75 protein-coding genes and 15 tRNA genes (1 of these 90 only partly in view) are annotated in these 53,247 nt (G+C 65.6%); 85 read left to right on the forward strand and 5 right to left on the reverse strand.

The annotated features are described in order from the left end of the window. Positions 1-247: 247 nt before the first annotated feature. The 30 genes from AB0L91_RS33915 to AB0L91_RS34060 all read left to right on the forward strand — a co-directional run bounded on the left by AB0L91_RS33915 (position 248) and on the right by AB0L91_RS34060 (position 10,002). The gene (locus AB0L91_RS33915; RefSeq protein ID WP_365016863.1) at positions 248-1,528 is read left to right on the forward strand and encodes an RNA ligase family protein; all 1,281 of its coding nucleotides are present in this window, start codon (positions 248-250) and stop codon (positions 1,526-1,528) included. Continuing rightward, complete coding sequence (locus tag AB0L91_RS33920) at positions 1,525-2,151, forward strand: hypothetical protein (RefSeq protein ID WP_365016864.1); 627 nt, start codon at positions 1,525-1,527, stop codon at positions 2,149-2,151. The genes AB0L91_RS33915 and AB0L91_RS33920 overlap by 4 nt, the downstream gene beginning before the upstream one ends. Next, positions 2,148-3,104: an AAA family ATPase gene (locus tag AB0L91_RS33925; protein WP_365016866.1), complete on the forward strand. Its 957-nt coding sequence runs from the start codon at positions 2,148-2,150 to the stop codon at positions 3,102-3,104. The genes AB0L91_RS33920 and AB0L91_RS33925 overlap by 4 nt, the downstream gene beginning before the upstream one ends. Next, positions 3,091-3,489, forward strand: a complete 399-nt coding sequence (locus AB0L91_RS33930) for a hypothetical protein (RefSeq protein WP_365016868.1) — start codon at positions 3,091-3,093, stop codon at positions 3,487-3,489. Before AB0L91_RS33925 ends, AB0L91_RS33930 begins: the two co-directional genes overlap by 14 nt. After that, a complete protein-coding gene (locus AB0L91_RS33935) occupies positions 3,482-3,808 on the forward strand; it encodes a hypothetical protein (RefSeq protein WP_365016870.1) in 327 nt (108 codons plus the stop codon). The genes AB0L91_RS33930 and AB0L91_RS33935 overlap by 8 nt, the downstream gene beginning before the upstream one ends. Positions 3,809-4,017: 209 nt before the next feature. Continuing rightward, positions 4,018-4,434, forward strand: a complete 417-nt coding sequence (locus tag AB0L91_RS33940; protein WP_365016872.1) for a hypothetical protein — start codon at positions 4,018-4,020, stop codon at positions 4,432-4,434. Beyond that, complete coding sequence (locus AB0L91_RS33945; RefSeq protein WP_365016874.1) at positions 4,427-4,588, forward strand: hypothetical protein; 162 nt, start codon at positions 4,427-4,429, stop codon at positions 4,586-4,588. The genes AB0L91_RS33940 and AB0L91_RS33945 overlap by 8 nt, the downstream gene beginning before the upstream one ends. Beyond that, positions 4,585-5,118 carry a hypothetical protein gene (locus AB0L91_RS33950; RefSeq protein WP_365016876.1) on the forward strand — a complete coding sequence of 178 codons (534 nt, stop codon included), beginning with the start codon at positions 4,585-4,587 and terminating at the stop codon, positions 5,116-5,118. Before AB0L91_RS33945 ends, AB0L91_RS33950 begins: the two co-directional genes overlap by 4 nt. Further along, a complete protein-coding gene (locus tag AB0L91_RS33955; protein WP_365016878.1) occupies positions 5,115-5,330 on the forward strand; it encodes a hypothetical protein in 216 nt (71 codons plus the stop codon). Before AB0L91_RS33950 ends, AB0L91_RS33955 begins: the two co-directional genes overlap by 4 nt. Further along, a complete protein-coding gene (locus AB0L91_RS33960; RefSeq protein WP_365016879.1) occupies positions 5,327-5,587 on the forward strand; it encodes a hypothetical protein in 261 nt (86 codons plus the stop codon). Before AB0L91_RS33955 ends, AB0L91_RS33960 begins: the two co-directional genes overlap by 4 nt. Further along, positions 5,587-6,156: a hypothetical protein gene (locus tag AB0L91_RS33965; RefSeq protein ID WP_365016881.1), complete on the forward strand. Its 570-nt coding sequence runs from the start codon at positions 5,587-5,589 to the stop codon at positions 6,154-6,156. Before AB0L91_RS33960 ends, AB0L91_RS33965 begins: the two co-directional genes overlap by 1 nt. Before the next feature lie 2 nt (positions 6,157-6,158). Continuing rightward, complete coding sequence (locus AB0L91_RS33970; RefSeq protein WP_365016883.1) at positions 6,159-6,419, forward strand: hypothetical protein; 261 nt, start codon at positions 6,159-6,161, stop codon at positions 6,417-6,419. Beyond that, positions 6,416-7,033: a hypothetical protein gene (locus tag AB0L91_RS33975; RefSeq protein ID WP_365016885.1), complete on the forward strand. Its 618-nt coding sequence runs from the start codon at positions 6,416-6,418 to the stop codon at positions 7,031-7,033. Before AB0L91_RS33970 ends, AB0L91_RS33975 begins: the two co-directional genes overlap by 4 nt. Continuing rightward, positions 7,030-7,335, forward strand: a complete 306-nt coding sequence (locus AB0L91_RS33980; RefSeq protein ID WP_365016887.1) for a hypothetical protein — start codon at positions 7,030-7,032, stop codon at positions 7,333-7,335. Before AB0L91_RS33975 ends, AB0L91_RS33980 begins: the two co-directional genes overlap by 4 nt. Positions 7,336-7,540: 205 nt before the next feature. Further along, positions 7,541-7,612: transfer RNA gene (locus tag AB0L91_RS33985), tRNA-OTHER, on the forward strand. Between the two features lie 398 nt (positions 7,613-8,010). Next, a tRNA-Trp gene (locus AB0L91_RS33990) sits at positions 8,011-8,082 on the forward strand. Positions 8,083-8,121: 39 nt separating this feature from the next. Then, a tRNA-Leu gene (locus AB0L91_RS33995) sits at positions 8,122-8,195 on the forward strand. Position 8,196: 1 nt separating this feature from the next. Further along, a complete protein-coding gene (locus AB0L91_RS34000) occupies positions 8,197-8,421 on the forward strand; it encodes a hypothetical protein (RefSeq protein WP_365016889.1) in 225 nt (74 codons plus the stop codon). Positions 8,422-8,466: 45 nt separating this feature from the next. After that, positions 8,467-8,541, forward strand: a tRNA-Met gene (locus AB0L91_RS34005). A 7-nt stretch (positions 8,542-8,548) separates the two neighbouring features. Next, positions 8,549-8,621: transfer RNA gene (locus AB0L91_RS34010), tRNA-Pro, on the forward strand. Between the two features lie 5 nt (positions 8,622-8,626). Continuing rightward, positions 8,627-8,699, forward strand: a tRNA-Thr gene (locus AB0L91_RS34015). 43 nt (positions 8,700-8,742) lie between these two features. Then, a tRNA-Lys gene (locus AB0L91_RS34020) sits at positions 8,743-8,815 on the forward strand. 1 nt (position 8,816) lies between these two features. Continuing rightward, positions 8,817-8,888, forward strand: a tRNA-Lys gene (locus tag AB0L91_RS34025). Positions 8,889-8,893: 5 nt separating this feature from the next. After that, a tRNA-Asn gene (locus AB0L91_RS34030) sits at positions 8,894-8,966 on the forward strand. 5 nt (positions 8,967-8,971) lie between these two features. Continuing rightward, positions 8,972-9,044, forward strand: a tRNA-Ile gene (locus tag AB0L91_RS34035). Positions 9,045-9,046: 2 nt separating this feature from the next. Continuing rightward, positions 9,047-9,120 (forward strand) — tRNA-His (locus AB0L91_RS34040). Between the two features lie 2 nt (positions 9,121-9,122). Next, positions 9,123-9,195, forward strand: a tRNA-Gly gene (locus AB0L91_RS34045). Positions 9,196-9,224: 29 nt separating this feature from the next. Beyond that, the gene (locus tag AB0L91_RS34050) at positions 9,225-9,629 is read left to right on the forward strand and encodes a hypothetical protein (protein WP_365016891.1); all 405 of its coding nucleotides are present in this window, start codon (positions 9,225-9,227) and stop codon (positions 9,627-9,629) included. Then, positions 9,626-9,772 (forward strand): hypothetical protein, encoded by a 147-nt coding sequence (locus AB0L91_RS34055; protein ID WP_365016893.1) that lies wholly within the window; start codon positions 9,626-9,628, stop codon positions 9,770-9,772. Before AB0L91_RS34050 ends, AB0L91_RS34055 begins: the two co-directional genes overlap by 4 nt. Positions 9,773-9,780: 8 nt before the next feature. Continuing rightward, a complete protein-coding gene (locus AB0L91_RS34060; RefSeq protein WP_365016895.1) occupies positions 9,781-10,002 on the forward strand; it encodes a hypothetical protein in 222 nt (73 codons plus the stop codon). On the opposite strand, the gene AB0L91_RS34065 is transcribed toward AB0L91_RS34060, so the two are convergent. After that, positions 9,995-10,792 carry a hypothetical protein gene (locus AB0L91_RS34065; protein ID WP_365016897.1) on the reverse strand — a complete coding sequence of 266 codons (798 nt, stop codon included), beginning with the start codon at positions 10,790-10,792 and terminating at the stop codon, positions 9,995-9,997. The two genes, AB0L91_RS34060 and AB0L91_RS34065, sit on opposite strands and share 8 nt — an antisense overlap. A gap of 444 nt (positions 10,793-11,236) precedes the next feature. On the opposite strand from AB0L91_RS34065, the gene AB0L91_RS34070 reads away from it, so the two are divergent. The 41 genes from AB0L91_RS34070 to AB0L91_RS34270 all read left to right on the forward strand — a co-directional run bounded on the left by AB0L91_RS34070 (position 11,237) and on the right by AB0L91_RS34270 (position 40,905). Next, complete coding sequence (locus AB0L91_RS34070) at positions 11,237-11,911, forward strand: cutinase family protein (protein WP_365016899.1); 675 nt, start codon at positions 11,237-11,239, stop codon at positions 11,909-11,911. Continuing rightward, the gene (locus AB0L91_RS34075) at positions 11,911-12,093 is read left to right on the forward strand and encodes a hypothetical protein (RefSeq protein WP_365016901.1); all 183 of its coding nucleotides are present in this window, start codon (positions 11,911-11,913) and stop codon (positions 12,091-12,093) included. The genes AB0L91_RS34070 and AB0L91_RS34075 overlap by 1 nt, the downstream gene beginning before the upstream one ends. Next, on the forward strand, positions 12,087-12,347 hold the full coding sequence (locus AB0L91_RS34080) for a glutaredoxin domain-containing protein (protein ID WP_365017154.1): 261 nt from the start codon (positions 12,087-12,089) through the stop codon (positions 12,345-12,347). Before AB0L91_RS34075 ends, AB0L91_RS34080 begins: the two co-directional genes overlap by 7 nt. A 1-nt stretch (position 12,348) precedes the next feature. Beyond that, entirely contained in the window at positions 12,349-12,510 is a 162-nt protein-coding gene (locus tag AB0L91_RS34085) for a hypothetical protein (protein ID WP_365016903.1), read from the forward strand. A gap of 2 nt (positions 12,511-12,512) precedes the next feature. Beyond that, positions 12,513-12,752 (forward strand): hypothetical protein, encoded by a 240-nt coding sequence (locus tag AB0L91_RS34090; protein WP_365016905.1) that lies wholly within the window; start codon positions 12,513-12,515, stop codon positions 12,750-12,752. Continuing rightward, positions 12,749-12,916, forward strand: a complete 168-nt coding sequence (locus AB0L91_RS34095; protein WP_365016907.1) for a hypothetical protein — start codon at positions 12,749-12,751, stop codon at positions 12,914-12,916. Before AB0L91_RS34090 ends, AB0L91_RS34095 begins: the two co-directional genes overlap by 4 nt. Before the next feature lie 49 nt (positions 12,917-12,965). Then, positions 12,966-13,478: a sigma factor-like helix-turn-helix DNA-binding protein gene (locus tag AB0L91_RS34100; RefSeq protein ID WP_365016909.1), complete on the forward strand. Its 513-nt coding sequence runs from the start codon at positions 12,966-12,968 to the stop codon at positions 13,476-13,478. Continuing rightward, positions 13,475-14,812 carry a PBSX family phage terminase large subunit gene (locus AB0L91_RS34105; RefSeq protein WP_365016911.1) on the forward strand — a complete coding sequence of 446 codons (1,338 nt, stop codon included), beginning with the start codon at positions 13,475-13,477 and terminating at the stop codon, positions 14,810-14,812. Before AB0L91_RS34100 ends, AB0L91_RS34105 begins: the two co-directional genes overlap by 4 nt. Positions 14,813-14,870: 58 nt before the next feature. After that, on the forward strand, positions 14,871-15,125 hold the full coding sequence (locus tag AB0L91_RS34110) for a hypothetical protein (RefSeq protein ID WP_365016913.1): 255 nt from the start codon (positions 14,871-14,873) through the stop codon (positions 15,123-15,125). Next, entirely contained in the window at positions 15,122-16,321 is a 1,200-nt protein-coding gene (locus AB0L91_RS34115; protein ID WP_365016915.1) for a hypothetical protein, read from the forward strand. Before AB0L91_RS34110 ends, AB0L91_RS34115 begins: the two co-directional genes overlap by 4 nt. Positions 16,322-16,395: 74 nt before the next feature. After that, positions 16,396-18,024 carry a phage portal protein gene (locus AB0L91_RS34120; RefSeq protein ID WP_365016917.1) on the forward strand — a complete coding sequence of 543 codons (1,629 nt, stop codon included), beginning with the start codon at positions 16,396-16,398 and terminating at the stop codon, positions 18,022-18,024. After that, positions 18,024-19,751, forward strand: a complete 1,728-nt coding sequence (locus AB0L91_RS34125) for a phage minor capsid protein (RefSeq protein ID WP_365016919.1) — start codon at positions 18,024-18,026, stop codon at positions 19,749-19,751. Before AB0L91_RS34120 ends, AB0L91_RS34125 begins: the two co-directional genes overlap by 1 nt. Beyond that, entirely contained in the window at positions 19,748-20,032 is a 285-nt protein-coding gene (locus AB0L91_RS34130; protein ID WP_365016921.1) for a hypothetical protein, read from the forward strand. The genes AB0L91_RS34125 and AB0L91_RS34130 overlap by 4 nt, the downstream gene beginning before the upstream one ends. A 5-nt stretch (positions 20,033-20,037) precedes the next feature. Then, positions 20,038-20,108 (forward strand) — tRNA-Gln (locus tag AB0L91_RS34135). A gap of 4 nt (positions 20,109-20,112) precedes the next feature. Then, positions 20,113-20,187: transfer RNA gene (locus AB0L91_RS34140), tRNA-Gln, on the forward strand. A gap of 2 nt (positions 20,188-20,189) precedes the next feature. Beyond that, positions 20,190-20,276 (forward strand) — tRNA-Ser (locus AB0L91_RS34145). Positions 20,277-20,421: 145 nt separating this feature from the next. After that, entirely contained in the window at positions 20,422-21,162 is a 741-nt protein-coding gene (locus tag AB0L91_RS34150; protein WP_365016923.1) for a hypothetical protein, read from the forward strand. A gap of 14 nt (positions 21,163-21,176) precedes the next feature. Next, the gene (locus tag AB0L91_RS34155) at positions 21,177-22,100 is read left to right on the forward strand and encodes a P22 phage major capsid protein family protein (RefSeq protein WP_365016925.1); all 924 of its coding nucleotides are present in this window, start codon (positions 21,177-21,179) and stop codon (positions 22,098-22,100) included. A 75-nt stretch (positions 22,101-22,175) separates the two neighbouring features. Next, positions 22,176-22,421, forward strand: a complete 246-nt coding sequence (locus AB0L91_RS34160) for a hypothetical protein (protein ID WP_365016927.1) — start codon at positions 22,176-22,178, stop codon at positions 22,419-22,421. A gap of 3 nt (positions 22,422-22,424) precedes the next feature. Further along, entirely contained in the window at positions 22,425-22,850 is a 426-nt protein-coding gene (locus tag AB0L91_RS34165; protein ID WP_365016929.1) for a hypothetical protein, read from the forward strand. Beyond that, positions 22,844-23,212 carry a hypothetical protein gene (locus tag AB0L91_RS34170; RefSeq protein WP_365016931.1) on the forward strand — a complete coding sequence of 123 codons (369 nt, stop codon included), beginning with the start codon at positions 22,844-22,846 and terminating at the stop codon, positions 23,210-23,212. Before AB0L91_RS34165 ends, AB0L91_RS34170 begins: the two co-directional genes overlap by 7 nt. Continuing rightward, on the forward strand, positions 23,193-23,492 hold the full coding sequence (locus AB0L91_RS34175) for a hypothetical protein (RefSeq protein ID WP_365016933.1): 300 nt from the start codon (positions 23,193-23,195) through the stop codon (positions 23,490-23,492). The genes AB0L91_RS34170 and AB0L91_RS34175 overlap by 20 nt, the downstream gene beginning before the upstream one ends. 1 nt (position 23,493) lies before the next feature. Next, positions 23,494-23,871: a hypothetical protein gene (locus tag AB0L91_RS34180; protein ID WP_365016934.1), complete on the forward strand. Its 378-nt coding sequence runs from the start codon at positions 23,494-23,496 to the stop codon at positions 23,869-23,871. Between the two features lie 77 nt (positions 23,872-23,948). Continuing rightward, the gene (locus AB0L91_RS34185; protein WP_365016936.1) at positions 23,949-24,869 is read left to right on the forward strand and encodes an IPT/TIG domain-containing protein; all 921 of its coding nucleotides are present in this window, start codon (positions 23,949-23,951) and stop codon (positions 24,867-24,869) included. Between the two features lie 100 nt (positions 24,870-24,969). Further along, positions 24,970-25,158, forward strand: a complete 189-nt coding sequence (locus AB0L91_RS34190) for a hypothetical protein (RefSeq protein WP_365016937.1) — start codon at positions 24,970-24,972, stop codon at positions 25,156-25,158. Between the two features lie 24 nt (positions 25,159-25,182). Beyond that, entirely contained in the window at positions 25,183-25,554 is a 372-nt protein-coding gene (locus AB0L91_RS34195; RefSeq protein ID WP_365016939.1) for a hypothetical protein, read from the forward strand. A gap of 5 nt (positions 25,555-25,559) precedes the next feature. After that, positions 25,560-26,006 carry a hypothetical protein gene (locus AB0L91_RS34200; RefSeq protein ID WP_365016941.1) on the forward strand — a complete coding sequence of 149 codons (447 nt, stop codon included), beginning with the start codon at positions 25,560-25,562 and terminating at the stop codon, positions 26,004-26,006. 16 nt (positions 26,007-26,022) lie between these two features. Continuing rightward, entirely contained in the window at positions 26,023-31,269 is a 5,247-nt protein-coding gene (locus AB0L91_RS34205) for a hypothetical protein (RefSeq protein WP_365016943.1), read from the forward strand. A gap of 43 nt (positions 31,270-31,312) precedes the next feature. After that, on the forward strand, positions 31,313-32,218 hold the full coding sequence (locus AB0L91_RS34210) for a hypothetical protein (RefSeq protein ID WP_365016944.1): 906 nt from the start codon (positions 31,313-31,315) through the stop codon (positions 32,216-32,218). 3 nt (positions 32,219-32,221) lie between these two features. Continuing rightward, positions 32,222-33,904 (forward strand): phage tail protein, encoded by a 1,683-nt coding sequence (locus AB0L91_RS34215; RefSeq protein WP_365016946.1) that lies wholly within the window; start codon positions 32,222-32,224, stop codon positions 33,902-33,904. Positions 33,905-33,920: 16 nt separating this feature from the next. Next, positions 33,921-34,592 (forward strand): DUF2744 domain-containing protein, encoded by a 672-nt coding sequence (locus tag AB0L91_RS34220; protein WP_365016948.1) that lies wholly within the window; start codon positions 33,921-33,923, stop codon positions 34,590-34,592. After that, positions 34,589-35,656 carry an N-acetylmuramoyl-L-alanine amidase gene (locus AB0L91_RS34225; RefSeq protein ID WP_365016950.1) on the forward strand — a complete coding sequence of 356 codons (1,068 nt, stop codon included), beginning with the start codon at positions 34,589-34,591 and terminating at the stop codon, positions 35,654-35,656. Before AB0L91_RS34220 ends, AB0L91_RS34225 begins: the two co-directional genes overlap by 4 nt. A gap of 38 nt (positions 35,657-35,694) precedes the next feature. Then, on the forward strand, positions 35,695-36,033 hold the full coding sequence (locus tag AB0L91_RS34230; protein ID WP_365016952.1) for a hypothetical protein: 339 nt from the start codon (positions 35,695-35,697) through the stop codon (positions 36,031-36,033). Between the two features lie 27 nt (positions 36,034-36,060). Continuing rightward, on the forward strand, positions 36,061-36,360 hold the full coding sequence (locus AB0L91_RS34235; RefSeq protein ID WP_365016953.1) for a hypothetical protein: 300 nt from the start codon (positions 36,061-36,063) through the stop codon (positions 36,358-36,360). 19 nt (positions 36,361-36,379) lie between these two features. Beyond that, positions 36,380-37,054, forward strand: a complete 675-nt coding sequence (locus AB0L91_RS34240) for a hypothetical protein (protein ID WP_365016954.1) — start codon at positions 36,380-36,382, stop codon at positions 37,052-37,054. Next, positions 37,054-37,383: a hypothetical protein gene (locus tag AB0L91_RS34245; protein WP_365016956.1), complete on the forward strand. Its 330-nt coding sequence runs from the start codon at positions 37,054-37,056 to the stop codon at positions 37,381-37,383. Before AB0L91_RS34240 ends, AB0L91_RS34245 begins: the two co-directional genes overlap by 1 nt. After that, on the forward strand, positions 37,380-38,627 hold the full coding sequence (locus tag AB0L91_RS34250) for a hypothetical protein (protein ID WP_365016957.1): 1,248 nt from the start codon (positions 37,380-37,382) through the stop codon (positions 38,625-38,627). Before AB0L91_RS34245 ends, AB0L91_RS34250 begins: the two co-directional genes overlap by 4 nt. 22 nt (positions 38,628-38,649) lie before the next feature. Beyond that, positions 38,650-38,958 carry a hypothetical protein gene (locus tag AB0L91_RS34255; RefSeq protein ID WP_365016959.1) on the forward strand — a complete coding sequence of 103 codons (309 nt, stop codon included), beginning with the start codon at positions 38,650-38,652 and terminating at the stop codon, positions 38,956-38,958. Between the two features lie 6 nt (positions 38,959-38,964). Beyond that, the gene (locus AB0L91_RS34260; RefSeq protein WP_365016960.1) at positions 38,965-39,318 is read left to right on the forward strand and encodes a hypothetical protein; all 354 of its coding nucleotides are present in this window, start codon (positions 38,965-38,967) and stop codon (positions 39,316-39,318) included. A 2-nt stretch (positions 39,319-39,320) separates the two neighbouring features. Beyond that, positions 39,321-40,394, forward strand: a complete 1,074-nt coding sequence (locus tag AB0L91_RS34265) for a hypothetical protein (protein WP_365016962.1) — start codon at positions 39,321-39,323, stop codon at positions 40,392-40,394. 169 nt (positions 40,395-40,563) lie between these two features. Beyond that, positions 40,564-40,905, forward strand: coding sequence for a hypothetical protein (locus tag AB0L91_RS34270; RefSeq protein WP_365016964.1), 342 nt, complete (start codon positions 40,564-40,566; stop codon positions 40,903-40,905). On the opposite strand, the gene AB0L91_RS34275 is transcribed toward AB0L91_RS34270, so the two are convergent. Then, positions 40,883-41,461: a DUF4352 domain-containing protein gene (locus tag AB0L91_RS34275; RefSeq protein ID WP_365016966.1), complete on the reverse strand. Its 579-nt coding sequence runs from the start codon at positions 41,459-41,461 to the stop codon at positions 40,883-40,885. The genes AB0L91_RS34270 and AB0L91_RS34275 overlap by 23 nt on opposite strands. Before the next feature lie 183 nt (positions 41,462-41,644). Between AB0L91_RS34275 and AB0L91_RS34280 the strand changes: the two genes are divergently transcribed. Beyond that, positions 41,645-41,890 carry a helix-turn-helix domain-containing protein gene (locus tag AB0L91_RS34280; protein WP_365016967.1) on the forward strand — a complete coding sequence of 82 codons (246 nt, stop codon included), beginning with the start codon at positions 41,645-41,647 and terminating at the stop codon, positions 41,888-41,890. Next, positions 41,887-43,149, forward strand: coding sequence for a site-specific integrase (locus AB0L91_RS34285; protein ID WP_365016968.1), 1,263 nt, complete (start codon positions 41,887-41,889; stop codon positions 43,147-43,149). Before AB0L91_RS34280 ends, AB0L91_RS34285 begins: the two co-directional genes overlap by 4 nt. Positions 43,150-43,641: 492 nt before the next feature. Here the strand turns inward: AB0L91_RS34285 and AB0L91_RS34290 are convergent, their stop codons facing one another. Then, positions 43,642-44,319, reverse strand: coding sequence for a hypothetical protein (locus tag AB0L91_RS34290; protein WP_365016969.1), 678 nt, complete (start codon positions 44,317-44,319; stop codon positions 43,642-43,644). Positions 44,320-44,392: 73 nt separating this feature from the next. Next, complete coding sequence (locus AB0L91_RS34295; RefSeq protein ID WP_365016971.1) at positions 44,393-44,704, reverse strand: helix-turn-helix transcriptional regulator; 312 nt, start codon at positions 44,702-44,704, stop codon at positions 44,393-44,395. 364 nt (positions 44,705-45,068) lie between these two features. Here AB0L91_RS34295 and AB0L91_RS34300 point away from each other — a divergent pair, with 364 nt between their 5' ends. Beyond that, complete coding sequence (locus tag AB0L91_RS34300; protein WP_365016973.1) at positions 45,069-45,506, forward strand: hypothetical protein; 438 nt, start codon at positions 45,069-45,071, stop codon at positions 45,504-45,506. A 67-nt stretch (positions 45,507-45,573) separates the two neighbouring features. Here the strand turns inward: AB0L91_RS34300 and AB0L91_RS34305 are convergent, their stop codons facing one another. Next, positions 45,574-46,068 carry a hypothetical protein gene (locus AB0L91_RS34305; protein WP_365016974.1) on the reverse strand — a complete coding sequence of 165 codons (495 nt, stop codon included), beginning with the start codon at positions 46,066-46,068 and terminating at the stop codon, positions 45,574-45,576. A gap of 320 nt (positions 46,069-46,388) precedes the next feature. On the opposite strand from AB0L91_RS34305, the gene AB0L91_RS34310 reads away from it, so the two are divergent. From AB0L91_RS34310 to AB0L91_RS34360, 11 genes are all read left to right on the forward strand, one after another. Beyond that, complete coding sequence (locus AB0L91_RS34310) at positions 46,389-46,538, forward strand: hypothetical protein (RefSeq protein ID WP_365016975.1); 150 nt, start codon at positions 46,389-46,391, stop codon at positions 46,536-46,538. Further along, complete coding sequence (locus AB0L91_RS34315; RefSeq protein ID WP_365016976.1) at positions 46,535-47,527, forward strand: YqaJ viral recombinase family protein; 993 nt, start codon at positions 46,535-46,537, stop codon at positions 47,525-47,527. The genes AB0L91_RS34310 and AB0L91_RS34315 overlap by 4 nt, the downstream gene beginning before the upstream one ends. 2 nt (positions 47,528-47,529) lie before the next feature. Beyond that, a complete protein-coding gene (gene recT / locus AB0L91_RS34320) occupies positions 47,530-48,465 on the forward strand; it encodes a recombination protein RecT (protein WP_365016977.1) in 936 nt (311 codons plus the stop codon). Continuing rightward, a complete protein-coding gene (locus AB0L91_RS34325; protein WP_365016979.1) occupies positions 48,465-48,707 on the forward strand; it encodes a hypothetical protein in 243 nt (80 codons plus the stop codon). The genes recT and AB0L91_RS34325 overlap by 1 nt, the downstream gene beginning before the upstream one ends. Next, on the forward strand, positions 48,700-49,395 hold the full coding sequence (locus tag AB0L91_RS34330) for an exonuclease domain-containing protein (RefSeq protein WP_365016981.1): 696 nt from the start codon (positions 48,700-48,702) through the stop codon (positions 49,393-49,395). Before AB0L91_RS34325 ends, AB0L91_RS34330 begins: the two co-directional genes overlap by 8 nt. After that, on the forward strand, positions 49,392-50,303 hold the full coding sequence (locus AB0L91_RS34335; protein ID WP_365016983.1) for a hypothetical protein: 912 nt from the start codon (positions 49,392-49,394) through the stop codon (positions 50,301-50,303). The genes AB0L91_RS34330 and AB0L91_RS34335 overlap by 4 nt, the downstream gene beginning before the upstream one ends. Then, positions 50,300-51,049 (forward strand): hypothetical protein, encoded by a 750-nt coding sequence (locus AB0L91_RS34340; protein WP_365016985.1) that lies wholly within the window; start codon positions 50,300-50,302, stop codon positions 51,047-51,049. Before AB0L91_RS34335 ends, AB0L91_RS34340 begins: the two co-directional genes overlap by 4 nt. 28 nt (positions 51,050-51,077) lie before the next feature. After that, on the forward strand, positions 51,078-51,992 hold the full coding sequence (locus tag AB0L91_RS34345) for a hypothetical protein (protein WP_365016986.1): 915 nt from the start codon (positions 51,078-51,080) through the stop codon (positions 51,990-51,992). Continuing rightward, positions 51,989-52,564 (forward strand): hypothetical protein, encoded by a 576-nt coding sequence (locus AB0L91_RS34350; RefSeq protein WP_365016988.1) that lies wholly within the window; start codon positions 51,989-51,991, stop codon positions 52,562-52,564. The genes AB0L91_RS34345 and AB0L91_RS34350 overlap by 4 nt, the downstream gene beginning before the upstream one ends. Then, positions 52,561-52,947 carry a hypothetical protein gene (locus AB0L91_RS34355; RefSeq protein WP_365016990.1) on the forward strand — a complete coding sequence of 129 codons (387 nt, stop codon included), beginning with the start codon at positions 52,561-52,563 and terminating at the stop codon, positions 52,945-52,947. The genes AB0L91_RS34350 and AB0L91_RS34355 overlap by 4 nt, the downstream gene beginning before the upstream one ends. Positions 52,948-53,140: 193 nt before the next feature. Continuing rightward, positions 53,141-53,247, forward strand: partial view of a DNA cytosine methyltransferase gene (locus AB0L91_RS34360; protein ID WP_365016992.1) — the beginning only. The gene runs 1,558 nt beyond the window's last position; only the first 107 of its 1,665 coding nucleotides appear in the window; it begins with the start codon at positions 53,141-53,143; its stop codon lies off the right edge, out of view.

A 53,247-nucleotide genomic window follows, 5' to 3' on the forward strand; every position in this document is an offset into this window, starting at 1 on the left:
GCAGTGCAGCGCGTCGTACACCTGATCGACCACCTCGGTCGTCGCCGTATCAGCTGTCAGGAATCCGAGCAGTCCGCACACGGTGTCGGCAACCTTCTCTCGTTCGATGATGGGGTGGCCACTCCTCGGGCCGAAACGCTGGTCCAAGTATGCCGTACGACCGCTGTACGCGAAGTACGAGGCAAGATCAACGAGGCGATGCAATGTGATCTAGACATTGCAATGCAGTGCCATTACGCTGCATTGCATGGCACTCACCACACCGAAGAACCCCAACTACGCGGCCGTCGTCGTCCGCCTCGCCGCTGTCAACGAGCTGGCCAAGTGCGACAACATCGCCGGCGCCCCCGTCCTGGGCTTCCAGGCGATCGTCGGCAAGGATCGGCAGCCGGGTGACCTCGGCATCGTGTTCACCGCCGAGACTCAGCTGTCGGAGGAGTTCGCGCGGGTCAACAACCTGCACTCCGACACCGAGCTGAACGCCGACCTCGCCGTGAAGGGCTACCTGGCGAAGAACCGCCGCGTCCGGGCGATCAAGCTCCGCGGCCACCGCTCCGACGCCCTCTTCCTGCCGCTGGAGGCGCTGGCCTACACCGGTTTCGACGTGACGAAACTGGCGCCCGGTGATGTGTTCGACGAGCTTAACGGGCACGAGATTTGCCGCAAGTATGAGCGGCCCGTGAAGGGCAACGGTCGGCCGTCCGCGCAGGCCAAGGCCACCAAGAAGTTTGTTCGGGTCGACGCGAAGTTCCTGCCCGAGCACTACGACACCACCCGCTACTTCGGCAACGAGCACCTCATCGACTCCGAGGCGCGCGTGGTGATCACGCAGAAGCTGCACGGCACCAGCATCCGGATCGGCAACACGATCGCGAAGCGGAAGCCGACCTGGCGTGACAAGCTCGCCGCCCGCTGGCTGAAGGTGCCGGTCGCCGAGTACATCTACGACACCGTGTACGGCAGCCGGAAGGTCATCAAGGACCCGAAGGCCGAGCAGAACCACTTCTACGGCACCGACGTGTGGACCCACTACGGGCAGCGTCTCGACGGGCTGATCCCGCAGGGGTTCGTGGTGTACGCGGAGCTGATCGGGTGGACGCCGGACGGTGCGCCGATCCAGTCGGGCTACACCTACAACGTGCCGCAGGGCGAGGCTGACCTGTACGTGTACCGGGTCGCGCACGTCAACCCGCAGGGCATCATCACAGACCTCGCGTGGGGTCAGCTCGTCGAGTGGTGCGAGCAGCTCGGTCTGAAGACGGTCCCGGTGCTGACCACGATGGCGCACAAGGCGTTCGACCCGGCCGACTGGCTCGACCGTCGCTACTACGACGAGGGCTACGGGCAGGCTGTCCCGCTGTCCGGCGGCAAGAAGCTGGTCGACGAGGGCGTGTGCATCCGCACCGTCGACTCGCTGCACCCGACCACGCTGAAGGCGAAGTCGCCGATCTTCCTGCAGCACGAAACCAAGACCCTCGATGACGAGGAGTCGGTGGACATGGAAGCTGAAGGCGGTGTCGCAGCATGAATATCGACTTCGCGACCCTGACCGGTCGCCGAGCACGCGCATCGTTCACCCCGTACCGCGGCAACGTGAGTGAGGCCGCGAACACCATCGGCCTGATCCCAGCCGATGAGATGGTTGCGGCTGCCTCCGTAGTGGGCGATCGGCTGGCCGAGACGAGTAGCCGAACGTGGAAGGGCCACGTGTTCTGCGGCAAGGGCGACAACAACACCTACATCGGATTCCGGCTCGGAACGGCAGGCGACGACGTCTCGCAGCGGATCTTGATTGTCGACCGATCGACCCTGGAGATCACTAGCGACGGCGATGTTCCTCGTGCGCGGCCATTCAGTCGTCGGCGACCGGTGGGCGAAGGGTTCCGGGTGACCCGCGGCGGGAGCAACAAGTGTGCTCGGCTGGCGGTGAAGGTATCCGGCTCCGTCGAGATCAAGTTGGGTCTTGAGCCGGATGAGGAGTTCATTGTCGCGTTGGCCCACGAGGTCTCGACGTCCCTGGCGGGTGCCGAGTCGACCTGGCGGGGCGACATTCACATCCGCGACGGTCGTGCATTCGCGACCATGCGCCCCGCAAATCGGAACGGGCACATCGTGTTCGCTGTCGACCGGCAGGAGTTGATCCCCGCATGACCGCCCCCGAGTTGGTTGACGTGATCCCAGCCCCCGCACGCCCGCGGCTGATCATCCCGCGCGGCCTGCCGGGGTCCGGTAAATCAAGCCTGTTCCGTCGGATGCTTGCCGACAACCCGCGTCTTGCGCGCGTGTCACGTGACGACATGCGCGCCACCCTGTTCGCTGGGGAGGGGCGGCTCACGTACGCGCAGGAAGAGATCATCTCGAAAGCCGAACGCGCCCAGGCCGCTGCGCTGATCGACGGCGGCTACGACGTCTTCGTGGATGCTATGAACCTGCGCGCCCAGTGGACACGCGGGTGGGCGGACTTCGCAGCCCTGCACGGCGCCGACATCGAGGTGATCGACCTCGACACCCCGGTCGACGAGTGCATCCGCCGCGACGCTGAGCGCGCCGCGGCGGGTGGCCGGTCGGTGGGGGAGGACGCGATCCGGGCGCTCGCGCGGAAGTTCCCTCGCAAGCACTGGCCGGCGGTGGAGCCGTCACCGGATCTGTTCTTCTATCCGGAGCCGTACATTCCGAACCCTGCGTTGCCGCCTGCGTGGATCGTCGACGTCGATGGGACGTTGGCGGAGAAGGCGCCGGATCGTGGGATCTACGAGTACTCGCGGGTGCGGGACGACAAGCCGATCGCGCACACCGTCGAAGTGGTGCGGAAGCTGGCGGTCGATTCGGCGATCATCATCCTGTCCGGCCGTGACGACGACTGCCGAACGCAGACCTCGGATTGGCTGCGTTGGAACGACATCCCGTTCACCGAGCTGCACATGCGTGCCGCGGGTGACCGGCGACCGGACTACCTCGTGAAATGTGGTTTGTTCGACGAGAACATCCGCAACCACTTCCACGTCCTTGGCGCGTTTGACGACCGCCTGCAGGTGTGCCGTCTCTGGTACCGGCTCGGTGTGCCGTTGATGCGGTTGGGGGTGCCGGACCATGACGACTTCTGATCTGGTCGGCTCCGAGTGGGAGTCGAAGGACGGCAAGCGGGGGCTGGTGGTGCTGCGGGAGACGTCGCCGTGGCGTGGCGAGCGCCAGTTCCTGGTGAAGGGAACTGCCGGGTCGACTCGTGAGCGGTTGATCGGCTACGGCGGCCTGCGCGCGAAGTACCGGCGTCGAGACGCCGAGACGGACACCGCAGCGGAACTACGCGGCCGACTCGATGAGGCGGAAGCCGTCATCGCCCGTATCCGTGAAGCCCTCGCCGGGCATCCCCGCTGCGACGTTCACCCCGACGACGACGTGATCTCGTGCGGCTGGAAACGCGCTGTCGCGTCCGTCCAGTGGGCGCTCGACACCACCGAACCCACCACTCAGGAGAACCCGAATGTCTGACCAGGCCACCGAGATCGACCAGCTGAAAGCCCTCATCACCGACGACGAATGGCACGACCTCACCTACAAGGACGACGAGGGCGTCGACGGGTTCGTGTTCATGGAGGCCAAGGACGGCGAGGACCGCCGATGGTTGCGCACCGTCACCGTCATCACCCGCGGCCCGTCCGGCCAGCACTACGCCTGGGACTACGAGCACGGCCTGACCGAGAACCAGGAGAACCAGAAGCCGGGCGAGTACTACCCACTGCGGTTGGTGCCGGTGCGCTCGGTCGAGGAGACAGTGATCGTGCGCAGGTGGGTGTCCGATGGCGAGTGACCGCCCGGTGCTTCCGGCCGATATCGACAAGCCGCATCGCTGCCCCGCCTGCTGGGCCGTCGCTGTGGAGGGTGAGCCGGTTCGGTGGTGGCGCGTGTACCGCTGCTGCCGGTGCCATACCCCATTCACCCGCTGGCCGTGGCTGGCTCCGATCTTGCCCAAGGTCGGGCTCCGATGCGAATGCCACATGGACCCGAAGGAGGCTCGCGATGGCGAGTGACCACGACACCCTGGCCGAGCAGCTCGACGCCGTTTCGCAGCGCGGCCACGGCCTGACCTTCCTGGCGCCGTTCTTCCGAGGCGTGGTCGATTTCGTGCTCGCCGCTGGCTGGCGTCCCCCCGCCCACGTGATCACCACGGCCGCCCAGGCCGACACGTTCCCCGTCGGCACCATCCTGCTGCATGCCGACTGCCCGGACTCCGGCCCCTGCATCTGGATGCGGGCGTGTGCCCCGTCGGAAGTCGAAGACGAGATCGATGGCGGCACGTTCGACCACATCCACTGGACGGTGTGGGCCGACCAGGAAACGCGTTACGACAGCGAAGACCTCGAATGCCACGCCGACCACGGCGGCACCCTGCTCGCTGTGTACGTCCCCGCCGAGGAGGCCGGCGGCCGTGGCTGAACCGCTCACCGCCCGCGACGAAATCCACGCGATCCGGGACGCGCTGTCCGACGCCGGATTCGAAGTCCACGCCATCCACGGGCAGGGACTGACCTACTACTCCCCAACCGGCGACCGCTTCAAGGTGGTCGTCAGCAAGTCGAGGAACCGATGACCGACACCTGCACCTGCCCGCCCGGTGACTGCCACGGCGGCCACACCATCGACATCGGGCCGTCCTGGGTGTGCGTCGCCGACCAGCGTTTGCGTGCGCTCCGCGACGACCCCTGGGCGACACGACCGCGGACTGCCCTGGTGGACGACGAGACACGGTCGATGGCCGCCGAGCTGCTGGCCCTGCGCGACGAGCGGGCTAGACGGGCCAAGCTCTATGTCGAGCTGGAGGCCGAGCGGGACCTGTGGAAGGAGCGAGCCGAAAAGGGCCAGCTTCACCGCGACGACCTGATCAAGGAGCTCAACCAGCAGCGCGCCCGCGTCACCGAGCTGGAGGCCGCGACGGACCGCGTGCGGGAGGTGCACCAGCCGGTCGACGCCCTGAACGTCCGATACCCCGGCGGGCGACGCACCCAGGTCTGCGCCGGTTGTGGTACCGACGACGGCAACTGGCAGATGTACCCGTGTCCGACCATCCGCGCATTGAGCGGACCGCGCCCGGCGCCCTCGCTGATTGAGGTGCCCGAGTGACCGCGCCGAAGCCTCATGGGTACGTCCTGCTCGGATACGGGTTGGAGGATCCGCCGGCATGGGAAGTCCTTGACTCGGCGCCGTTTTCGACCAAGAAAGACGCGCGTCACCATCGCAACCGTGTGCGTCGGATCTTCCTAGCCGAGCCACGGAACCAGCTTCGTACTGAAGTGCAGTTCGTGATCGTCCCGATCGGCGAGGTGATCAAGTGAGCGAGCTGAAACCGTCCTGGTGGCCGGGGATCTGGTTCTACGGGCCGAGGCCCTTCTGCGGCATCCGTCGGAACGTGGTGCCGTGGCTGGGCAGCGACGGCACCGAGGACATGGATGTCCCACTGACCGAAATGTGGTGCCGCCAAACGATCGTGATCCCGCTGCTCGGGCTCGGCGCCATCATCATCGGCCTGCCCTGGCACCGGCTCACCGACTGCTGCCCCGAGCTGCTCGAGGAACTCAAGGACTACCGCTGATGTTCGCTTCGTTCATTGTGCCCGTCATCGGATGGTGGGGCACGCTGGAGTCCGATGCCGAGGTCAACGGCTCCCGCTGGGGACACGACCGCGGCCGGACCCGTGAGCATGTGTGGTGGATGCCGATCGGCCCGTGGACGCTCACGATCTACGGCCGCGGCCAGTCCTACCGCAAGCTGACCGGCCTCCCGAGAACGTCGATCGACTACATCCTCGACGAATTCGACGCCAGCTTCAACAATCTCGCAGCGGCGTCGCTGCGCTTCCACCTCGACTTCTCGGTGTGCGACAACGAGGACCGCCGCGCCCACTACGAGGACCTGATCACCCGCCTCACCGAACGCGACCCCATATTCACCGACGAAGAGATGGCGATCCTCCGCCCGCCGGGCTGGAAACGCGAAGACGACTACGAACTGATGCCCAACGGCAGCTACCGGATGCGGCCAAGCACACCAGAGGAGAAGGCCGTGTACGCCGCGTCCGACGAACGCACGGCCGCCTACAACGAGCGGATCCGCCAGGCCCGCCACGACTTCGTCGACATCATGCCCGAGCTGTGGAGCTGAACATGACCTGCACCGAATGCAATGCACTGCTGGGGGAGTCGACGCCTGAGCGGCTCGCAACCCACCGGCTCTGGAAACACCCCACCCCGGAAGAAGTTTCGGCAGTGTGGCCGGCGATCGCAGGGACAGGCGCGCGCATCGAGTTCGCCGTGCTGCTGGACAACCCGCTCGAAGCGCGCTCCCTGCTCGACGACCTGCACCAGCTGGTGCTGCGCGCAATGACCTATCTCGACGACCGACTCACCACGGAGGTGACCTCATGACCGATATCTGGAGTGACGTGCGGGAATTCAATGCCGCGTGCGGTGTGCGGCTGCGGCCGACGCCGGGCTGGGTGCCCGACGGTGACCTGGCGCTGGCGATGCAACTGATCGCCGAGGAACGCGACGAACTGCTGTTCGCGCTGTCGTCGCGGGACATGGTCGCCGCGGCCGACGGGATCGCGGACAGCATGTACGTGCGCGTCGGGCTGCTGCTGCGGCTCGGGCTGGCGCGGACCTACATCCACGATCTGCTGCTCGTCCACCCGAAAGAGCCGCCGTCGTGGGTGGCGTTCGACGCGACGCACACGATGGTGTACCTCGGTGACGAACTGGAGGAGATCGACGACCGGATAGCGGTCGCGATCACCGAGCGACGGCTGATGGACATCGACGTCGAAGCGCACCGCGCCCTCTACCATCTGCACGCGATCGCGGCGCTGCTCCACATCCCGCTCGAGGCGGTGTGGGCGGAGGTGCAGAGGTCGAACATGGCGAAGGTCGTCGACGGCAAGGTGCGGCGTCGTGTCGACGGGAAGATCGAGAAGCCGACCGGGTGGACGCCGCCCGATATCGCGGGTGTGCTTGGGCTGGGCGCGGTTGAGGATGCTGCGTGAAAGTCGTTCTTGCCGAGCAGGTGTGCTTCGGGTGCCCGTCAGCGTGGGATGTGGTGACTGATGCGGGCGACTACCTGTACCTGAAGTACCGGTGGGGGATGGCATCGGTGTGGCGGGAGCTGGGGGACCGGCTGGTGCTGGTGAGGTCGGTGTCGTTCGGTGGGCCGTTGGACGCGTGGACCACGCTGGAGGAGTTCGCTCGGGTGGTGGGTTTCGAGCTGGCGTTGGAGGCGCCGTACAAGCCGTTGCCGGATCCGAATGAGGGGTACGACTGGGATAGCATTCCGGCATGGCTGCCGTGAATTCGCGTCAGCGTTATCAAATTGTTATTCGGTGACGCGGTTTGCCGAATTTCGCTTGGTACCTTAGTTCCTGCGTGAGCTGTCTCGAAAACCGGTCGGCACCCCGGCAATGGTGAGACATTTCCGCATTCGACGAGCCGGAAACGGAGCGTTGCCCGCCCAAGCATGCTAGCGGCGCTTGGAGCTGATATTAGACAATTGAATAGTCTCCGGTAGCTCAATCGGCAGAAGACGTCCCGACGGGGATAGTTGCGGGTTCGAGTCCCGCTCGGAGACAACTCGCCTCTCTACCCCAACGGCAGAGGGACCGGCTTCAAACACCGGCAAGGTGCGCGTTCGAATCGCGCGGGGGGCACAAAGCGTCGGCCAGCTACCGACGCTGGTGGTGACAGAGTGAGCGGCTCGTGCGAACCGGGCCGTGAATGTGTGCGACTGACGGGACCTCAACGGCCAAGTGGCTGAGAGGAAGCCTTCGCAGGTGGAAACCGGTCCGTAGCTGGACAGTCGCAGCGCTGGGTAACTGGATACTTACGGTTCACGCCCCAGTCGGAGAGCTAGTAACTCTCCCCACCAACTTACTTGCGGCACCACGAGATGCCGAGCAGGGACGGAAGTCCCCAGTCCATCACGGTGGGCGACTACATGGCAGACCGCCCGGCAGGGCGCCTGCCTCATAGGGGCGTAGCTCAGTGGTAGAGCGGCGGTCTCCAAAACCGCATGTCGGGAGTCCGATTCTCTCCGTCCTTGCAATCGATCAGACCGCCCTTCGGGTGCGGTCTGGTTTTCGCCCCTCTGGCCCAACTGGCAGAGGCGCCTGACTTAGGATCAGGATGTTGGGAGTTCGAATCTCTCGGGGGGCACATGAGCCAGGAACCGTCCATCTCCCGCATGGTCCACTACCAGTCGTATGGCACTCCCGGCGGCGAGTATCTGCCCGAGCCGCGCGCCGCGGTCATCACCGAGGTCGGTGAGAACGGTGTCGTCGGCCTGTGCGTGCTCAACCCCACCGGCCAGCACTTCAACCGCGGCGTTCCATTCGCCGAGGAGCCGACGCCCGGTCACTGGAACTGGCCGCCGCGGGTCTGAAAATGGATTGACGGCGCCCGTAGTCTGAAGTCATGAAGAAGTCGTTGCGGTGTAGAGCAGTTCGGTTAGCTCGGGAGCCTCATAAGCTCTAGGTCGCAGGTTCGAATCCTGCCACCGCAGCAAATGACCGCCCGTAGGGAAGTTGGTATCCCGGCTCATTTGGGATGAGGAGATCGCAGGTTCGAACCCTGTCGGGCAGACGCACGCCTTCGTAGCTCAATTGGTAGAGCAGCCGTTTCGTAATCGGCAGGTTCCGGGTTCAATTCCTGGCGGAGGCTCGCAATGGCCCGTTATCCCCGCAAGGGCAGCCGGGCTATCCCGGCCTCCGTAGCTCAGCTGGAAGAGCAGCCGCCTTTTAAGCGGCGGGTCGTCCGTTCGAGCCGGACCGGGGGCACGCCTTCGTAGCTCAGTGGTAGAGCTGCCGCCTCTTAAGCGGCAGGGCGCTGGTTCGATCCCAGCCGGGGGTACGCGATGGTCTGTAGCTCAATTGGCAGAGCGCTCGGCTGTTAACCGGGTGGTTGGAGGTTCGACCCCTCCCAGGCCAGCATTGCGATCTGTAGCTCAGTGGTGAGAGCAGCGCCCTGATACGGCGTGTGTCGGAGGTTCAATTCCTCCTGGATCGACTGTGGCCGAAGCCGAAGTGGTCGAGGCGCCGCGTTGTGATCGCGGAGGAAGCGGGTTCGAGGCCCGCCGGCCACCCCGGAAGTATGGTGTTAGCGCGCAGCACGTCTGGCTTCCAACCAGATAGGGCGGGTTCGAATCCCGTTACTTCCTCATACCACCCGCGGCCTCTGGTAGCGGGTTTGACCGGACGAGCACGTGGTGTGCACGCAGGCTGTAACCCTGCCGCCTTCGGGCATTGGTGGTTCGACTCCATCCGGCCGGACTTCTATTTCAGCCGCAACCCGACAGATCGCGCATCTGTGCCGTTGAACTGCTGGTTTCTTTTTCAGATGTATCTGGCGGTGGGCATGGCGATGATGGTCCACCCGAACTGCTGGGTCGGCTGCTGCCACCCTCCGATGCACGGCTCTGTCCGGCAACGCGAGAAGCGCGCGACCGCAGCCTGGGAAGACGAGCACGGCGACCCGAACGACTGGCACATCCGGTATGCATGCCCTGTTGATGGGCTGTCCTGCATCTGCAACAACTTCAGCTGCGACGAAAACGAAAGTGGGCCCTGGTGGAGAACACCTCTGAACCTGTGAGTGCGAGCATTCGAGCGGTCAGCGACGTGATCGCGGGCGAGTTCGGTGTCGAGTCGTTCGCCGACAAGGTAGACGCCGCCCTCGCGCCTCTGCACGACGACATCCCGCACGCCTACGCGCACTTCACCGCCGAGGTCCCCTGAACGGGCGGATGCTCGGCGCGACCGCGCGACGGTTGATCTGCGTGTTCTGCGGTCCGAGCGGCGGCTACCTGGTCGACAAGCACGGCCAACGATCGCGCGAGAAGCAAGCGCTCCTGCGCTGGGCCGACGAATACGAGGACCCGGCCGAGGTGATCGAGCGTGCCTGTCCGAAGGGCGGCCCGGACTGCGGCTGCCACTACCATCCACCCGTCGAACTGGCCGCTAGGTGACCCCTGCAGCGTCGAGGTCGTCCAGCACGGTCTTCACGTAGTCGCGCATCGACTGCATCGTCGCCAAGATCGCGGGGATCTGTGTTGTTCCGGGGATTTCGATGGAGGCATAGAAGCCCCCGGAGAAGCCTTTGATGTACTTCTGCGGATGGTCGGTCAATGGAGCGATCGCGCGGAAGTCGGCTCGGAACATCTCTACTCCGGGCTTGAGCTCGTCGCCAATCGCGATGTCTTTGGATCCGACGTGCTCAAGCGGATGAGTGTAGAAAAGGTCCGTAATCAAGTCGGCCCCGGTCGTGACCAGTGCTACTCGGTGCTTGTCATGGTTGACCAGCCGGTTCAGGCGTGCCAGCGGGTGTTCGTATGTCGGCGACATCTTGTTGGGCTGATGTGACTCGAGGACCTGCGCGACTGCGGGCGAATACAGGCCGGCGTCGATCTTCTTGGGCTTCTCAAGAATAGGGAACTGGATTCGCTTCTGTTCGTCGTCTGTCAGCGGCTTGCCAGTGCTGATCGCCTTCTTGACTACGTGGTCGAAGATCGAGTGGTCGAGCGCTGCGCGCAGGTTGCCGACGACATCCGCCGCCTGCAGAGCGATGAGTTTGGGAACCGGGATTGGATCGGTCAGGATGCCGACCAGTGTGTAGTCGGGATGGTTCTGTGTCCACGATGTCGTGATCTTTAGAGCCCCGGCCAAGGCGTAGTCCTGGACCGTCGTCGTGAGCGAGTCCAGGTGTCGGCCTGCATGTTCCAGTTTGAGCTGCGCGCTCTCCAAGCCTTCGATTGGCATCCCGCAACGATACGGTGGACTTGGTAGTCCCCGCTATCGGATTTCATCTGTACTTAACTGCGCGTACCTGCGTAGTGCGACCTCGCTGACGAGGTAACGCAATCGGCAGTCGGTGTCTGCCAGGAGAATACCCACCGCACCGCTTACATGGCGAAGCCCCCGCGCGCTTGCTTAGCAGAGGCGACGCCGCATGCAGGGGCAGAGGCGGCAACACGGGGGCGTTCAACCCTTGACGATAGCCGCCCGCCACAGATTTCGCCACCACCCTCGTGCCCCATTCCCGCACCCCGGGGCCGCCGCGCCGATCTCACGCCGCGCAGGCAGCAGGGCTTCCAGGTGGCGGGGCCGCGAGCAGCGCGATGACGCGCCGCGGCCTGCCCGCCGGACCATTTTCCGCTACCTGGGAGTCCGGCGGGCCCAGCTTCACCACGGCCAGGAGGCCCCATGTTCAACGTCACCCGGCTGCTCGCTGCTGTAGCGCTCGCCGCATCGACCATCACCGCAAGCCTGATCGCGCCCCCGGCTGTCGCGAACGCCGGCGGACCGAGCTGCCCGGACACCTTCGCGTTCGGCGTCGGCGGATTCCAGATCGACCTGGAGACCTTCCCCCCGAACCTCGGTCAGCCGTCCTTGTACATTCCGTCCGACCAGCCGGTCGGCTACAACTCGATCGACATCAACGACGGTGTCCGCGAACTGAACCGCCTGTTCTGGGAGTACCGCGGTCGTTGCCCCGGCTCGCACATCAAGGTCCTCGGCCACTCCGGCGGCGCCGCGGTTGTCCACGTCTGGGTCTCCCAGCACAAGGACGTCCCCAACGCCACCGCGATCCTGGTGTCCGACCCCAAGCGTGCGGCCGGACCCGGCGGTGACGGCCTCGCCGGCAACCCCCTCGCCGGTCCCGCCGAACTCATCGGGATCTTCTCCGGCGCCGCGGGCACCGACGCCGATTTCGGCGCGTTCCCCGTGCTGACGATCTGCAACGCCGGCGACTGGGTGTGCAACGAGGACGCAGGCCCGCACGGCTACCTCTACACCGGCGTGCACGGCGCCTACGACATCAACCCGTGGTCGTACCCGAACTTCATCTCCGGCAACTGGTTCCCGCCGGTCTACTGATGAGCCACTTCGACACCCCCGAGTTCGAGGCTGCGCAGGCCGCACTGAACCTCGAGGCCGCCCACCGGCAGCTCGCCGACGCGCAAGCCCGGTACGCCCGCGCAATGGAGGCGCTCGCCGCGGCGCAGGCCGAAGCCGAGGCCGAGATCGACGAACTGAATAAGGACCTGGACGAATCTTGATCACCGTGTACACCCGCCCGAACTGCCAGCCATGCAGAGCAACGAAACGGAAGCTGGAGCAGCTGGAGGCGGCGTACACGCTGATCGACGTCACCGAATACCCCGACGCGCTCGACCAGATCCGTGGCCTCGGCTACCTGCAGGCTCCCGTGGTCGTCGCTCGGGTCGGTGACGAGGAATTCCACTGGGGCGGATTCTCGCCCGACAAGATCGCCTGGGCCGTCAAAGCGATCGACCCCCAACCCAAGGAGTGACATGCGTTTCCGCCTCAAGCTGGGTTGGTTCGAACTCGACATCGAAACGCCCGAACCGGTGCAGGTGTCGCCGACCGACATCGTCACCGCGTTGTGGTCGGCGATCGCCCAGAACCCCATGCAACCGCTCGTGCTGGTCCATGAGGACGAACCCGAGGAGTAGCCGTGTCCGCGTGGCGATCCCGAATCACCGCCGGGCACCTCTGGCTCGCCCTCGCCGGCGTCGTCACGGCGCTTGAGGTGATCGCGCCGGACGGTGAACTGCTGTCCGAAGGTGTCGACCGCGGCATGGAGCGGCATCCGCTGCTCGTGCGCGCCGCGATCATCATGACCGCCGCGCATCTCCTCAACTGGCTGCCTGAACGGCTCGATCCGTTTGCCCGACTCCCGAGAGTGTGGAAATGACCATCACCTCCGGCGACATCGTGACCGCGACCGGCCTGCCCGGCCGATACCGCGTCACCCGAATCACCCACGGCCAGGCCCTGATCTGGCCGCTCACCCGAGGCAACGCACACGTCGTGCGCCTCTCACGGATCGCCCAGGCGGCGACCGTCCCCACCACCTAGAACGCGAGTCCGGCCAGGAGCCCGCCGCGCCCTGGAGGTCCCGCCAGCTATGGCACGAAAGAAAACCACACCTGTCGAAACGTTGGTCGAGACGCAGCAGAAACGCAATCGCGCGCTCGAACTACGCATGGAGGGCAAGTCCCAAGCCGAGATCGCCGAAGAGCTCGGTGTGTCCAGCTCCAGCGTTTCTCGCTACATCACCCAAGCGGTCAAGGAAATCACGCGCGAGAACGCCGAAGAGTACCTGACCATCGAACTCGGTCGCCTCGACTTTCTGTGGGAGCTGATCCACCCCGACCTCAAGGCCAAAGACAAAGGCTACGAGTGGAAGATCGACCGCGCCCTGTCGATCATCGACCAGCGCGCCAAGCTCACCGGCTCCTACAAGGCCGCCGAGCTGCGTGTCATCGCTGACGCGAAAGGCAACGTGTCCAGCGAAGCCGAGTCGATGGTCGGCCAGCTCGTCGACGTGCTCCACGCCCTGCACGCCGCGAACGAAGCCGAACAGGACCCGGACGACGACACCGAGGACGACCTGGCGGGCGAGGACGATCCCGCGTGAACCTGCTGGACGCGCTGAAGATCCCGATGTCGCGCAAGCAGATCGCGTCGATCGTCGAGTGCGAGCGGTCCTCCACCACCATCTGGACCGGCGCCATCCGCTCCGGAAAGACCATCGCCTCCATCGTCGCGTTCTTCATCGGTGTCGCGCAGGCCCCACCGGACACGATGATCCTCATCGTCGGCCGCACCCTGCAAACCATCGAACGCAACATCCTTGAGCCGATGCAGAAGCGGTCCCTGTTCGGGCCGCTGTCGCGCGAAATCCACCACACGCGAGGCTCCTCCACCGCGGTCATCCTCGGCCGCACGATCCACCTCATCGGCGCCAACGACGAAGCCGCCGAAGCGAAGATCCGCGGCTCCACCGTGTACCTGGCGCTCGTCGACGAAGCCACGCTGATCCCGGAGAACTTCTGGACGCAGCTGCAAGGCCGCCTGTCGGAGCCCGGCGCCCGCTGCCTGGCCACGACGAACCCGGACAACCCCGAGCACTTCCTCAAGAAGAAGTTCATGGACCGCGCCGGCGAGCCGGGCATGGACGTCAAGGTCTTCCAGTTCTTCATGGACGACAACCCGCAGCTGAGCGCGGAGTACATCGCCCGGAAGAAGGCCGAGTTCACCGGCGTCTTCTACAAGCGGTTCATCCGCGGTGACTGGGTTGCTGCCGAGGGCGCGGTGTTCGACACCTACGACCGCGACACTCACGTCATCCGGTGGGAAGACCTGCCGGAGATGCGGTGGATCCTCGGGGTCGGCATCGACCACGGCACCACCAACCCCACGCACGCGGTCATGATCGGCCACGGCGTCGACGACGTCCTGTACTGCATGGACGAATGGCGATACAAGGCAGGCAAAGAAGAAGCCCGCTGGTCGAACGTCGAACTGTCCAAGGGCGTTCGCGACTGGCTCGCACTGCCGCACCACCCGGACGACGACCCGGAGAACCCGCCGCGGGCACGTTACCGCACGGTGGTTGACTCGTCGGCCGCCGACTTCCGCGTACAGCTCAAACAGGACGGGCTCACCTCGCTCAAGGCGAACAAGGACGTCCTGTACGGCATCCGAACGATGAGCACGCTGGTGTCGGCGAAACGTCTGAAGTTCACTGACCGCTGCCCGGAACTGCTGAAAGAGCTCCCCGGCTACGTGTGGGATGAAAAGGCAAGCGCCGAGGGCAAAGACGAGGTCGTCAAGCTGAACGACCATGGTATCGACGCTGTCCGCTATCTCCTCGTCACCGAGGAGCGGAAATGGCGGCGCTGGATCAAACTGGGGCTGCTGCCGGATAACCGGGATGCCTCTGTCGACGAAATCGACGAGGCTGCGTAGAGAAAAGTCGGGTTTGCCTCCGCTTTTACGATTGGTGTAACCGATCTTGGAGGCTGGAATGTCATTCGCTGACGACGCTTTCGAATTGCGGCAGCGAACCCGCAAACCGCGGCCCTGCACCACCGGGGCGTGGCTGGCCTCGCTCGACGAACGCGACCGCCAAGCGCTCGACGCGCTGCTCGCCGATGGCCAGCCCATCGCCCATGTGTGGAGGCTCGCTGTGAAGTACGGCCTCGACGCCGCGGAGACCCGTTTCCGGGTGCATTGCCGCCGTGATTGTGGATGCTTCGCCAACGTGGAGGTTGCCGCGTGAGCCTGGCCGATGACGCCGCCCACCTGACCGGCCGCGACCCCATGAACAAGGGCTCGATCGACGTCACGAGCGACGGCGCGACCGTCAACAATGTGGTGGTCAATTCCCCGGTTAACGACGACTGGACAACCGTTTTCGCCCTGTTCAATCTGAACGCTGCCGAATTCGAGGTCGTAGACGACACGGTCCGAATGTCGACGTGGCAGCAGTCCAAGGCCGCCGACAACGGTACCCGTGACGCCATCCAGCTGTACTCCTACAGCGCCCGATTCCGGCGCCGCAAATCCACCGACATCTCCCCGGAGACGCTAGCCGGATGGCGCGACCACCTACGCGCGCAACCGCTGCCCACCCCGGCGGCGCGCCGCGACGGCAGCACTTACGTGATCCTCGTCGCCGACCCGCAACTCGGCAAGAAGGGCACGGAAGAAGCCGTCGCGAACTGGCGCCGCGGCATCGACGCACACCTAGCGCTCGCACGGTTCCACACTCCCGACCTCGCCGGCGTGCACATCGCGTACATGGGCGACGAGACCGAGGGCGTGTGCAACAACTACGGCAACCAGCCCCACACGGTCGAATTGAACATGTCGCGACAGCTCGAGCTGGACTTCGACCTGCGGGTGTGGACGATCAAGCAAGCCGCCATGCTCGGCCTGCCGCTGTCGGTGTCGTCGGTCATCTCCAACCACGGCGAATGGACCCGCAACGGCAGCAAGGAACCAGTCACCAGCCAAGGCGACAACGCCTCCACCCACATCGCCCGCCAGACCAAGAAGCTGTTCGACGAGCTCACCGAACACGGCGCCGCCCCGGCCATCGACTGGCACATCGGCGCCGGCGACCCCGCGATCACCCTGACCCTGTCGGGCGTGGACTGCTACTTCTCCCACGGCTACATCGAGAAGGGCCGCGGCTCCTCCAGCGAGACCCGCACCCGCAACGCGATCGAACGCCAAATCCTGGGCCGCACAGAACAACTCGGCGAGACCTCACTGTTTTTCACCGCCCACTACCACCACTTCTACTCCCAGGAATTCGAAGGCCGAACCCTCTTCGGCTGCCCCGCGCTCGAAGCGGAACGCTCCTCGGAGTACATGCTCAACCAGTACGGCGTGTGGTCACCCGCCGGGATGCTCGGCCTGATGGTCGGTGCACACAACCAGCGCGGCTGGTCGAACCTGAACGTTTTCTGACGGTTCCCGCCGCATTCCCCTCAACTTCATAGCGTCCGCCCGGATTCTGGCGCGCTCACACCCTTGGAGGTGGCATGGCGCTGCCCGATTTCGCTGGCAAATTCCCGCCGAAACCCTGGGATACCGCCCAGGACGGGTACTTCATCCACTCCGCATGGTGGGAAGGCGACACTGAGGCGCTGCAGGAGATCTACAAGCCCGGCGGGCTGGTCCCTGACCCGCGCCCATCGCAGTTCCGCGGTGGGATCGTCGGCCGCCTGGCCCGGTTCTGGTGGGGCCGCCCAGTCCTCCAGGAAGAGTCGACCCGCCTTCACATTCCGGCGCCGTCGGACCTGGCGACTACCAGCGCAGACCTGCTGTTCGGTCAGCCGCCGTCGTGGCTGTTCTCCGAAGGCGACACCAGCAACAACGAAGCCGCGCAGGACCGGTTGAACGCGCTGCTCGACGACGCGGACACGCTGGCGACGTTCCTCGAGGCCGCAGAGATCCAAGCCGCCCTCGGTGGTGTGTTCCTGCGCCTGTGGTGGGACCAGGAAGCCACTGACAAGGTCATGATCGGCGCTGTCGCACCCGACTGCGCTATCCCGCAGTGGCGCTACGGCCGCTTGTCGGCGGTGACGTTCTGGACGATCATCGGCAAGGACAAGCGCGGGACGTGGCGGCACTTGGAGCACCACGAGCCTGGCCGCATCGAACACGCCCTGTTCTGCGGGGACGACGACAACATCGGCCGCCGAATGCCGCTGGCCGAGATGGATGCCACCGCCTGGGCCGCTGACCTCGTCGACGCCGAATCGTCGATCCCGACCGGTGTGGAGGACCTCACCGCCTGCTACGTGCCCAATGTGAGGCCCGCCCGTCGATGGAGGAACGTCCCCGGGCTCTCCCCACTCGGGCGCAGTGACTTCGAGGGCGTGGAGCACCTGTTCGACGCGCTCGACGAAGCGTGGTCGTCCTGGATGCGGGATCTCGACCTCGCCAAGGCGCGCCTGTTCGTTTCCCAGGAACTGCTGGAGGACCAGGGGCCCGGCGCCGGTTCGATGTTCGACAAGGAACGCGAGATCTTCACCGCGGTGCCCGCCGACAGCGGTGCACTCAACGACGAGCACGGTACTCGCCTCGTCCAGGCCGAGCAGTTCGAGATCCGTGTCGAGGAGCACGCGGCCACCTGCGAGAAGCTGCTCAAGCAGATCTTGCGCGCCGCAGGCTATTCCGCCGGCGACTTCGACGAGGACGCCCAGACCGCGGCGATCACTGCTACCGAGGTATCGGCACGCAAGGACCGCTCCGCGCGCACCCGCTCCCGCAAGATTCTCTACTGGCAGGCCGCGGTGCAGCCGCTGGCAAGGGTCATGCTCGAACTTGACCGCATCATCTACGGCGGCGACTACACGATCACTGCTGACCCGGAGATGAAGTTCCCGGTCCGTGTCGACCAGGACCTGCTGTCGCTGTCGCAGTCGATCGCGAACTTCCGCGTCGCGCAAGCCATGTCGATCGAAACCGCGGTCCGGGAAGCACACCCGAACTGGTCCAACGACGAGATCGACGAAGAAGTGCAGCGGATCAAGGACGAGGTCGAGGTTCTGGTGCCCGACCACACCGGCGCGTTCGACCCCGCCGACGACGAGCAGGACCCCTTCGGCCAGCCCGCTACGAAGCCTGCCCCGACGAAGAAGCCGGACGACCGCGCGGAGGTCTGATGCCTCTGACCCCGTCCAACGGCGACCGGCACGCCATGCCGCTGGTCCGCCTGTATAAGGCGCTCGAGCTGGCGTTGTGGCGATGGATCGTGAAGGTCCTCGGCCTCGACGGCTTCGGACGCCGCTGGCTGATGAAGATCCTGATACAGCTGCCCCGATTCCGGGCCGGTGTCCGCAAGCTCGTCGACGACGCCGGCAACCGTGCGCCCGCGCTCGTGCGCCAAGCGATCGAACATGGTTGGGCGGACGGCGCCGCGGCGGCCCGCACCGACATCGGCAGCGACCGCGCCCACACCGACGACCGCATCACCAACCGGCTCGTCGATCGGGTTCTCGAAGCGCTCGACGCCGCGAACCGCGGCCTGCCCGCCGCGACCGAGGGCATCTTCCACCGCGCCGTCGACCAGGCCGCCGACGCTGACACCGCACAAGACCACCGCGACGCCCTGGACCGCTCCCTGCAGCAGGACGCGCGACGCGGGTTCACCGCGCTCGTCGACCCGCACGGCCGACGCCGGGAGCTGGTCGCCTACGTGGAAGCGCAGATCCGTGGCGCTGTGTCGGCCGCTGAAATCGAGGGCTACACACAGCAACTCGCTGCCGAAGGCCACGACCTGTTCGTCGTCTCCGACGTTCCCGGCGCGTGCGAGACCTGCAGGCCGTTTGAGGGCAAAGTCATCTCGATCACCGGCTCCACGATCGGCGCGATCACCCGCAACACCAGCACCAACCGAGCCGTCGCGGTCACAGTGATGTGTTCGTTGCGAGAAGCGATGGACCGCGGCCTGTTCCACCCGAACTGCCGCCACACGATCCGGGTGTGGACACCGGACAATCCGGCGCCACCACAAGCCGTGCGGGTCAGCGAACCGCAACGAGCCGCGCGCCGGGCCGTCGCCGCCGAATCCCGCGTCGCGCGAGTTCAGATGCGCCGCCGAGCAGCGTCCCTGCCCGACCGGGCGAATGCGCTCGGCTGGCCCGGCCGCAAGAAGCCCAACATGGTCAAGGTCGGCAAACTGAAGGTGCCTCGGTCTCGCTACGACCAGGCCCGCAACGCCACCGAGGTGGGGGAGCTGCTGGCCAGCCGGTTCGGGTTCGATGTGACCGGATTCGACACCCCCGGCGTCGACCTCGAAACCGCCCGCGAGTTCGCCCGCGCGATCGACAACATGCTGTCGAAATACGAGTACGTCGACCTGCGCGGCGTCCACATCTCCACCGATACCTCCGGCACGAACGCGTACGCCTGGACCGAGCCGCACCGTGACCCTTCCGGCGACTGGTACAGCGAAATCCACCTGAACATCGACTACGCCAGCGACCCGAAGCTGTTCGCCGCAGAAACTCGCGCCGACGCCGCGAGCGGCCACCACAACCCGAACTCGCACCTGCGACCCGCCTACAGCACCGCGATCCACGAGTTCGCCCACGCCCTGGACTTCAACACCCGCGCACAGGCCCGCAAACGCGTCGACGGCGCCCTGTTCCAATACTGGGCGCCCCGCTACTCGAACCCGAACGACAACTACTCGACCGCACGAGCCCAGATGAAACAGTGGGTCCGCGCGAACCTCTCCGGCTACTCGTTCGACGCCAAAGGCGACATCGAACCCGCCGAAGCGCTGGCCGAAGCGTTCGAGGACGTGGAAATCAATGGCGACCAGGCCAGCGAACCCGCTAAAGTCCTATACGACCTGCTCATCAAAATGTCACGGAGGACGCCATGAACATGCGCCGGCCTTCCGCGCCGCCTACCGACACCGAACTGCGCCGCCAGTTCGAGTGGGCGCTCGAGCAGGCACTGCAGGGCACCGGCCGCACCGGCTTGGCCCTCGACAGCACCGTGCAGGATGCGCTGCTGGCGGTCATGGACTCCGCTCCTGACGTGCCGGCGGATCTCGTCGCCGCGGCCCGCACTGCGTTCGCCGGCCAGCTGTCCGGCGCAAACCACCGATCTCGTGATGCCGAGCTGGAGAATCTGTTTCGACAGTCGCGCCAATCAGCCTGATTCGTAGGCTCGTGGTGTAACGGCAGCACAACCGACTTTGACTCGGTGAGTTCAGGTTCGAATCCTGGCGAGCCTGCTATCGGCCCGTGATGTAATCGGCAGCATGAGAGATTCTGACTCTCTTCGTTCAGGTTCGAATCCTGGCGGGCCAGCCAATGGAGAATTAACCGCCGCGGCGGCGGAACCGTCTTGAAAACGGATTGACCCCTTGACCGGGGTTGGGGTTCAACTCCTCAGTTCTCCGCTCTGAAAAATTGAAGACTTCCCGCTTATTTGCGGGTATTTCCGACCCCCAGTTCCGGCCTGTGGCCCTGGGGGTTTCGTCATTTCAACACCCGTATCTGGCCAGGTTGCCGACGGGTGTTTCTGCGTGTCCAGGAGGCACATTCATGGCTGACGAAGCCACCCCTCAGGAAAACACCACGACCGGAACCGACAACGCACCCGCCGCGTCGACCACGGAGACGGAAACCCCGGTTACCGGTGGCGATGATCAGGTCACCGAAACCACCGACGCCGACACCGAGTCGGCCAAGCCCGAAGCCGATCCCGAGATCGCTCGCCTGAACCGCGAGGTCGACAAGCTCCGCAAGGAAGCTGCCGCCAACCGCGTCAAAGGCAACGAGAAGGCCGAAACCGCAGCTCAGGAAGCCGCGAAGAAGGCCACCACCGAACTCGTGGAAAAGCTACGCGAAACCCTCGGCCTTGACCCGGCCGAACCCGACCCCGCCGAGCTACTCAAGGCCGCCGAGAAGCAGGCAGCCGATTTCGCTGCCGAACGTGACTCGTTCGCCGAGAAGCTCCGCGAATACGCACGCAAAGACGCTGTTTCGGCTGCCGCAAAGGCTGCTGACGGCGACCTCGACGCGATTCTCGACTCCCGCAAGGTGATCGAGGCCGTCAACAAACTCGACACGAATGCCGACGACTACCTGGCCCAGGTGGCTGAAGTCGTTTCTGCGGCCGTCGAATCCAATCCGAAGCTGAAGAAGACGGCTGCCCAGGTGGCGGCTCCTCGCAGCGGCGGAGACCTCTCCGGAGGCAATGCCGCGTCCAAGACGCGCGGCAATCCCACCGTCGATGAAATCCGTAAAGCGAAGCGCGAACAGCGCGAACGCGACGGGTTCTGAAATAGGAGCCCACGTTGGCTAACACTTTCCTGACGCCCGATGTTATCGCGCGTCAGGTTCTCGCGAATCTGTACGAGAACCTCGTCATGCTGCCGCTGGTCCACACCGGCTACTCCAGCGAATTCACCAACGCCAAGATCGGCGATACGGTCAACGTCCGCAAGCCGGCCGTTCTGACCGCGTCGCTGTTCAACCGCGCCAACGGCATCCAGATCCAGGATGCGACCGAGTCGAGCGTGCCCGTCAAGCTCGACAAGATCGCCGACGTCTCGCTCGAGGTCACCTCGGAGCAGGCGCTGCTGGAACTGGAGTCGATGGAGACCCAGATCGCCGCGCCCGCGGCCATGGCTCTAGCGCAGCACGTCGACCGCGCGATCATCTCCCACATCAAGACGAACACCACGCAGTTCGCGGGTGTCACCCCGGCCGGGTTCGAGTGGGACAAGCCGGAAGTCCTGATCGAGGCTGGCCGCCAGCTCGACATCAAGAATGTGCCCACCATGGGCCGTCACGCGGTTGTGGGCCCCACCGCCCGTGCCAAGTGGCTGAACTCGGATCTGCTGAAGCGCGCCGACCAGTCCGGCTCGACCGAGGCGCTGCGCCAGGGCTCGATCGGCCGCAACCTGTTCGGCGTCGATGCCTACATGACGCAGAACATCGTGCAGCCGGCCACGTCACCGGCGACGGGCCAGCCGACCACCGAGGTCGGTCTGTGCTTCCACGAGTCCGCGTGGACGTTCACTTCGGTTCCGATGCCGCGGCCGCTCGACGGCCAGCACTGGTACGCGATCGAGTCCTACAAGGGCATCAGCCTGCGTGTGACCCGCGCCTACGACCAGAAGTACAAGAAGGACGTCATCTCGTTCGACATCCTCTACGGCGTGTCGACGCTGGACGCCAACCGCTCCGTGCTGCTGCGCGGCCCGCTGCAGGCGTGACCCAATCTCCTCCGCGCCACCTGAAACGGGTGGCGCGGGGGAGTGGTTGCCTGCCATGTCTTTTGGAGAGCCGTAGTGCCCCATTTCTACCGATACCTACATGACCCGGAGTGGGTCATCGAGTCCGAGGCCGAACGTCCGGACCTGCTCGAATGGGCCTGGTGGACCGAGATCGAGGCACCGGCGAAGCCGAAGCCCGAACCGACTCCCGAGCCCGAGCCCGAGCCCGAGCCCGAACTCGAACCGGAGCCCGAGCCTGAGCCCGAACCAGCGGCCAAGCCTGCGGCCAAGTCGACCCGGCGCACCACCAAGGCGACCTGACCGATGGCCGTGCTGATCTACGCCGCACCCGACGACCTGATCGACGGCGACTGGCTGACCGGCACGGCGCCCGCAGACGCCGCGATCCTGCTGCTGTTCGCGTCGATCCTTGTGCGCCGCGCCACGATGTGCGACCACTACGACACCGACAGCACCGGGCTACCCGCCGACACCGTCATCGCCGAAGCGTTCCGGGACGCCACCTGCGCGCAAGCCGCCATGTGGTCCCTCGCCGGAATCAACCCGGTCGCCGGCACCGTTGGCCGGGAACTAGCCGTCGCCTCACAGACCGCCGACGGCGGCAGCGTCACCTACGGCGACTCGATCAGCGCCGACGAGATCGACCGGGCACTGTCCCGGCTGCACTCGGCCGCCCTGCTGATCCTGCGCAACGCCGGGCTCGCCTCCACGAGGCCCGACACATGGTGAACTACCCGACCCCCACCTACCCCGGCGGAACGATGCTCACGGTCATTCGTGGCGTCGCCCGCAACTGGGAAGGCGACCCCGTCAACGGATCGACCGCCGAGCACCAGATCGGCCCGTGTGACATCAAGTGGCACACCGACACCGAGGATTCCAGCAAGGGCGAGTTCGTCACAGTGACGGCACGGGTCACCGCACCGCACGGATCGGACATCCTCGACAGCGACCGCATCCGGCACCCCGACGGCCGAGAGTTCGTCATCGACGGCCAAGTCCGGGAAACCCCGAACCCATTCACCGGCTGGACCACCGGCGTCCGATTCACCATCGCGAAGGACGGCACCAGTGGAGTACGACAGCGCTGACTTCAACCTCGACCGCGGCTTCCTGCGCGACAGCGCCGAACTCGCCGCATTCCTCCAAGAGGTCGCTGAGCAGGGCGCCGACCGATGGGCACTGCGCAGCAGGTGGAGGACCGGATTCAACGCCACCCACACCGAGACGTTCGTTCAGCCCGACGAGCGCGGTAATCAGGAAGGCGTCCTCGTCGCGACCGGCCACTACGCCCGCTTCCGCGAGCACGGCACCCGCTGGAACCGCCCCGAGCACGTGATGCGCGACTTCATCCGAGACGTGGAGGGCTGATATGCCGTTGCCACCTTATCCGGAGTTCGACGAGGTCATGCGCGCACTACTCGGCGACATCGCGCCCGTCGTGACGTTCGAGTCCGACGAGATCGACCCGCCCTACATCTACGTCACCCGCGTCGGCGGGCGCGAAGACGGCGTTGCCGACAGCCCCGTGATCGACGTCGAATACGTCGCCGCGACCCGCGCCGAATCGAAGACCCTCAAAACCGCAGGCCAGGAACGCATCCGCGCCGCGGGCAACACCGCACCCGGCGGGTTCTTGATCGACACTGCCGACGAAACGACCGGCGGCCAGTACCTGCCGCCGCTGCAACGCGAGCTCCGTGGCGTCACCGCCACGGTCCGGCTGTCCTACCGCCGTCCCCGCGGCTGACACATCACCTCTGACACACCACCCGACGCCGTCTGGCCGCCGGGGCTCTGCGGTGTGCCCAAATCAAGGAAATCTACATGCCTGCAGTCACTTTCGACCAGGTCGCGAACTGGAACCCCAGCCTGATCCGGCGCCCGAACAAGGGCTTCGTCCTGATCGGCGACATGTCCGCGACCATCCCGGCGGCCTTCACCTCCGGCGTCTCCGCCGAATTCCAGGGCCTGTCCAGCGCCGGCTTCGAGTCGCTCGGCCTGATCGACAAGGCCGCCCCGCCCACCTTCACCCCCGAGGTCGAGAGCTCGGACGTGGAGGCGTGGGGTGCGCTCGAGCCGCCCCGCACCGACATCATCACCCGCAAGACGACCGTCGCGGCGACCATGCTCGAAACCAAGCGGCGCAACCTGGAGCTCTACTCCGGTGTCGACCTGTCCGCTGTCGTCGCGGACGCGACGACCAAGGAAATCCAGTTCAACGATCCGACCGCTCCGGAGACCCGCTACCACCGCGTGATCCTCGGCCTGGTCGACGGCGCTGGTGCGAACACCATCTACTACCTGCGGATCCTGCCGCGCGCCACCGTCACCACGGTCGGTGAGCAGCCGTGGGGCCAGGAGAGCGCGCTGGCCTACAACGTCACCTGGGCCGCGAAGATCGACGAGGACCTCGGCTACGCCGTCAAGCACGTCCTGTGCGGCCCCGGCATCGGCCCGCTCCTGGCAGACATGGGCTTCGCCGCGACCGCGTCCGTCCCGACGATCACCTCGCACCAGCCGGTCGGCACCTTCGCCGCGGCCGGTGGCGAAAGCGTGGTCCTCACAGGCCAGCACTTCACCGGCACGACCGGCGTCACCGTCGGCGGCACCGCTGCGGGCGACTTCACCGTCATCAACAACACCTTGCTGGCGATCACGACCCCGGCCAAGACGGCGGGCAGCCACAACGTCGTCGTCACCAACGCGACCGGCGCTTCCGCGAACTACGCGGTCACCTACGCCTGATCGCTCCCTGACTGCCGTCCCGCGCGTGATTCCTGGCCGCGCGCGGGGCGGCTCCCCCTTCCACATTCTTCGGCCAGGGCACAGCCAGGAGCGAAATCCCATGGCCTTCACCCCCATTCATCTCGTCGCACCGGACGGCCGCAGCTACCTCGTCGGCTCGGCCACCGAACGCGAGCAACTGCTCGCGCGCGGCTACACCCACGAGCCCGCGCCCGCCCCGGCACCCGCGCCCGCGCGCGAGACCGACCGCAAGCCGGTCGCCAAGCCGGACCCCAAGACCAGCAAGTAACCCCCTCTGCCAGGAGAAACACACATGGCTGTCAAGAAGATCATTCCCACCGCGAAGTCACGCTGGGCGAAGATGCGCGACGAAGCCCGCGCCAACCACAAGCCGTCCGCTCCGTACCTGTTCGACGCCGTCGATCCGCCGATCGAGATCAGCGCCCCCGACACCGTCGAGCGCGTCACCGCGCTGGCCGAGCTCGTCGACGGCAAGGGCGAGTTCGAGTACAAGGTGCTGCGCCGGCTGGTCGCCGTGATCTGCGGTGACGCTTTCGACCGCGTGTGGGCCATCGTCCAGGACGAGCCCTTCGAGGTTCTGTTCGCGCTCGTCTCCGACATGTCCGACCACTTCAACGGCGTTCCCGGTGACGAAGCGGGTGACGATCTGCCGGGGGGCGCCTAGCCCTCGTGCTCCTCATCGAGGAGTACGGGGAAGAGATCGAATTCGACTTGCAGCAGCGCCTCGGCGTCGACCTTGGTGACTACTTCCGAGGTCGACGGCCGTGGCAGCAACTGATCAGGTTCCTGCGGCGGTTGCCGATGGATTCCTGGTACCAGTCCGCGCTGGCGATGGACGAGGAAATCGGCTGGGCTCGCGCGCAGCGCAAGCTGCCGGACAAACCGGAACCGCTTTCGCCACAGGGCTACTCGCTCGAGGTCCTGACCATGGTCCGCCAAAACGAGCTGATCAAAGAGCTGCTGCGGGTCCTGCCTGCCGTGTTCGGCGGCAAGCTCCCGCCACCATTCCCACCCGAACCGCGCCCGCAATCGGCGGAGCAGCGGTTCCGCGACGCCATCGAAAAGATCGAGCTCACCGACGCGGTGAACGCGATTCTCGGCGACGCAACCAACTGAACAAGGCGGTGCGCCCGTGGCGATCCCTGGCGACTACAAAGCGGGCTCCGCCTACCTGACGCTCAACCCGCGCCTGGCCGACCAGTTCCGCGCCAAGGTGAAGACGCTGATCAAACCGATCAACGAATCACTGTCGGTCACCGTGAAGCCGCAGCTGGCGACCGGGTTCCGCGCTGAACTGAAAAGCCTCGTCAAGACCGCGGCGGATGCTTCGGCGGCGAAGGTCCGGTTCACCCCCGAGCTCTCGCCGAAGTTCCGCACGACCCTCAAGGCCGCCGCGAAGCTGGAAGGCCAGAAGGCTGCCGCGAAGATCTACTTCACACCGGAGCTGAAGGCCGGATTCACCACGGCGCTACGCGGCAAGGTCAACGCTGCCGCGGCCGGTGTCGAGGCCACCGTGACGGTGAAGCTGTCCGAAGCCGGTCTCCGACAGAAGATCCGCGGCCTCAAGGCCAGCCTGCCGGCGGCCCAGCTGAACGTGAAGTTGGACTTCGCTCAGGCTGTCGCTGATCTCGAGGCGTTCCGGGCGACCGTCGCAGCGACCCCACTGTCGCTGAACGTCAACGCCGACACCAGCGCCGCGGTGGCCCAACTGCTCGCCCTGCGGACCCTCGCCTCCCAGGTCGGCGACCGCATCAACTCGATCAGCGGCGCCAACGTCGGCCGCACCGCCATTCGCCTGACTGGCAACATTTTCACCCGCCCGATCCGGGCCATCCGGCTGCAGGTCGAACTCGACCGCGCGTCGGTCACCCGCGCCGAAGCCGAGCTGGCCAACGTGGTGTCCCGGCTCGAGCTCGCCCGCCGCCAGCAAGGCGACACCCTCGACCGGCTGACACTCGCCGAGCAACGCCACGCCGAAGTCCTCGCCAGCAGCAACTCCAGCCTGTCCCAGCGCACCGCCTCCACTCAACGCCTCGCGCGCGCCCAACGGGACCACGCCGACGCCACCGGCCGCCTGTCCAGCCTCATGGGCCAAGAAGCCGACGCGAACGACCGCCTCGACCGCGCCCGCAGCCGCCAGGGCTCGCTGATCAGCTCACTGTCGGCCGCGTGGTCCGGATTCCGGTCCGCCGCAGTCGACGCGATCTCCAGCGCGGCCCGCAACCTCTTCTCCTTCTCCTCGCTCGCCGGCATCGCGAAGGTCGCCCTGATCGGACTCGCCGCGGTCTCGCTGATCCCGCTGATCGGGCAGCTCGCCCAAGCGGCGGGCGTTCTCGCCTTGCTCCCGGCAGGCGTGACCGCGTTCGGCGCGGTCATCGCCACGGTCGTGGCGGGCATGTCCGGTATCGGTGACGCGTTCGACGCGGCGAAGAAGGTTTCCGACGGCGCCGCGAAACAGGCGGAGTCGCAGGCGAAAGCTGTGGCGTCCGCCCAGAAGCAAGCCGAATCGGCTGCTCGCGGTGTCGCGTCCGCGCAGCGCGGCGTCACCTCCGCTGAGAAGGGTGTTCGAAGCGCTCAAAAGGAGTCGCTGGCCGCGCAGAAGGCGCTCACCACCGCACGCAAGGACGCCCGCAAAGAGCTCGAGGACCTCAACCGGCAGCTGCGCCGCACCAAGCTCGACGAGCAGGGCGCCGCGCTGTCGGTTGCCGAGGCGCAGGAGGACCTGAACGAGGTCCTGCGCGACTCGTCGTCGACGGCGACTGAACGCGCCCGCGCCCAGTACAACCTGGACAAGGCGCTCCAAGACCAAGAGGACACGCTCCGCAATTCGGCTGAGCTGGCTGAGAAGACGACCGAGGCCAACGCCAAGGGCGTCGAAGGCAGCGACCAGGTTGTCGCGGCGAAGGAACGCGTTTCCGAGGCCGCGGAAGGCGAAGCCGCAGCACAGCAGGCCCTGATCGACGCGCACCAGTCGCTTGCCGACGCGCAGCAGCAGCTCGCCGAGGCGAACGAGGCTGTCGTCAAGGCGATGAACGACGGCGGTGACGCCGCCGAGGAATTCGCCCGCAAGATGGCGAAGCTATCGCCGGCCGCGCAGGACTTCGTCAAGAAATGGCTCGAGGCCAAACCGCTGCTCAGCAGCCTCGGTGACGGCGTCCAGGAAAACCTGTTCGACAAAATGGGCGACTCGGTGAAAAGCCTGGTCACCAAATGGATTCCGACGCTGGAAACCGGTCTCGGCAGGATCGCCACCGGCATCAACGGCGGTATCCGGCGCGCGTTCGCCGACTTCGAATCCGAGGCGACGCGCAGCAAGCTCGAGTACATCTTCGGCAAGGTCGCCGACTCCATCGGGCCGATCATCGACGGCATCCGCGACATGATCCAGGGCTTCCTGTCCCTGGCCCAGGTCGGCTCCGACTTCATGCCCTCGGGCGCGCAGGGCTTCGCGGATCTGATGGCGCGGTTCCGTGAATGGGCGGAATCGCCTGAGGGACAGCAGAAGTTCAAGGACTTCATCGACAAGAGCCTCGCCGCCTTCAACCGGCTCAAGGACCTCGTCATCGAGGTCGGCCGACTGGTCGGCGCGATCTTCTCCGGCTCGGACGAGACCGGCGAAGACATGCTCACCGACATCACCAACAAGCTCAAACTGTGGGCTGACTGGCTGAAGTCTCCCGAAGGCCAGCAGGCGGTGAAGGACTTCTTCGCTGATGTGAAGGACACCGCTGACGCGATCGTCCACGCCATCGAGAAGATCATCTCGCTGATGGACAAGGTCGGGAACTCGGCCGCGGCCAAGACCCTTGGCGGGATCTTCAACGACAAGAAGACCGTCACCGACGCCAACGGCAATGAGGTCGAGGTCGACAAGACCTTCGGTGACCGCGTCGGCGAATACGTCGGCGGTCTTGGAACAGCCCTCACCTACAACATCCCGGTCAAGTTTGCCCTCGAATGGGTGTCTGACGGCTGGGGGGCGGTGGGCGATCACTGGGAGCGGTTCACCACCAGCTTCAGCGAGCACTGGGGCCGGTTCACCGCGGACCTGGGAGTCGGCCGAGACCGGATGGTCGGCTGGTTCGGCGATATCGGCACCGCCGCGCTGGACAACCTGAAGACCAACGCGACGGATGCCCTAGGCACGCTGCGCGACACCGTGCCCGGCCTGGTCTACAAGATCCGAGAGCTGAACGACGCGGTCACCATCAACTGGTCCGCGATCGGCTCCACGATCCTGTCGAAAGTCGACGAGATCATCGGCATGACCGGCATCGGCAAGCTGAAATCCGAGGCCGGCGCCCTGGTCGAATTCTTCGGCAACCTGGTCGGCGACATCGGCATGAAGTGGTCCGACCTGCCCGGCAAGCTGTCTGGCCCGATCAACACCCTGATCGACGCCCTCAACTCACTGGGCGAGATCTGGAACAAGGTTGCATCCAAGCTCGGCCTCCCCACCTGGGAGCCGATGAGCCACGTCGGAACCTCCGGCAGCAACGATCCGTTCGCCGGCCGACCAACCCGCCCGGAAACCGGCGGCCACGTCGGCGGCCGTTGGATGGGTGGCCCCGGCGGTCCTGTGAAGGGCCCTGGCGGACCGAAGGACGACAAGGCGGGCTTGTACCGGCTGTCCAACGGCGAGCACGTCTGGACCGCAGCGGAAGTCGATGCGGTGGGCGGCCACGACGCCATGTACAAGATGCGCGCCGCGGCCCTCCACGGTGGCGGCCAGCAGTCCCAGCAGACCACCGATGGCGCCCCCGGCTACGCCGATGGCGGTGTCGTGTCCACCTCGGACCCGCTCGACCCGATCCAAGCGCAGCTGTGGGACCTGGTGCGCTCGGCTATCCCGAGCGCGATCCTGACCTCCGGCAAGCGCTTCACGGACGTGGGGTCCGGCTACGACCTGCACATGCAGGGCAAGGCAATCGACCTCGCCGGCCCCATGGACGAGATCGCCCGCTGGATCTACACGACGTACCCGCAGAGCGCGGAACTCATTCACTGGCCGCTCAACGGCTGGCAGAACCTTGACGAGGGCGCCCCTCACGACTTCGGCGCCGCGACGAACGCAGCCCACACCGACCATGTCCATTGGGCCGCAAACGATTTCCTCGGCAACCTGTCGGATGAGGAGAAGGCTTCTATCTTCTCCCGCATCGGGTCCGCGCTGTCCAGCGCGGTCAACAGCGGCAAGAACGCGCTCGCGAACAAACTGCTGTTGAACCCGCTGCGCGCCGCGGCGAACAGTGTGCCCGAACTCTCCGGATTCGGTGACTCGGGCAAGATCCCGCGAGCCTTCGCGAAGAAGCTCGTCGAGGGACTCGCATCGCGTGTTCTCGGGTCCGGCTCATCCGGCGGCGGCTCAGCGGACTGGAATCCGTCTGCAGGTGCTGAGCAGTGGCGACAGATGATGATCGACGCCTACCGCAAGCAGGGCTACGAACCGACCCCGGAGAAGATCGACGCCTGGGTCCGGCAGATCGATACCGAATCCGGTGGCGATCCGAACATCGCGCAGCAGATCGTCGACGTCAACGGCACCGGCGAATCGGCGGGTGTCGGCCTCGGCCAGATGATCCCGAACACCTGGCAGGCATACCGCGACCCGTCGCTACCGGACAACCGGCGCGACCCGTGGGCAATGACAAACGCCATGGTCCGCTACGGCGAGCAAAAGTACGGCGACCGGCTCCTCGACGTCATCGGTCGCGGCCACGGCTACGACCAGGGCGGCATCTTCCCCAACGGCACCTTCGGCTGGAACACCAGCGGATTGCCCGAGGCGGTGCTGACGAACCCGCAGTGGCGGATGTTCCAGGACTTCGTCTCCGGCATGACCAACCAGGCGCCGCAGACCCTTGAGGGGCCCGCGGTCACCGGAGTCGGCACCGGCACCGACGGCACGGACTCGTCGAGCAGCAGCTCGTCGAGCAGCACCGGCCTGGACACGTGGGAATCGCTCGGCACGAAGGCCACTGAACGGTTCGGCGGCGCGTTGAACGCGTTCGTCGAAGGCCAGTTCGAAGACGGCCTGTCAGTAGTCGGCGCCCCGGACCCGCGCGACATCCCGATCTACAGCGCGGGCAAGGACTACTACGACACCTACACCAGTTGGGCGAATTCGAAAGCCGCTGGCGCGGATTCGACGTCCACGTTGGCCCAGTCCGGCTACTACCAGGCCGGGCAGTACGCCGGCGGTGGTGAAGCCGACACGGTGACCACCACGACGGACATCAGTGGCGGCCAGATGTCGTCGACGTCGGTCGACAACACCACCAACATCTACATCCAGACCAGCGATGTCGCCGAGGCGTACCGCAAGGCCGAGCAGGTCCGTGATCTGCGTGCCTTGACGACCACGGCGCGAGGGAGCTGAAACCACCTTGCAGCGTAAGTCTGCCAAGGTCGAGGTCTTCGGAGTGGATGACCAGCATTTCGTGATCAACGGTCCCGGCGCGTCGGAAAAGCTTTTCCTCGCTACCGATGTGAAAGGCATCTACGACGCGCCGGTCACCACGAAGTACAAGTCGTCCGCATTCCAGCGTGGCTCGACCTATCTCGGCAAAAAGTATGAACAGCGCGACATCACGATGGGCGTGCATATCAAGGGCGAGGATCCGGCCGATTGGCAGAGCCTCGACTCGCGTTGGCGGCAGGCATTCGACTACGAGCCGGACCCGTTCAATCCGGCGTCGAAGCTGACGAAACTGTCTATCACCACCGATACCTCCGGCAGCCGGTCGCTGTATGTGGCTCTGTCGGAAAGCCCGGTCGGTGAAGCAAAGCATGACCCGCATTTGACGCGGACCTCACTGCTGCCGATGACGCTTGTCGCCCCGCAACCGTTCTGGTTCGAGGACAAGGCCGAAACCGAGCCCTACGACTATTTCGAGACCGGTTCATCCGGCACCTCGGAAGGGTTCGTGACGATCGCGAATCCGACCGATGTTCCGATGTACCTGAAATGGGTCGTTACCCGTGGTAAGTGGACGCTACCGGACCGGCAGCTACTCGGCCCGAAGCATGCACGGATCCCGACGGGGGAGTGGGCGAACCGAAAGATCGTCCTGCCGGAGTTGACCACGTTGAACGGCGGCGCCCGGATTGATGTCGACCCGATGCGGATCATGATCCGCGATTTCACCGACACCAACCTGATCGGCCTCATGAACGGCATCCGATTCATGTTCAAGGTCCCGCCCTACACCCAGCCGCAGGAGGTGCCGGTGAAGGTCGAAAACGCGCCCGTCGGCGGCGCCCGCGTCGAAGTGTATTGCCCGCGCCGCTGGACCCGCCCCTGGGGGCTACACGGGGAGCTGCGCTAACCAATGACTGACCTCACCACCCTCACATTGAAAGAGCAATGTGAGGCGATTTGGGCTGCCACGATCGCCCAAGAAGAAGCCGAAGAGCGCTCCCGCCGGGAACCGCCCCTGATGCGGATCTGGGACGGCGATTGGCATTTGCATGGGGTGCTTTCAACCGAGTACTCGGCCGAATTCACCTGGATCGACAACGCTGCCGGTTCCGGCCTGACCGAGATCCCGTTGGATGACCCGATCGCCCGCTGGATCTGGTCCGTGAAGGACCGGATTGAAAACGGCGAGAAGCGCAACGTGCACATCACCGTAGATAAAGACGGTGCCCGCTGGTCGGGGCGTTTGCATGACCACACCGTCGAAAAGAGAGAAGACGGCACTCGCGTATTGGTTGTGCGCTGGATGCACGACATGGAGACGCTGCGTTACTACCAAATTTGGAGTAACCCGTTTTTCCCTGCGGCCCTGCAATTTCCCCGCACGTTTATCCTGGCAGGACCCAGTATTTGGTGTCTAAAGACAGCGCTGTTCCTGAATATTATGAGGGAGCAGGAATCGGTCTGGCACCTACCTGACGACCCGATGAATCAAACGTCATCCGGGCCCGGAATGTCGAATTGGTCAGTGGTTGTCAAACCCACCACATTCGCCGACGACATGAACGCCGGAACCCTCTGGGCGGTGCCGTACTCGCGGTGGAAGTACTTCCACGACATGGCCGACCAGATCCTGGAAGACTCGCAGCTTTCAATCGTCTGCCGCCGCTACATCGAAACCGACGACGAACAACCGATCGAGGGCGAAACGCTCCGCAACGGCTGCCTCGTCATCGATATCGTCGACCAGTCGGGCTACTACAACGACACCTCCAATGGAGGTGACCCGTTCCTAGGTTTGAAACGCACGTTCGCGCAATTCGCCGAAGACTTCATCGACTCCGTACAGGAACCCGTCGTCGACCCCGTCGTGCCCGACAGCTACAAAATCCCGGGCCAGAAACTCACCGACAAAACATGCCCGTACGTCGTTTACTACGAAGGCGACGAAACCGGTATCGAGTCGTCCAAGTTCATTTACACACCGGCCACCGCGATGCAAATCAACTGTGGCGGCACCTCAATGCCTGGCGTAAACGAACTCATTTCCGCTGGAATTCAGATGGCGGGCGATTTGGTCGCAATGATGATTGGCGTACCGCCGGTAGGTGGGGCTTTGGACGCCATGCTCCAGCCTTTGTATAAAGATACGATTTTGGCCTGGGTTTCGCTGCCTTCTAACGCTCGCGTAGCCAATTCTGGATGGTCCCGATACTGGGAATACTTCCAAACTGGCGCGGATCGCGCCTATACCTTGGCTACCCTCGCAGCACTAAGGACAGGATTCCACGAAACCCGGTCTTGGTTCAGCCACGAGATCCTGATCCGAGATGGCGCGCCGTGGTCCATCGGCGATAACGGCAAGGGTCATTTCTTCATTGGCGACCGCATCGGCGCATCCATTGCCGGGGACTTCACGAACCAAATCTACATCGACCGTGTCCGTGAACTGACCCTCGCCTGGGACCGCGACAGCCTCCCCGAATGGAAACCCATCATCGGCGAGAAAGAGAAGAACAAAGACAGTGGCGCACGCGCCCTCGGATTCATCTCCGACATCTTCGCCGCAGTCAAAGAACTCGGTGTCACGAAATAGCGGCCAGGAGGCTACGTTGACCGAAACCCCCGTCGTGGAAGTCGACCAGAATCCCTGGCTCGCCGACGGCGAATTCCCCACCCGCGCCACCTGCAATCCCAACTGCCCCGAGGAAGCCTTCCTGTGGCAGTACGCGGGCTTGCCAGGTATGCGCGGCGCACCGCTCACCTTCCCCATCGAATACCTGCGTCAGGTGTCGCGCCGACAGTGGGACTGCGGCGCCCGCCCGGTCGATTCGGTGATCCCGGGCAAGGTGCTGATCAAGTACCAGCGGCCGAAGGTCGGCGACCCGCACTGGCTCACCAACCCCGGCGTGTGGGTCGACCAGTCGGAGCCGGACCGCGACCAGTTCGACATCAAGGAGTTCGTCGGCTCGCTCCCGCAGGACGCGAAACGCCAACTCGCCGAGGCCCTCGGCTTCGATCCGGCCGTCGCGGTCCCAGACCGTGAACTCGTCGACGCGTACAACCCGCCGGCACTGCCGCGCACCGGGCCGCCCGCGGTCGACGGCGCGAGCGTCATCAACGAGCCGTTGCCGTTCGACCCGGTCCACCAGACCGTCACCGACGTCCTCGCCTACCTGCGCACCGCCGATCCCGACGAGATCGACCGTGTCCTCGCCATCGAGCGCCACATGGGTGCGAACCGGAACGGCATCACCAAGCGATACAAGGAGGCCGGTCTGTGACCGCACCCGCCTATACCGAACTCGACCGGTTCGGCAATTCACGCTCGTCCCGCTGGGGCGCCCGCATCACGAACTTCTTGCTGCACACGCAGGAGGGCAACGGCAGCGCCGAGTCCCTCGCCGGTTACCTCAACAACTCAGCCAACGGCGTCTCCTACCACTACACGGTCCGCGACGGCATCGTCTGCAACGTCGTCGACACCGACTACGCCAGCTGGTCCGTCTTGGACGCGAACAGCCGGACGATCAACTTGTGCTTCGCCGGCTCCCGCTCGGCCTGGTCGCGGCAGCAGTGGCTAGCCATCGACCGCGACCTCCGCATCGCGGCCTACTTGGCTGTCGCCGACGCCCGCAAGTACGGCTTCGCGACCACCGTCATCACCCCGCCTTACCGTGTCGCGGACGGCATCTCCGACCACCGCTGGGTGACCGACGCCCTCGGCATCGGCGACCACACCGACGTCGGTCCGAACTTCCCCTGGGACGTGTTCGCTGGCTACGTCGCCGAGTACGCGGGCGGCACCGCTCCGACGCCGGTACGCAACGAGATCGACGCCAAGGCCGCGGTCTCGCCGTGGCTGGGCAAGCGGCTCACGGTGGGGGAGAACACCTGCCCCGACAAGATCGGCCGGTGGGCGCAGTTCGAGCGCGGCTACATCTACTGGTCGCCGGCCTCCGGCGCGCACCCGATCCCGGACACCCTGTGGGACAAGTTCGCTGGCCTCGGCTGGGAAGCGGGCGCGCTCGGCTACCCGACGACCGACCACACTGTCCTGAAGGGCCCCGACGGCGCCAACTGGGGCGATGTGCAGGGCTTCCAGGGCGGCGCCGTCTACCGCCGCTACGGCCAGCCCGCCTTCTGGGTCCACGGCGCGATCCGCGACCACTGGAACCGCGCCGGATTCGAGACCGGCAAGTTCGGTTGGCCGGTGTCCGACGAGCAGCCGTTCGACGGCGCAGCATTCCAGGACTTCGAGCACGGCCGCATCCACTGGACCCCCAAACCGACCCTCGGCCTGCTGGCCGAGGGCGACCTCGACACACCCCTCGCCGACGCCGCCTAACCGCGCGGCGCCCCATCTCGACTACCTACGAGGTACCCATGTCCTTCGACACTCTCCGTGACCTGTCCGCCGACGCGCGCGGTCGCCTGTACGCGCTGCTCGCGCCCCTGCAGGTCCTGCTCGTCACCCTCGGCCTGCTCAACGATTCCAACGCGGCCCTGTGGGGCTCCGTCGCCGCGGCCGTCCTTGGCTTCGGTGTCGCCGGTGTCAACTCCACCGCGACCTGGCGCACGTGGCTGTACGGCATTCTCGGTGTCGCTCAGCCGGTCCTGATCGCCTACGGCGTCGCCACCGACTCCCAGGTCTCCGCGATCGTCGCTGTCGTCGCGACCGCACTCGGCCTCGGTGTCGCCGCGGCCAAGACCCCGGCGCTGTAGCCCATGTGGTCCGTCATCATCCCCGCGGTGACGGCGGTACTCGGCATCCTGCTCGGCTTCGTCGCCCCGAAGTCGCGCACGCTCGACTCGCAGCGCGAGGACTTCAAGACCGTCCTCGCGCCGCTGAGCGCCGAGCTGGCCGACCTGCGGCTTCGTATCGGCAAGTTGGAAACCCAGCACGAAGCCGACGTCAAGCAGCACTACCTCGACGTGCGCCGCATCGACATCCTCCTCGACTACGTCAAGGACTTGCTCGAGTTCATCCGCACCCACGTGCCCTCGCCGCCACCGCCCCCGATCCCGCCCGAAATCTCCAACGACATCTGAATACCGAAGGGGGTGAGCGGTGACCTCACCCAGTAACCCGAGTCCCGAGGGCGCGAATCAGCCGGGCGACTTCCGCCCCCTGCAAACCGCCACCGAGGACGACGCCAAGACCTCCATGAAGTCTGGCGTCCTCGGCGCCTTCGGCGGAGCCCAGAACCAGCACAACACCCAAGTCCGGTCACGGATCGACGGCGCCTACGACGCCATCGCCGTGGTAGAGGGCAGCGCGGACCTCGCTGTCACCCAATCAGAAGCAGCCGTCAACGCTGCCGCCGCGGCAACAGTTACGTCAGCGGCAGCGTTCCAGGCCGCAGCGTATTGGGAAACCGAATGCGTTGTCGCGACCGCGGCCGTCACCCTCGGTGTCAACGAACTCCTGATCGGGCTCGTCCAGAACGTCCCCGCCGGGCTGAACCGGCTTATCACCGACCTCCACGTCGCCCTGCTGAGCCAACCCAACGGCCTCACATTCGAGCTGCGGAAATGGAACGCCACCAACACCGTTTCCACAGTTCTCGACACCCTGACAATGGCCGCCGGCGTCAACCGGGCCTCGTGGTCGTGGCCGCTGGGATTGCCTGTCGCGCACCGTGAACGACTCTACTGGAATATCACCTCGATCACGGGATCGGTAGCGCCACAAGTCTTTCAGCCGCTCGTATTCGGCGTATTCGAAATCCCGGAGACCCCGTAGTGAAAGAATTCGAAATCGTCGCCGCCGGTGGCTCCGTTTACGAGCACATCGGTGTTGCAGACATCCAACTGCCTGTCTGGTCCATGATCTTCGGTGTCGAATCGGTCGACCTCGTCTTCGACGTCACCCCGGGCACCGAAGCAGTGCCGGTCATCGACCGCGCGATCGCGCGAATCAACTCCGGCGATCCGACCATCCGTGCCGCTGTACACCCTCAAGACCGGCTCGGGCTCCGCGGCAAGCGGCAGGCGCTCGAGGCGATGCGCCGCACCCTCGTCGACTTCCCGGACGCCACGATCAGCGGGGTTGTGGAGGACGAGCCCTCGTGAGCTTCCTGATCCGCCGCAACCTTCCGAAGGCGTGGGCGGGTTGGGCTGACGATTTCGCGCGCCCACCGGAGAACCCGCTGCAGCATCCGTGGAAGCACCTCGGCGGTGGCGAAAGCTACATCAACGACATCGAAGAGCTCGTCGTCACCGAACAGACCGTCAACCCTGATGGCCGCGGCCCGTCGTTCGAGTGGATGCCGTTCACCCCGAACTGGGGCTTCGAAATGGAGTTCTGGTACCCGGTCGGCGGCCTCGACAACCAGAACTTCATGGTCGCCTTCACCAACACGTGGGTCAACGTCGAATCGACCTACCTGCACGCGCCCGCTGTCGTGTTCCGGCACAACCTGTTTCCCGCGCCCGAAGGTGTCTGGTACACCGAGGTCGAGTCGATGTTCTCCGACATCATGACCCGCGCCCGCCAATTCGACAATCCGCTCGGATCGTTCAACGGCCACACCCTGACCCTGCGGGTGTGGGTCGAAAACGACGAGTACATGCGGATCTGGCTCAACAACTTCTACGTCGGCTCGTCGATGGTGTCGCCCTCGTATGCGCTCGGTCCCGGCCGCCGCTGTGTGCGCCTGGTCAACCGGTCCTACTGCAACGTGTGGATCCGCTGGGTCAACTCCTACGACCGGCCCCCGACCGTACCGCCGCTGTCAGTGTGGTCGTCGATCTTCTACGACGACTTCAACCGCGCCAACGGGGCTGTCGGCAACGGGTGGACCCAGCTCGGCACCGACGCTGGCATCGTCGAATCCGGCCGGTACTCCCACACCGGCACGACCACCGAAGGTGACACCTCGGTCGGACTGATCCGCAACGTCGGCAACCTCGACGGCCGAGCCCGCATCGAAGCCGTCGTCCGGAACCCCGCCGCGACCGCCGACGGCAGCCTGATGCTGTTCTGCAACGCCGCGGGCGATCAGGCGTTGGTGGCGAACATCTTCGCCGGTCACATCTACCTCGGCCGGTTGACCTCCTCGGTCAACGGCGCGCCGAGTTTCTTCGACTTCCAGGACATCGGCGTCACGGTCAACGACGGCGACAAGCTCGCGTTCACCGTCTACTCCGAGATTTCCTGGCTCGAAATCAACGGCACGCCTGTCCTTTACGCAGGCAACGTCCACAACGTCGTCCCACCCAGCAATACGTACGCGGGTTTGCGGGTCCGCCGCAACGGCTCGACGAACAGCGTCCAATTCGACGACGTCCGAATTTACTCCGGCGTCGGCGTGTAACCCCACATCGCAAGGGGGCCGAATGCTCGGCAACGAGCCAATTATCGAAACCCTACTGCTGGTTTCCGGGCAGGACTTTGTCCACCAGATCGACATCCCGGACGGCAGTTTCATTCCCGCAGAAACCACCTGCGCGCTCATCATCTACGACGCCTCGAACACGGTCGTCGCGACCTGGAACGCCACCGTCACCACTGACTGGGTGTCGTGGCTGATCCATTCCGAAGTCTCCGACACCATCACTCTCCCAGCGTATTTCCGCATCTACGTCCATTACTCGAATGGTCAGGACTTCTGCTGGTACCGGGGCCAAGTGGCCCGACAGGATTGATTCAAAATGGCAATTGCTGTAGCCGCCACGCGGCAAGTCCTCGCCGACGCCTACAAAGGTCTCAATGGCGGTTCGACCGTCTGGGTGTCCCTGCACACCGGTGACCCCGGCACCACCGGCACCGCCGAAGCCTCGGGCGGCTCCTACGCCCGCGTCCAGGGCACCTGGACCTCCGGCACCGGCGGCGCGCTCACCATGGCCGAGCTCACCTTCAACGCGCCCTCCGGTTCGTTCTCCTACGCGGGCCTGTGGAGTGCCTCCAGCGGCGGCACCTTCCACGACAAGTGCGCGCTCGCCCCGTCGATCACTCTCGGGTCCGCCGGCACCATCAAGGTCACGCCCAGCTTCTCTGTGAGCTGACCATGGCTGTCCCGCTCCCCACCGGCACACGATGGGTCGCGGACCTGCCCGACGGCGGCACCACCACTGCGGGGTTGCCGGGCGGCACCCGCGCCATGCTGCCGGGCCGGATGTATGTCCCGCCACCGATCGCCGCGTCGACCGCCGAAGGCATCCTCACTGCCCTGGCCAGCCCAACCACCACCGCAGCGTTCACCAGCACTGGCACCCTCACGGGCGTCCAGGCCCCGGCGTCGACCGCGGCATTCGCGGGCGAAGGCGTGTACGCGATCCCGACCGACCGGCTTGACGCCGACGGTGTCGCGACCGGCGAACTGGCAGCAGCGGCAGCACCGGTCACCTACGCCGCGTTCTCCGCGTCGGGTGGACTGTCCGGCCTGCAGGCTCCCGCGCCAGCAGCAGTGTTCTCGGCTACCGGCGAGATGGTGATCCCGACCAGCGCTGCGGTCGCACCGCTCACGGCGGAGGGCCACCTGGCAGCGACCGCAGTCCCGACTGCCCTCGCCCAGTTCAGCGCCTCGACCGACCTCACGGTCACGAACTACCCCGCCGCGACCGCACCGTTCACCGGCGCTGGAACCCTGTCGGCGCCACTCGTCGCATCCTCGACCGCGCCGTTCTCCGGCGCCGGCACCCTCGGGGCCACCGCGAGCTCGTTCAAGTCCTCCGGCATGAACAAGTCCGGCTCGTACACGATGACCACGAGCTACGCCGAAGTCCCCACGTGGACAGCCGATACCGGCACCTACCCGGGCTCGTCATTGTCCGGCAACGGGCTCGTCGTCCAGGTCGCCGGCACCGGCAACCTGTCGGCACAGATCGCGGTCCAGCTGCCCGGCAACTCGCAGACACAGAACGTCGACATCCAGTTCTACAAGAACGGGACCACGCTGCTCGGCACGGCACCGGCCTCGCCGGTTGCCTGCACCGTCAACACCACCACGAACGTTCTCGGCACCCTGACCGGCGTCACCCTTGCCCAGGGGGACGTCATCACGATCCGGACGAAGAAGACGAACTCGTTCAGCGCGACTGTGGTCGCGACGAACACCTGGGTTCGGATCCTCGCACCGTAGGTTTGCGCTGGCATCGCCCGGCAATCGTCAACAGCCCCCAACCTTTCGAGGTTGGGGGCTGTTTTGTCGTGTCCGGCACACGCCACGATAGATGGGTGCATCCTCAGCAAACACCGGTTACTATTCGAACATGCGTTCGACGTTTGAAGGTGAAGGGTAGGGGGTAGCTGTGGCGAACCGGATCGACGAGTTCGTGTGCATGCCGATCGGTGACGGCGACGCGCTACTGGGCGCGCTCGGCGTCATCATCCGGCCACCGACCGGGCGCGTCGCCTTCCGGGTCGACGCCCGCTGGTGCTGGTGGAAAGAAGTCGGCCACCTCGTCATCCCGAAGCCCGGCTACATCGAAGTCTGGCCACATCCCGGCATCACCGACGACGAACTCGACGCACTTCGCGGCGCCGGAGCCGAAGCGTGGTTCACCCCACCCGATGAGGGAGGCTGGGTGCGCCGCAATGGCAAATGGGAGTGCGCGATCGATATCCCGCTCAGCCCTGCGCAGGCAGAGTAATCCGGGCGAACGGGATGCCGAACCCGCCGGAGGCGGAGAACGTCACCGGTTTGGTACCAGGCGGAACGTCGTAGACGACGTTCTTCGTGATCGTCATACCGGGGTTGAGCTTGTCGTCGATACGCCCGGACGCCTTGCTGTCGGCGCTGTACATCTTGTCTGCGGCGTCGAAGATGTACGGCGCATCCGGGTCGAAACTCGCCTCGGACTTGCCGACGTTCGTCACCTTCACCTTCACTGTCACGAACTCGCCGGCCGCGGTTTCGGAGCCGATCTTCTTGTACCCGGTCGCGACGTTCAGCACCGCGAATTCGAGATTGCCGCTCGTGCCGGTCGGCGGGTTGGTGTAGTTGACGGCCACGACCGACTCGTTGGCGTCGTCGCCGGCGCTGGATCCGCTGCCGAGGGCTGCGGCGCCGATCGCGAGAGCTCCACCGAGGAACACGATCCCGGCGATGGCGATCGCGACGATCGCGCCGGTGCTGAGGCCCGGTTTGCGGGGTGGTTGGCGCATCGGCGGGTACGGGGGCGGGCCGGGCTGCTGTTGGTAGGTCATGCTGCCCCCTCGAGGCTGCCGTGGTGGTGGTTCCGCGACAGCTTACGGGCATTCGCCTTACCCGCATACGGGCATGACTAAACGCCATGAGGCCCAGGCTCTCTGGTTCACTATACGGCTAGCGACTCGGCATTGCAACGCCTACACTGCAATGCAATGCCACAACTAGCCAGTGGGGTAACAATGCCAACCAAGACGAACCAACCAGATGCCGCAGCAACGATCGAAACGACTGTCGCGGGCCGAGGCAACCAGCCGCTCTGGACCATCGCCGACCTTGCGGCGTACCTGAAAGTGCCCGAACAGACGATCTACGACTGGCGGGTCAAGGGCTTCGGGCCGAAGGCGGTGCGGATGGGGAAGTCCCTGCGCTGGCGACCCGCCGCTGTCGAAGCCTGGATCGAGTCGCTCGAGGACGCCGCGGCATGAGCCACATCGAAGACCGCTGGTGGAAGGACGTCCCAGACCCCACCACACGCAGCGGCAAACGGCGGGAGAAGAAGGCCGGCTTCGGTCAGGGCAAGCGGTACCGCGTCCGCTGGATCGGGCCTGGCGGCACTGAGGAGTCAGAGTCGTTCCCGGACGGGCAGAAGAAGGCGGCCGAGAGCTTCCAGAAGGAGATCGACATCTCGCTGCTGGCGGGCACCTACGTGCATCACCGCATCGGCGAGATGCTGTTCTCCGAGCACATCGACGAGTGGTTGAAGGGCCGGTCCGCCGACCCGGTGAGTCGCGACAAGGTGAAAGGCTCGGTCAGCAAGCACATCGTGCCGTTCTTCGTGAAGAAGTACGCGACGGTCGCCGCCGCGTGCACCGAAGCAGGCGTGAAGGACTGGCTCGCCTGGCTTTCGCGCCGCGGCCTGGAGTTGTCGTACCAAGCGCAGCTGTACGTGATGCTGACCTCGATCATGGAGGCAGCAACCCGCGCGCGAATGGTGCCGGAGAACCCGTGCAAGTCGAAGTCGATCACGCCGCCGCGGCCGACGCAGAACAAGCTCATCCCGTGGGCGCCTGACCGAGCTCACACGATCTGGACCCACCTGCCGCCTCGCCAGAAGATCGCCGTCCCGCTCGGTGTCGGATGCGGATTGCGGATCGGGGAGATATCGGGACTGTCGCCCACCGATTTCCGGCGCCGCGAACGGGTCGTCGATATCCAGCGGCAAGTGCGGTGGATTCCCGGCGGCGGGTTGGTGTTCTCTCCTCCGAAGGGCGGCAAATCGCGGGTGGTGCCGGTCGGCAAGTCGGTGTTCGACGAGGTCGACGAATACATGGAACTGTTCGAGCCGGTGGTGGTGACATTGCCGTGGCGGACATTGGATGGTCGTCCAGAGCGCGTCGAGTTGCTGATGGTGCGCAGTTCCGGGCTCGCCTATTACCAGAAGGCATTCACCGGGGCGGGCTGGGATACGGCATTCAAGCGCGCGAAGCTGACGAAACGTCTGAAGGTGGATGGGCCGCACGCGTTGCGGCACCTGTATGCGTCGACATTGCTCGAGCAGGGCGTGTCGATCAATGATCTGGCCGAGTACCTGGGCCACCACAATCCGTCGGTGACGTTGAAGTACTACGCGCACATGATGCCGTCGAGTCATCACCGTGCCCGTGGTGCGGCCGATGTCGCGATGCGGGCGATCCAGCTGGGTCGGCCGGTCGACCTGGACGAGGACAGCGACGATGCCGAGTAGTTCCGTAGCCCACCGCTCCCGGGTTGCTGCCGGTTGGTTTCGGTTGTCTACGGTTGTTCGTGTCCGGTCTCGGGTGTTGGTGGGGGACGGGTTTGGGGGTGACCTGGGAGTTCTGTTCGCGGCCTGTCGACGGATGCTCTCACGGCCTATTGACGGCCTGAAGCTGCGGCCGTAGTCCGGTGCAGGCGCCAACCGGCCGCCGAACGAGGCGGAAATAGGGCGCTGACCTGCGGGTTATCCAATCGTCGGATTTGAGGGCTCCGGGAACCTTTGAGATCCTTCCATTTCGATCTCATATGGCAAGGTTACTGGTCCTGGCGTTTTGCGCCACCCGAACTTCTGCGCGACCTTGGGGTTTCCTACGGTTGGTTACGGTTGTCTACGGGTCGTCGGAGGTGTCTGACGGCCTGTAGACGGCCTGGCCGCCGCCGCTCAAGCCCCGGATCGCGCTGCCTCGCCTCATCAGGTTGCCAGTCAGTTGCCTCACCTCGATCACAACTTCTCGATGCCCACCCGACGGCCCTTGCAGCGGGCGCGCCACGCCGACCACAGACCCAGCACGCCGGCGATCGTCACCGTCACCGCAACCGGGGCAGTCACGAACGTCGACACCAGTTCTCCATTCGACGCGAGCCAATCCGGGTCCTGCCGCATCCCCCAGAGCGCGACGGTCACAAATCCGAGCTGAACAAGTCCGCACCCGCCGACAAGTACCGCCGCGGCCATCTGCACCGACACTTGCGCGCGCCGAAATACCTGCACCAGCGTGGTCACGCCGAGCGCGCCGACAGTGATCGCCATCAGCACGACCACTATCGACCCGAACGGCGCCAGTCCAGGGAAAAGCATCCCCGCGGCCATCGCCGCAACGATGGCCCTCCAGCACCACACCACCGGCCCGAACCAGGGCTTGTATGTTTCGTCCGGCTGCAGGGCAAGCGCGCTTATCAGAACCCACCCGTACAGCTCGCAGGCGAGCGCCGCCAACGCCGTGTACAGCAGGCGAACCCCGAAATTCGAGGTATCGGGATCCAATGCTGTTGGCGGCAAAAGCAATCCGATCCCGGTCAGCAGCAACGCCAGCGTGAACCGACGCGAGCTCTTTCGGAACCGCCAAATGCTCAACCGCGCGACACCGACAGTCAACGCGAAAACCCCGACACCAACCACATGCCGGAGTCTAGATACCCGCACGTGAGGCGGCACGGAAATTCGCCACACGGAAACGAATTACGGCCGCCAGTCAGAAGCCCAGAGACCGGCCGATGTTGCGAACAACGGTGTTCGGCTGTGGTCTTGTCGGTACGATTCCGCGCTGTCTCAGCAACTCCTCGGCTTCGGCGACCAGGTCGGTCACCTGGCAGCTGAACAATCCAGCGCACTCCCACAGGTAGCTCATCGGGACCGCCTGGCGGCCCTGCTCGAGGTTCTTCACACGTCCGCTGCTGGTCTCCAGGACCTCGGCCATAGCCTCCTGGGTCAGCGGTGTCTCGGTCCGGTGTTTGGCGATCACTCGCCCTAACGCCTGGTCCATGTTCTTCGGGCCTTCCGTCACCACGACACCGTAGCCCCAATATGGGCCCATGGAGCGGCCCTTACCCCGGTCGACACGCGATCAAACTCCTACCTGGCAAACGAACCGATAACACCGCTTGCGGTACTAAGATTCTTGGTAGTAGGGTCTCACCAAAGCTTTAAGAGCACAACATTCCGATAAATCCGCCTTGGTGCGAGACGGTCGTTTCGTCGGGGAAATGACCAGCTCCCAGGGCCTGGCAGAACGCGCGAGGGTGGGCGATCTGGTGCACGCAAACACGGTCTAGCGCGACCCACGCGCGTCACGCACCCGCGTAGGTGCGCACAGCAACCGCAACCGCCCGGCAATACAGCCCCCGGGCGAACACCAGCAAGGATGATCAATGACGCTCAGCCCCGACCCATACATCCAGGACTACGACCCAATCCCGATCGTCGACGGCCTATCCTCGCCGAACCTCGACGACCTAGGCATCGTCGTCCAGCCCGGCGACGGACCGGTGAAGTACTGGATCGACGGCGACAACCAGATGTGGAAGGAACTCGGCTTCCACTCCGTCGACGCCGAGGGCGGAATCGCCGTCTGGCCCCACGATCAGGGCCTCACCGACGACGAAGCCGACACCTTGCGGGACTACGCCGTCGACGCGTTCGTCCACAAGCCCTCCACCGAGTCGGGTTGGGCGCGCGGCCTCGACGGTGACTGGCACTCCTCGGTGTCCATCCTGGTTGACGAAGACGACGCCGCGGCGGCCCGAATCGCAGCCGCCCACGCCCGAATCATGCGTCTCGCGCACAAGCGCCGCCTTGCCGCGGCGTAACGCACAGCCGAGCACAGAGACTAAGAAGGCCCCCCGCCCAGTAGGCGAGGGGCCTTCTTTCACTACATCAGGACCGGGCTTCCGGCCTCCGGGCTACCCGCGTCGTGCTCGACCGCCGGCCACGAGACTTCGTCTCCTCCGGCTTCGCAGAATCCGGGCGCTCGGCGCGCAACAGCTCCGCCTCGGCCCGTAGCTGTTTCATGCGCCGCTGTAGTTCTTGTAGCAGCGCATCGTCGGTGAGGTTGTCCGTCGACATCAACGGCGCCGCCGCCGCATTGTCGCCGGTTGGGACATCCTCGCGGGCGAGAAGTCCGGCATTGAAGAAGACCTCGAGCACGGGGCGCTCGAAGGTGTACGCGACGAGCCGCGCCGTTTCGCTGTCGATCTTGGAATTGCTGTTAGCGCGGTGCTTCTTCTGCCAGGCATAGACAGTGGAGTGCGGCAGGTCGAGCTTCTTCGCCACATCCATCGCGGTTTCCAATCCATTCGAGGCGCGCAAGCCCTCGATGTAGTCCCACCATCTGCTCTCTGTGGGAGGGATGTCCACGGCAGCGTCAGTCATCGGTGGCCTCTCGGGAGCGAATACCTATCGTCGCGATCGTACAGCGCACGACGACGCAAAAAAAGGCATTGCAATGTGACGTGCGGCGTGTCTGCGGCTACGCCATCTTCGCATCCTACCCGGTCAGAGGCCATTGCGATGCGTTGTCGTGATGAAACCTGCTGCTAGCACGCGCCACGGCGCTACGGGCCTTGCTTCGCATGGCAATGCAACGTAATGTCATTGCGGCAACGCAATGACATCTGCGTTCGGGTGCCCGCCCCCCACTGGCACTGGGGAGGCGGGCGGGCCACACCGCGACAGCAAAAGGAGACCGCAGCATGACCGATCCCGAATCTACCGCGCCCCGCCGACAGCGCACCGCGAAACCCACCAGCCTTGGCGACCGCGCCGCCGTCTGGACATGCATCGCGTCGTTCGGCGGATTCTTCGGCGCCGTTGCCTGGCTGACGAACTGGAGCGCCCTGTGACCGATCCGCGCCTGTACCGCGAACTCCCACGCACCGAGCACGGCAGCCCCGAATGGCTCGAAGCCCGCCTCGCCGGCATCGGCTCCTCCGAAGTGTCGGCGCTGCTGGGCCTCGTCGACTGGGACTCGCCCTACTCGATCTGGCTCCGCAAGACCCACCGCCGACCCGCCGACGACGGCGTCGACACCGAATCCATGTTCTGGGGTCGCGCGCTCGAACCGGTCATCCGCCAGGTCGCCTGCGACCGCCTCGGCCTCACCGTCGAGCTGCTCGGGACGCTGCAGTCGATCGAACGGCCGCACATGCTGTACAGCCCCGACGGGATCCTGTCCGACGGCGGGCTGCTGGAGACGAAGAACACCGCGTGGTTCATGGCAGGCAAGTGGGACGGGCAGATTCCCGACCACGCCGAAATCCAGCTGCACCACGGCATGTACGTCACCGGCGCGACCCACGCCTACGCCGCGGGTCTCATCGGCGGCAACCACCTCGAAATTGCGCGCATCGAACGCAACGAACGGCTCGTCGAACTCAGCGTCGCTGCCTGCGACCGGTTCTGGCGCGGCAACGTCGTCGCCGACGTCGAGCCGCAGATCACCGGCACCCAAGCTGACCGCGATGCCGTCGACGCCCTGCACCCGTTCGTCGGGGGAGACCTGCAGGTCACTCGGCAGGAAATCAGTGCCCTGCACGCCGAGTACCGCAACGCCCAGGAAGCCGAGAAGGCCGCGAAGAAGCGGAAGGACGCCGCGGGCAACAAGATCCGCGCGCTGATGGACGGCCACTCCCGGCTGCTCGTCGGCGAGGACGTCTGGGTCGCCACTAAGGGTGGCCCGTTCCGGTCCGCGCAGTTCCGCGACGAAGAGCCGGAGCTGTTCTCCGAGTACTCCACCCGGTCGGCCCTCGACACCCACGAACTCCGCGAAGAACGCCCCGACGTCTACGCGAAATACCGCTCCACTTCCCTCGACCTGAAAGAGGTGGCCTGATCATGGCCCGCAACCTGACCGAACGCATCGAAGCCAATCAGCCCCTCGCCCTGCAGGCCGGGGAAGAGCAGCAGTCGCAGCCGCCCTCGCTGCAGCAGCAGATCCGCAACATGGAGTCGCAGTTCAAGCTGGCGATGCCGCGGGGCGGTGAAGCCGCGCAGCTCGTCCGCGACGCGCTGACCTGCCTGCGGCAAACGCCGAAGCTCGCCGAATGCGACCCGGCCACCATCCTCGGCGGGCTGATGAGCTGCGCGCAGCTCGGCCTCCGCCCCGGCGTCCTCGGCCACGCCTGGCTGCTGCCGTTCTGGAACAAGGACCACGAGTGGTTCGACAACGAGGGCCGCAAGCGCAAGGGTGCCCACGTCGCCCAGCTGGTGATCGGCTACCAGGGTCTGGTCGATCTCGCGCACCGCTCCGGCAAGATCGCCTCGCTGATCGCGCGCACCGTCTACGAGAACGACACCTTCGATGTCGACTACGGTCTCGCGGACTCGTTGGTCCACAAGCCGGTCCTCAAGGGCACCCGCGGCAAGCCGGTTGCCTACTACGCGATCGTGAAGTTCCAGGGTGGCGGCCACGCCTTCCTGGTGATGACCCACGACGAGATGGTCGAGTACTGCGAGAAGAACACCAAGTCCAAGGGCAAGTTCGGGCCGTGGCGTGACAACTTCGAGTCGATGGCGCACAAGACCTGCGTCCGGCAGCTGTCGAAGTGGATGCCCAAGTCCACCGAGTTCGCGCGCGCCATCGAGCACGACGAAGCCGTCCGCGTCGACATCACCCCCGAGGCGATCGACCGCCCGATTCACGTCGAAGTCGACGAAGACGACCCCAACGTGATCGACGCCGAGACCGCCGAGCCCGACGCGGGTGACGACCAGGTGACCGACGCCCCCGTCGACTACTACGACGGCGTCCCGTTTCCGGAGGGGGAGTAGTGCGCCGCGATCACCTGACCGTGGCGTCACTCGATTGCGACGGCGTGTGGCTCGTTTACCCGATCTCGGGGAAGCGAGAAGGCCAGGGCGGCGACTGCTACGAGGTCGTCTCCTTCGGCGACGACGAGACCAAGGCGCTGCGCTACGTCAACCGGCACGACGGCTACAGGGCGGCCTACATCAAGCCTGGTCAGTCGCTCGCGGACGCCGCCGAGGCAATGGATGCCGCCGACGATGACTAGCTGGACCGAGATGCCGTTGGCCGCCTTCGATCTGGAGACCACCTCGCCCGACCCGCGCACCGCGCGGATCGTCACAGCGTGCGTGCTCCGGATCGACGGCGGCGACGTCACACGCCGCCACTGGGTCGCCAACCCCGGCATCCCGATCCCGCCCGCCGCGACCGAGATTCACGGATACGGCGACGAATACGTCCAGAAGCACGGCCGCCCCCACGACGAGGTCGTCGCCGAAGTGGTAGCCGAGCTGCAGGCCGTATGGCGCGAAGGGCGTGCGCTGGCGATCTACAACGGGTCTTTCGACCTGACGTTGATCGCCACGCAGGACCCGACATTCCAAGTCGCCGGCCTGGTGGTCGACCCGTTCGTCCTCGACAAACAGGTCGACCGGTTCCGCAAGGGCTCCCGGAAGTTGTCCGCGGTGATGATCCATTACGGAATGCGCCTGGACGACGCGCACGACGCCGAAGCAGACGCACTCGCCGCGGCCCGGCTCGCCTGGAAGCTCCCGCGCGTCCACCCGTACCTCGCGGACTACACCGCCGACCAGCTGATGGAACGCCAAACCCACTGGTACCGCGAAGAAGCCCACCGCTTCCGCGACTACCTCCGGCGCAACGACCGTGACCACTCCGACGTGCGCACCGAATGGCCGATCGACTCGGCCGCCACCGAAAGCGAAGCAGCATGAACAACTGGCTCCACGCTGTAGCCCTCGCGCCAGCACAGGCCGAAGAACCCGGAGTCCGATTCGCGCCACGACGAATCGACGAGACAGTCAAATCCCGTCGCGTCTCCGCGCCGAACAAACGCCTCTACCAGAAACGCCGCCACATCCTCGCCCAGCGAGGCGTAGTCGTCACGGCCGTCGACGCTCACATCGTGCAAGCGCACGTGAACAAGCTGTGCAACTACGGCATGAACTATTCGATGATCGCCGCCGCAGCCGGATGCAGTCACATGGCCGTCAATGAAATCGCCTGCGGCGACCGCACATACGTGCAACGTCACACCGCAGACCGGTTGCTGGCTGTCACCCCACACCCGCACCCACACCAACGGTACGTCCTAGCAGTCGGCGCCGTCCGCAGGATCCGGGCCCTCCAGGCCATCGGCTGGTCCCTCGGTGCCATCGCCAAAGAGGCTGGCGACAAGCGCGAACTGATAGCCAAGATCGGGAGCCATCCGCGAATCACATACGCCCGTTGGCGCCAGATCGCCGACCTGTACGAAAGGTTGAGCGCCCACCCAGGCTCAGACAAGCGGGCCCGCACGTGGGCTGAGAAGCGGTCCTGGGCATCCCCAATGGCCTGGGAAGGCATCGACATCGATCACCCAGACAGCGTGCCGCTCCTCGATGTGGAACATGTAGCCGACGTCGTTGACGAGGTCCTGCTGCAGCGCATCATCGAAGGCCGTCATATCCACCCGGATGCGGATCCGCTCCGCGGCCCGGAGCGCGCCGCGGTCATCGACCACGCCATCGCCCACGGCTGGCTGCGCGCACGTCTCGCTGCAGCTCTCAACATCAGCACCGATGGCGCTGACCAAGCCCTCGTGCGCCGCCGGCGCGAGCTCCGCAAGGAGGCGGCAGCATGACCACGATCCTGCCGAGGTCCCGCCAGAACAAGTTGTGGCGGATGCGTGCCGCCCGCGGCGAAGTCTTCCGTGTCGACCCGACCCGCGCCCGCAACCACATCCACCACCTGCTCGGCCTCGGCCTCACCAACCAAATGATCGCCGACGCAGCCGGTTGCAGCCGGGAAGGTCTCGTCGCGATCCGCGACAACCGCAACCGGCAACTCGACGCCGACCTGGAACGCCGGATCCTGGCCGTCACCTTCCGCTCCCACCCCGCCCAGAAACTGGCCCTCGCGATCGGCATGGTCCGCCGCGTCCAAGCGCTCAACGCGATCGGCTGGCCGGTCTTCGAGATCGCCGCTCACGCTGGCCTCAACGAGTCGCACCTGTACGTCGCGCTCCGACGCAACTACGTCACCCGAGCAACCTGGGTGGCCATCGACAACACCTACCGGCAGCTGTCCGGAACACCAGGACCCTCACCGATCGCGCGGCGCCGCGCGCTGAACGCGAACTGGCCCCCACCGATCGAGTGGGAGCTCCACGACATCGACGACCCCACCGCCACCCCCGACTGGAAAGCGCCCAGGCGAACCCCGACAGCCACCACCCGCGCCGTCCTCGCCGGCGTCACCACCCACTGCCGACACGGCCACCGGTTCACCACCGACAACCCCGGCTACCGAGCTGACGGCGTCCGCCACTGCAAGACCTGCAGTGCCAACGCCACCCGCCGCTACCGGCAACGCAAAGCCGCCCACTGAGCCCCACGACCGAGAGGAGGGACACCCGTTGAAAGCCGTCTGGCTGTCGTCGACGTACTACCTCGACCCCGCCATCAACAGCGCACACCCCGACGCGGAGCGCCTCTTCACCCGCGCCCTCGCCTACTGCGGCAACGCCGAGACACGCGGGTTCGTGCCGAAAAGTGCACTGAAAACGTTCGGAATTCGGTCGGTTTCGCGTCGAGTTTCGGAGCTGATCGAGGCCGGAATTTGGGTCGAATCTGACACCGACGCCAGCGGCAATCAAATCCCCGGCTACCGATTCAAAGCGTGGGCCGAATGGAACGGAAGCGGCGATGACCTGCTGGAACGTCGCAAGAGCGACCGGGAACGGCAGCGGAAGGCCCGCGAAAAGAAGGCCGCAGCAACCGAAGCCATGTCACGTGACAAGTCACGTGACGTCACGCCCCTAGAGGAGAGTAGAGAAGAAAAGAGCACTACTTACGTACCTAGTGCTGCTTACGTAAGTAACGCGGACGCGACCGACGAACCGCGGCGCGCATCCGCCGACGAGGCCACCGGCCCGACGGTGCCGCCCGACGGCTGGAAGATCGTCCGCACCCCCACGCAGGGCCTCTCGCAGCCCACCCGCACCGAACTCGCCATCCAGGCCGCCGCGATGCTCCACGCCGGAGTCGACGCCGACGACATCGCCGCCGGCCTCGAAACGTGGATGTCACGCCCCGACGCCCGCATCGGCCTGTTCCGGCACCTCGTCGACGACGCCGTCAAAGCCCGCCGCGCGCCCCTCGCCGTCGCCACACCCCTCGCCGCATCCGACCGCAAAGCCCGCGACCAGGCCGCCATCTTCGACGAACTCCGGCGCAAACACGCCACCCCCAGCCAGTCGCCGCTCCTGCAAATCGTCGACGCCGAACCCGCGGCCCTGCCCGCTGCCCCCGATTGGAGCGCCACCGCATGACCATCGACCCCATCGACGCCGCCCGCGCCATCATCGACAACCTCCAGGGCAACGACCTGTGGTTCCCGAAAGTCGGACCCGCCGCCGTCGAAGCCTGGGCCGACCAGTTCGCCCGCGCCGGACTGCCGATCGAAGACCTCCTCGCCGGCGTCAACCACGCCCGCGCCCACCACACCAAAGTCAGCCAAGCCCGCGCCGACAACCGATCCGAACCACCAGACCCGTTCCGACCCACCCCGGACCTGATCATCGCCCACGCCCACAGCGCCCGCCGCGAAGTCCTCGCCCAACTGCCCCAGGAACGCATCACCGAAATGGAGATGGCGAACCACCTCCTCCAGGAGATGGGACTCACCCCGCAGCGGGCCCACCGGCTCTCCCGCGACATCGCGTTGTCGCTCGCACTCGGTCGCACCGCGGTCCACGACCTCACCGACGCCGAAATGGCCGAGTTCAAAGCCCGCGTCACCCAAGCCAAGAAGGCCGCGGTCACCCACCGCGACCGACGACGTGAACTCGCCGCAATGTTCCGCGTCACCGACATCTTCTCCATCGAAAAGGCCGCCTCATGAACCGGTTTGACATCGTCGCGATCCTGGAAGAAACCGGGATCGGCGCCACCGAAACCGCCACCCGGCACTGGGGCGACACCATCGGCCACCTCGACCCCGACCTCGCCCGCGAAGCCCTCCACATCCACCAGCGCGCCAACGCATTCCTGCCGTCAGCCAGCGAAATCCTCGACATCGCCAACGACATCCAGGCACGCAACAACCCCGCACCCACACCGACCCGCAGCCGCGCCGTCATGCCCAGCTACACCCTCACCGGCGCCATCAACGAAGACTGCCCCACCTGCGAAGCACCCGCCGGACACACGTGCATCGCGGCCACCGGCCTCGAAGCTCGCATTCCCTGCGTTTCCCGACTCACCCGAAAGGCTGCCGCGGCATGAACAAGACCGTTAGCCGACAAAACTGTGTACATGGGACGCAGATGCTTGCAGTCGGTTCGTTGTTCTGCTGCGGCCCAGACCGTGGACGCGGGACGGCCGTGCGCCCGCCTGGCGGACACGCTGACGGTCGAACGAGTGTTTGACAGGGGGATGGTTACCCCGTGACGGCTACGGCGAACCTGGGCGGTCACCGATGAGCGCACCAACGATCCGGAAAGCACCCAACCGCCCACGCACCGCCACCCACCGGCCCGCCACTCGCAAACGTCGCTACAAGCACGACGAACTCGTCGCCGTCGA

It is taken from the genome of Nocardia sp. NPDC051833 (assembly GCF_040681225.1).
Classification (GTDB): domain Bacteria; phylum Actinomycetota; class Actinomycetes; order Mycobacteriales; family Mycobacteriaceae; genus Nocardia.

Coding starts and splice junctions, on each gene's coding strand:
- AB0L91_RS34075 (WP_365016901.1), top strand. CDS start 11,911: ATGAGCCACTTCGACACCCCCGAGTTCGAGGCTGCGCAGGCCGCACTG.
- AB0L91_RS34070 (WP_365016899.1), top strand. CDS start 11,237: ATGTTCAACGTCACCCGGCTGCTCGCTGCTGTAGCGCTCGCCGCATCG.
- AB0L91_RS34305 (WP_365016974.1), bottom strand. CDS start 46,068: ATGACTGACGCTGCCGTGGACATCCCTCCCACAGAGAGCAGATGGTGG.
- AB0L91_RS33920 (WP_365016864.1), top strand. CDS start 1,525: ATGAATATCGACTTCGCGACCCTGACCGGTCGCCGAGCACGCGCATCG.
- AB0L91_RS34255 (WP_365016959.1), top strand. CDS start 38,650: ATGCTCGGCAACGAGCCAATTATCGAAACCCTACTGCTGGTTTCCGGG.
- AB0L91_RS33915 (WP_365016863.1), top strand. CDS start 248: ATGGCACTCACCACACCGAAGAACCCCAACTACGCGGCCGTCGTCGTC.
- AB0L91_RS34340 (WP_365016985.1), top strand. CDS start 50,300: ATGACCACGATCCTGCCGAGGTCCCGCCAGAACAAGTTGTGGCGGATG.
- AB0L91_RS33930 (WP_365016868.1), top strand. CDS start 3,091: ATGACGACTTCTGATCTGGTCGGCTCCGAGTGGGAGTCGAAGGACGGC.
- AB0L91_RS33970 (WP_365016883.1), top strand. CDS start 6,159: ATGACCTGCACCGAATGCAATGCACTGCTGGGGGAGTCGACGCCTGAG.
- AB0L91_RS34350 (WP_365016988.1), top strand. CDS start 51,989: ATGACCATCGACCCCATCGACGCCGCCCGCGCCATCATCGACAACCTC.
- AB0L91_RS34170 (WP_365016931.1), top strand. CDS start 22,844: ATGGTGAACTACCCGACCCCCACCTACCCCGGCGGAACGATGCTCACG.
- AB0L91_RS34100 (WP_365016909.1), top strand. CDS start 12,966: ATGGCACGAAAGAAAACCACACCTGTCGAAACGTTGGTCGAGACGCAG.
- AB0L91_RS34180 (WP_365016934.1), top strand. CDS start 23,494: ATGCCGTTGCCACCTTATCCGGAGTTCGACGAGGTCATGCGCGCACTA.
- AB0L91_RS34095 (WP_365016907.1), top strand. CDS start 12,749: ATGACCATCACCTCCGGCGACATCGTGACCGCGACCGGCCTGCCCGGC.
- AB0L91_RS34260 (WP_365016960.1), top strand. CDS start 38,965: ATGGCAATTGCTGTAGCCGCCACGCGGCAAGTCCTCGCCGACGCCTAC.
- AB0L91_RS34000 (WP_365016889.1), top strand. CDS start 8,197: ATGAGCCAGGAACCGTCCATCTCCCGCATGGTCCACTACCAGTCGTAT.
- AB0L91_RS34275 (WP_365016966.1), bottom strand. CDS start 41,461: ATGACCTACCAACAGCAGCCCGGCCCGCCCCCGTACCCGCCGATGCGC.
- AB0L91_RS34215 (WP_365016946.1), top strand. CDS start 32,222: ATGACTGACCTCACCACCCTCACATTGAAAGAGCAATGTGAGGCGATT.
- AB0L91_RS34230 (WP_365016952.1), top strand. CDS start 35,695: ATGTCCTTCGACACTCTCCGTGACCTGTCCGCCGACGCGCGCGGTCGC.
- AB0L91_RS34330 (WP_365016981.1), top strand. CDS start 48,700: ATGACTAGCTGGACCGAGATGCCGTTGGCCGCCTTCGATCTGGAGACC.
- AB0L91_RS34130 (WP_365016921.1), top strand. CDS start 19,748: ATGAACATGCGCCGGCCTTCCGCGCCGCCTACCGACACCGAACTGCGC.
- AB0L91_RS34355 (WP_365016990.1), top strand. CDS start 52,561: ATGAACCGGTTTGACATCGTCGCGATCCTGGAAGAAACCGGGATCGGC.
- AB0L91_RS34195 (WP_365016939.1), top strand. CDS start 25,183: ATGGCTGTCAAGAAGATCATTCCCACCGCGAAGTCACGCTGGGCGAAG.
- AB0L91_RS33925 (WP_365016866.1), top strand. CDS start 2,148: ATGACCGCCCCCGAGTTGGTTGACGTGATCCCAGCCCCCGCACGCCCG.
- AB0L91_RS34185 (WP_365016936.1), top strand. CDS start 23,949: ATGCCTGCAGTCACTTTCGACCAGGTCGCGAACTGGAACCCCAGCCTG.
- AB0L91_RS34190 (WP_365016937.1), top strand. CDS start 24,970: ATGGCCTTCACCCCCATTCATCTCGTCGCACCGGACGGCCGCAGCTAC.
- AB0L91_RS33975 (WP_365016885.1), top strand. CDS start 6,416: ATGACCGATATCTGGAGTGACGTGCGGGAATTCAATGCCGCGTGCGGT.
- AB0L91_RS34300 (WP_365016973.1), top strand. CDS start 45,069: ATGACGCTCAGCCCCGACCCATACATCCAGGACTACGACCCAATCCCG.
- AB0L91_RS34065 (WP_365016897.1), bottom strand. CDS start 10,792: ATGCCAATCGAAGGCTTGGAGAGCGCGCAGCTCAAACTGGAACATGCA.
- AB0L91_RS34110 (WP_365016913.1), top strand. CDS start 14,871: ATGTCATTCGCTGACGACGCTTTCGAATTGCGGCAGCGAACCCGCAAA.
- recT (WP_365016977.1), top strand. CDS start 47,530: ATGGCCCGCAACCTGACCGAACGCATCGAAGCCAATCAGCCCCTCGCC.
- AB0L91_RS34335 (WP_365016983.1), top strand. CDS start 49,392: ATGAACAACTGGCTCCACGCTGTAGCCCTCGCGCCAGCACAGGCCGAA.
- AB0L91_RS34125 (WP_365016919.1), top strand. CDS start 18,024: ATGCCTCTGACCCCGTCCAACGGCGACCGGCACGCCATGCCGCTGGTC.
- AB0L91_RS34060 (WP_365016895.1), top strand. CDS start 9,781: ATGCTCGGCGCGACCGCGCGACGGTTGATCTGCGTGTTCTGCGGTCCG.
- AB0L91_RS34310 (WP_365016975.1), top strand. CDS start 46,389: ATGACCGATCCCGAATCTACCGCGCCCCGCCGACAGCGCACCGCGAAA.
- AB0L91_RS34285 (WP_365016968.1), top strand. CDS start 41,887: ATGAGCCACATCGAAGACCGCTGGTGGAAGGACGTCCCAGACCCCACC.
- AB0L91_RS34150 (WP_365016923.1), top strand. CDS start 20,422: ATGGCTGACGAAGCCACCCCTCAGGAAAACACCACGACCGGAACCGAC.
- AB0L91_RS34265 (WP_365016962.1), top strand. CDS start 39,321: ATGGCTGTCCCGCTCCCCACCGGCACACGATGGGTCGCGGACCTGCCC.
- AB0L91_RS33940 (WP_365016872.1), top strand. CDS start 4,018: ATGGCGAGTGACCACGACACCCTGGCCGAGCAGCTCGACGCCGTTTCG.
- AB0L91_RS34085 (WP_365016903.1), top strand. CDS start 12,349: ATGCGTTTCCGCCTCAAGCTGGGTTGGTTCGAACTCGACATCGAAACG.
- AB0L91_RS33965 (WP_365016881.1), top strand. CDS start 5,587: ATGTTCGCTTCGTTCATTGTGCCCGTCATCGGATGGTGGGGCACGCTG.
- AB0L91_RS33935 (WP_365016870.1), top strand. CDS start 3,482: ATGTCTGACCAGGCCACCGAGATCGACCAGCTGAAAGCCCTCATCACC.
- AB0L91_RS34165 (WP_365016929.1), top strand. CDS start 22,425: ATGGCCGTGCTGATCTACGCCGCACCCGACGACCTGATCGACGGCGAC.
- AB0L91_RS34280 (WP_365016967.1), top strand. CDS start 41,645: ATGCCAACCAAGACGAACCAACCAGATGCCGCAGCAACGATCGAAACG.
- AB0L91_RS33950 (WP_365016876.1), top strand. CDS start 4,585: ATGACCGACACCTGCACCTGCCCGCCCGGTGACTGCCACGGCGGCCAC.
- AB0L91_RS34120 (WP_365016917.1), top strand. CDS start 16,396: ATGGCGCTGCCCGATTTCGCTGGCAAATTCCCGCCGAAACCCTGGGAT.